Genomic DNA, 57671 nt, shown 5'->3' on the forward strand with positions numbered 1-57671 from the left:
TCGCTGATACCCCCCGAAGGGGACGCTCTCTCACTTAATGCGTCTAAACCGCGAACGCTCGTGCACTTTCCCATGGAAGGTGCGGGAGCGTTGGCCAGGATGACGCATTAAGTGAGAGAGCGTGCCGGCTGGGGACTACTCCTGGCCCAGCCCCGCGGCCGAGGTCTTCTCCCCGGAGACGCTGTTGAGCGCCCGCAGGTCGAAGATCCCGTTGATGTCCGCCTGCTTGGTGGTGCCGGCGGTTACGCCGTCGGCCAGGAGCTTCTGGTAGGTCCCGGCCAGCGGGTCCACGGTAAACACGATGTTCTTCAGGGACCGGTCGATCACGTCGGCCTTCAGTTCGGCTCCGGCGGCTTCCTTGAGCGCGGCGTTGATGACGCTGGCCTTCTCGCCGCTGGCTGCCCCGTTCAGCCACTCGACGGATTTCACGTGGCCCTTCAGGAGTGCCTTGACGGTGTCCGGGTGGTCTGCGGCGAACTTCTGGTTCACGATCAGGATGGTGGTGGGGAACTCGCCCGGCTTGCCGGAAAGCGAGCCGTCCCAGAGGTCCTTCTCGTCCACCAGCACCTTGGCGCCGGCGGTCAGCACCAGGCGGGAGGCCCAGGGCTCAGGCAGCCACGCGCCGTCGAGCTTTCCGTCCTGGAACAGTTTCAGGGTCTGGGCGTTCTCGGTGGGGTTGATGGCGACGTCGCCGCTGCCGTCAACGTTGGTCTTGTAACCCTGCGCGGCAAGCCAGGCGCGGAGGGCGACGTCCTGGGTCCCGCCAAGCTGCGGGGAGGCGAGGATCTTGCCTTCGAGGTCTGCCGCAGAGTTGATCTCCGGCTTGACCACCAGTTGGGCACCGCCTGCCGCGGCGCCGGCGATGATGTTGATCGACTCGCCGCCGCTCTTGACGAACGAGTTGATGGCGGGGTTCGGGCCGATGTAGGTGGCGTCGATGGCGCCGGCATTGAGCGCCTCGATGGCTGCTGGCCCGGCGTTGAACACCTGGGTGCTGAGCTTGGTGCCGCCCAGTTCGCCGGCGATGTAGCCCTGGCTGACGCCGACGAGGGCGGGGGCGTGGGTGACGTTGCCGAAGTAGCCAAGCTTCAATTCGGCGGCGGGGTTGCCGGCGGGGACGGTTTCCTCGGCGGTGGCGGTAGCGGGAGCGGCGCCGCCATTCGCGGTGGCAGCGATGGCTGCGCCGCCTCCCACCAGGGCAAGGAGGACGGCGGCAATGCCAATCTTCTGGCCCAGCGGACGCCTGGGTGTGTTGGACTGCCCCGCAACGATGCGGGTGGAGTCTTGGGGGTTCCTGTTCGAGGGGTCTGACATGGGATTTTCCTTTGCTGGGGCGGATGCTGAGACGAGATTACGGAGCGCCCGGCAGCCCCACAATCATTCCCGTAGCGGGCGTTCACGGAAGGTCTCGAGCGCTCAACAGGGCGTAGCGCGGCGTCAAGAAACGTCGCGGGACGTCTTCTGGGGCGGCGCCGCTGCCGCTGCACCCGATGTGGCGCGGGCACCCACCGTCATCCTCAGCGTTGACCTGGACCACAAACGCGAACGCCTCGTGCAGGCAGAAATCCGTTATGCATTGGGCACATAGACAGGCCGTTAAATTCCTGCGGAAATCTTGTGGGAGTCCCTGTATCGGTAGCGGTGCAGTTCTGCGCATGCTTGTTAGGGCAGCCGAGATCAATGGGGAGATCATGACACCAAGCCATGCAGCTTTACTGGCAACAGCAGGAATGTCGTTAGCCTTGACCACAGGCTGCGCCCAGGGGCCGGGTGTCCTGTCCGGCACCATAACAACCGAGGCCCTCTCCCCGCCTGCCACCTCCACTCAGCCCGGTCCGGCACCGTCCGCCCAGGCCAGTGACTCTCCGCTGCAGGTCATTACCATCCCTTTGGGTAAGAACAGCGGGGTTGAGGCCAGGTTCCCCATTAACGGCTACTTCGCAGCGCCGGGCATGGAGATCACCTTCAATGCCTCTAAGTCCGTCGGCGCAATCAGTACCTATGAGTGGGACTTCGATGGGGACGGCACCTACGATGCGAGCACCACAGAGCCCGTCTACAAGCACACTTATTGGGACGAGTTCGAAGGAGAGTTGGCGCTGCGGGTCTCGAACCCCATCGGAAGCACGCACGTCCTGAGGATCCCGGTTCACGTCAGCACGAAGCCGTTTCATCAGCAGTTGGCCCCGCCGAAAAACGTCCGGGCAGAGACGCTCTCCACCGTCAACGGGATCAGCGAAATCAAGGTGTCCTGGGAGTCCGACGATCTGGCTGCTGACTCCTGGGCTATCGCCATCAACGGCATGCCGGTCGGCCGCATCGAAAAGGCAGCACGCTCCACTACGGTCACCGACATCCAGCGGAAAGAAGACGTGCTCGTAGAAGTTTTTGGGGTAACCGCGGACATGGAAGTTGGACTCCGTGCGGGGACGACGCTGCCTGCAGCCAAGTAGGTGCCTCTTTTGCCGCACGGCGTACGGCTCGAACCATCATTCCGACGGCTGGAGCGCGGAAGGAGGGAAGGGCATGCGCTAGTGCTGGGTCAGACGCATCCTTGCGGCCCGTTCCACAAGGACCGGCACATAATCCCGAATGGGACCGTCGTCGAGGAAGCGGTGTTCTTCAGCGACCACGTCCTCGATGACGGAGCGCTGTTCCTCGGGGAAGCGTTCCGCCAGCCGGTCGACAACAGCCATGAGGGCCCGCACTTCGGGTTCTTTTGTCATTCCCAAAGCTTCGGCCTGGTGACGAGGAGAGTCAACCATCACTTTGTCGTCCCACGTCAGGGCTGCAAGCCTGCACGTGGCGGCCTAGGACGCGGTTGCCTCGGCGTTGGATGGGCGGCTCCACGGCCCCGGTGATGGCAAGGGTGAAGCCGGGGGACTGGATGTTGGCGAACAGCCACTTGCGTCCTTGCTGTCAACCAGGATCCTGACCAGGAGGGCGCCTTCGACGGCCCCGACAACATCACGGTGGCACCCCAGGGCGGGCTGATCCTGGCAGAAGACGGCGAGGGGCGTCTCGCACCTCGTGGGCGTCACAGACCAGGGCATGTCCTACCCGCTGGCCCGGAACGAATTCAACGACTCGGAGTTCTGCGGCCCGGCTTCACGGATGGCCGGAAGGCCATCCGGCCAGGAGGAGGTGCGCGTGTAGCGTGCGCCTGGACGAGAGGAACGTACGACGACGGCCTCGCCGCCTTTCACAGCTGCCGGAGGTTCCAGAATGCTCAGAACAGGAGGAGTGGCTGCTGCCCTTGGCGGGCAGCAGCCACTCCTCTTTGCGGTCTGGTTCCTTGCGGGTTAGCTCCTGGCCGCTCTTAGCCTGCGGCGGCGGGCCGCGACTCCCGGACGGCTGACGGCGTGAACCTCGCCCCGGTGTCGGGGAAGCCCGGCACCTCGATCCGTGCGTGGGTGTGGACCTCCTGGACTGTCCGCCGGGTGTGCTCAGCGATCTCCTCCATGGTTGCCACCCACATGCCGTCCATGCCCTTGACCCGCTCAATAAGCCGTTCCAGGGCAACGGCTTTGGAGGGCCGGCCGGAGATGAAGGGGTGGTTGGTGAGGACAAAGCAGCTGCCCTGGGCATGGTGGGCCTCTGCCTCGAGCGTCCACATTTCCAGGACCTTGGCGGGGCTCTCGATGACGCCGCTGCCTGTCACACCCGGGTAGAAGGCATACTGCTCCCAGTCGTCCAGGGCCCAGTCCACGGGGATCTCCACAATGTCCCGGGAGTCGCCAGGGGCGACGCTGAAGCGGTAGGGGGCATCGCCGTCGAGCAGGCTTGAATCATAGAGGAACCCGCGGTCCGCCAGGAGCCCGGCGGAGTGCCAGTTCAGTTCCCACCACGGCGCCCGGTAGCCCACCGGCTCCACCCCGGCGGCCTTGGCCAGCGCCTCGAGTCCGCGGTCGATGTACCGCGCCTCTGTCTCCGCGCTGATCCCCTGCATGGGCTCGTGCAGGTAGCCGTGGTGGGCCACCTCGTGCCCCGCGTCCACGATCCGCCGGACGGTGTCCGGGTAGCACTCGGCCGTGAAGCCGGGGACGAAGAACGTGGCGCGGATGTCCTGCCGCTGGAGGATCTGCAGCAGCCGCGGGACCGCAACCTTGGGCCCGTAGGACTGGTGGGTCATCAGGGACATGCGGCTTGTGCTCTTGGGATCGTGGGCGATGGTGCAGGACTCAGCGTCGACGTCGAACGTGAAGGATGCTGCGGCACGCTTGCCCTCGGGCCAGGTGATCGGGTGGGCGGAGTCGGGGAAAGCTTCAGTCATGGTGGTGGTCCTGGCGTCTCAGAGGGCTGCAGGCGTGCCGGGCTGGGCCGCGGCGCCTGTCAGTTCGGTGGGCAGCTGGAGGGTTGCAGCGTGTGATGGGGCCTGTTCAATGAACCTGCGGTGCACCTTGGGGCCCAGGATGGCGTAGCTGGTGGCGCTCGCAAGACCGCCGGCGAGCCATGACAGGTCCCAGCCGCCCAGGGCGACGGCCATGGGGCCCTGCATCGCCGGAACGAGTCCGTACATAAACAGCCACGTGGCGAAGATGCCCACCAGGAGGGAGGTGACGCCCGCCCAGTTGACGCCGGGGAGCCGCCTGGTGCCGACGCCGTCGAACAGCCTTTCAGGGTTGCCGGGCCAGCGCTTGTCGATCCAGAAGTAGTGCACCAGCATTACGCCGCCCCAGGCGGCCACCCAGGCCACCAGGCCGATGAGCCAGGCGTCGAGGACTGCGGCGAAGTCCTCCTGGAAGATGAAGAAGACGACGGCGGCGAGGGAGAAGACGCCGACGAACAGGTTGAGCTTGCGGCGGCTGATGGTGATGTCCAGCGCCTGCGTGGCCACCGAGAAGGTGTAGATGTTGAGGATGTTGGTGGCGATGGGGCCGTGCAGCACCATCAGGAGCACCGGCAGGGCGAGGACCCCGAAGTTCTGGACAATCAGCTTTCCGGGATCGATTTCGCCGCTGTTGGTGGCCAGGCTTGCACCCAGGACGCCCAGCCAGACGACCGGGATGAACTGGCCCAGGACCGATGCGAGGTAGACCTTCTTCTTGGGCACTTCGGTGCTCACGAACCGGGAGTAGTCCGCGGCGTAGGTGAACCAGGTGATGCCCCAGCCGATGCCGATGGCAGTCATGACGGCACTCATGGCGGCGATGCGCTCGGAGCCTTCCAGGATGTTGCCGGCCGGGCCGGCGTAGCCCCAGTCGATCTTCATGCCGAACCAGGCCACTGCGGACATTACTGCCAGGATGATGATGGTGGGCGGGACGGTCCACTTTTCGAAGGCGGCGATTGCCTTGTAGCCGAACCATGCAATGGCTACCTGGGCGGCCATGATGGCGGTGGCGACGCCGATCTTCCAGGCGTAGTTGTGGGCGGTGGGGTCAACCCAGCCGAGCGTTCCGAAGAGCGCCATGACCAGGTCCAGAATGATCCAGGTGTTCACCGCGCACCAGCCGATGACCAGGAGCGCCTGGATGGCGGCGGGGAGGTAGTTGCCGCGCCGGCCGAATGCGGCACGGGCCAGGACCATGCCGGTGGCGCCGGTCTTTTGGCCCAGCAGGACGAAGCAGCCGAAGAGCAGCATGCCGATCAGGTTGCCCAGCACCAGGACTGTCACGGTGTCCGCGAAACCCAACCCCAGGTGGATTCCGAGGGCACCCAGTACCCAGTTGATCGGTGCCAGGTTGGCGCCGGCCCAGATCCAGAACTGGCCGGAAACTTTGTGCGTGCGCTGGGACTCGGGAATGGGCTGGAGCCAGGCTTCGCAGTCTTCGGCCGGCGCCATTGCCGGCCCGGACTGCTTCGTGGAGAGGTTGTCTTGCATGGGGGAGCCTCCATAAGTGAAAGGGATAGATTCAGGTTATGTGGCTCAGGCCACAATCCACCACATACAATGTGTCGTGAACATTTGTATTTCACGCGACGGAGTGTCATGCCCATAAGCCTGCAGGATGTTTTGAAACACCCCACCCTCACCCCTGCGGACCCCGTCATCCGCGCAGCGGCGGGCGTGGCAGTCCAAACCCAGCTTCGCTGGATCCACTCCAGTGAAGTGTTGGACATCGCCCCGTTACTTGGCGGTGGTGAACTCCTGCTCACCGGCGGCCAGGCGCTGGCCGCGGCGACGGACAAGCGGCGTATCGGCTACATCTGGGAGCTGGCGGAACGGGGCGTGGCTGCACTGGCCATTGAGACGGGCCCAGCCCTGCCGTCCATTCCGTCCTCCATGGTGGGCGCAGCTGAGGCCGCGGGAATTCCCTTGATAGAGCTGCGCAAAGTGGTGCCCTTCGTGGGCGTCATGGAGGCCATCAATTCGCTGCTGGTGAGCGAGTCGGCTGCGCACCTTCAGCAGGCTGACCGGGCAAGCCACGCCATGGCGGTGGAGCTGGCCCACGGCGGCAGCCTCGACCGGATCCTGGCCGTCCTGGCCGACGCTACGGGCGCGGAAGTTGTCCTGACGTCCAACGCGGGGGCTCCGCTGGCAAGCGCGCTGCCTGCTGACTTTGTTGGGAATGCCGGGCTGACGCCCGCGGCGGACGCCGACCAGGACCGTGCGCGCACCACCCATATCGATGTGTCCGTGCGGGGTATCCCTTCAGCGCGCCTGAGCCTCCACACCTTGCCGGGCGGGGATATAAGCCTGGCCAGGATTGCCGGGACACGCGCAGTGGATATTCTGGCACTGGCCCTGCTGCAGCGCATGCCGCCTGGCCTGAAGGAGATGGCAGGAGCCGCCCTGATCCGCGCCGTTGATTCCGGCACCCAAAACTGGCGGCTCCAGCAACTGGCGCCGGCTGCAGGCATCCCCCCGGCTGCGCAGCTGGTGGCAGTTGTGATCCGGTCGCCCGGTTCCCGGCAGCTGCGCACCACCGTGGAGCAGCTGCTGGACCGGGTGGGCCGGCACAGTGCCAGCTACGCGGACAACGAGGAGCTGTTGGCGCTCGCAGTGTTGCGGACCGGCAAAGCGCATGAGGACCGGAGCGGGATCCTGGCCGGACTCCGGACGCTCGACTTGCCGGAGGGCAGCATCAGCTCGGTGGGTCCCGTGGCCTCCGGAATCTCGGCGGCACCGTGGTCGCTTGCGGAGGCGCGGCTGACGCTGGATGTGGGGGCCGGCGGTGAGCCGCGCCCGCCCGGGTCGCGAATGGCCAGCGAGGTGCTCGACGCCGAGGCCTTCGGAGTGGAACGCCTTGCGTTCCATTCCCTGGACGAGGTGCAGCGGACCGATTTTGTCCGGCAGCAGCTCGGTGCCCTTCTTGAGCACGATGAGCAGCGGCATTCGGCGTTGGTGGAAACCTTGAGGGTCTGGCTGGACTCCGGATGCAATACGGCGCAGGCCGCGCGGGAGCTGCACCTGGAACGCCAGTCGATGCACCAGCGGCTGACGCGGATCTTCTCCCTCTGCGGCGGCGACCCCCGCGGCACCGGCCGCCTCGCTGCCCTGCACCTGGCGGCCCGCCTCGCCACCCCGCAGCCCACCTAGCACGCTCTCTCACTTAACGCGGGTTTTGAGCCGACGCTCCCTCACTTAACGTCGGTTTTTGGGCCACCCTCTCTCACCCGTGCGCCGGTTCCACGGGGCCTGTGGATAACTTCTGCAGCCTCCTGGCGTCTCGGGGCACAATGCCAGCATGCGAAAGCAAGTTCTTCCCCTGCCGTTGGCAACAGCTCCCTTCACCTTCGCGTCGGCCAGGGCTTCCGGCGTCACGTTGGACCGGCTCCGGCGCAACGATGTAGTCAACGTGGGCCGCGGCCTCTACCGTCCCGCGGACTGGGACTTCGACCTGGAAGGCGCCGCCAGAGTGTTGTCCGCCGCGTCGCCGGGAGCTTGGATCTCGCACGTGACAGCGGCGCGGCTCCGGTGCCAACTGCTGCCACCGTGGCTGGCGGACTCCACAGAGTTGCACCTCAGCAAGCTTCGTGCGCTGCCGTCGGTGCGCCGCAAGGGCATCTTCGGGCACACCGTCCTTGCCCTTGAAAATGAGGTTGAGGTGGTCGATGGCATCCGGCTGAGCACCCGGTCCCGCACCTGGCTCGACCTGGCACGGATCCTGCCACTCGACGACCTGGTGAGCATGGGTGATGAACTCATCCGCATCCCGCGGGTGGATTTCGAGGGAAGGACGCAGCCCTACGACACCCCGGCGGGGCTGCGCATCCTGGTCGGCCGCCACCCGAATCTCCAGGGCGTCGTCAAGGCGCGTGAAGCATTGGACCTTATGCGCGTGGGGGCCGACTCTGCGCCCGAATCGCTGCTGCGCCTGGCCATCGTCAGCGCAGGCCTGCCCGAGCCCGAACTCCAGGTGCCGTTGCGCGCCGGAGACGCACGGTCGCCGTCGGCCGATCTCGCCTATCGTCACCGCCGCCTTGCCATCCAGTACGACGGCGGACATCACCTTGGTGACGTACAGATCCTCAGCGACAGGAGACGGGACAAGGCCTTCGAATCAGCAGGCTGGACGGTCCTTGTCTTCGACAAGGACGACCTCGCTGACGATTTTCAGCGCGCAGTACAGCGGATAAAACGGGCGCTCCGAAACCGTCCGCTTGACCACCCCCAAGCGTCCGGGTTTGCCAGCGGCGAGTGAACGGCGTCGGTGCTGCAGCCATGACAGCTGCCGCGGATCCGGTCAGACCAGCCAGCGCCACCAGCGGGGCTGCTCAGGTTCCGGTTCCGGCGTCGGTTCCGGCTCCGGCTGCTCGCCCAAGGCCAGCGCGGCCTCCACGATGTCGTCCGCCGTGAGCGTCATGACGGCCTCACGATCGAGCGCGTCGAGGCTTTGTTCTTCGTCGAGCGACAGCCGCAGCGCCTGGCGGTTGATCGCCTGCTCGAACAGCGTGCGGGCGAACCGTGCGTTGCCGGAGTCCTCGCCTGCGTGCAGCCCGGTGAGGATGCGGCGCAGCGTCTGGTCCGCACCAGGCTCCAGCCTGTACTCGTGCTGGGCCAACATCTGGTGGAAGATCGTCTGGAGTGCGTCCACGGAGTAGTCGGAGAAAGTGATCTCGCGGGCGAACCGGGAGCGCAATCCGGGGTTCGAGAGCAGGAAGGACTCCATCAGCCGCGGGTACCCGGCCACGATCACCACCAAGCGGTGCCGGTGGTCCTCCATCCGCTTGAGCAGGACCTCGATCGCCTCGGGGCCGAAGTCCGTCCGGCCGTCTTCCGGGGCCAGCGCGTAGGCTTCGTCGATGAACAGGACGCCGTCCAGCGCACGCCGGATTACCCGGTCCGTCTTGATGGCGGTCGCGCCGACGTACTGCCCCACCAGGCCCGAACGGTCGACTTCGACCAGGTGGCCTTTCTGCAGCAGACCCACCGCGCGGTACATCTCGGCCAGGAGCCGCGCCACGGTGGTCTTGCCCGTGCCCGGGTTTCCGAGGAACACCAGATGCTGTGATGTCGCCACTTCCGGCAAGCCATGCGCCTTACGGCGGGCCTGGACCTGGAGCAGGGCGACGAGGGCCCGCACCTGTTCCTTTACGGTCTCCAGTCCGACCAGTGCGTCGAGCTCGGCCTGCACTTCGGACAGCGGGCGGGCCGGCCCGGGCCTCGCACCGATGAGATCGCCCACCAGGTCGTCAACGCGCTCGGAACCGTGCAGCCTGAGCTGATCGGTCAGGTGGCCGATGGTTTCGCGCAGGTCGTCGAGCGGATTGCGGCTGGCAGCCATGCATCCACTGTAGTACTCGATTCCTAACCGGGATGGGGCTGGCCTCACTGGGTGAGAGAGGGTCCGGCCAGAACCCGCGTTAAGTGAGAGAGGGTCCGGCCAAAACCCGCATCGAGTGAGAGAGCGTATGGTGGGGAGGGGTCAGGTGGGGGAGGTGAGGGTGGGGGAGGGCGAAGGTGGGGAGGGGCAGGGACGGGGTTACCGGAGGACCACCGTCCGGTTGCCCTGCAGGATCACCCGGCCTTCACAGTGCCAGCGGACCGCGTTGGACAGGGCCTTGCACTCGGTGTCGCGGCCGGCAGCCACCAGGTCCTCGGGCCCGTATGTGTGGTTCACCTCCACGGTCTGCTGGGCGATGATCGGTCCCTCGTCCAGTTCAGCGTTGACGTAGTGCGCCGTTGCCCCAACAGTTTTCACGCCCCGCGCGTACGCCTGGTGGTACGGCTTGGCGCCCTTGAAGCTGGGCAGGAACGAGTGGTGGATGTTGATCGCCTTGCCGTCCAGCTTGCGGGTCAGGTTGTCGCTGAGCACCTGCATGTACCGGGCCAGCACCACAAGTTCCACGTCGAACTCGTCCACCAGCTCCAGCAGCCGGGCTTCCGCCGCGGGCTTGGTCTCCGGCGTCACCGGCACGTGGAAGAACGGAATGCCGTGCCATTCCACCAGGGCCTGGTGGTCGGTGTGGTTGGACACCACGGCCACCACGTCCACCGGCAGTTCACCGATGCGCGCCCGGAACAGCAGATCGTTCAGGCAGTGCCCGAACTTGGACACCATGATCAGCACTTTCCGCTTGGAACCCTGCCGCTCCAGCCGCCAGCGCATCCCAAAACGCTCCGCAACCGGACCAAAAGCCGCCCGCAGCGTGTCCACGGTGGAGGCATCGCCGTCGGACGCAAAATGCACCCGCATAAAGAAATGCCCTTCGGAACGCTCGCCGAACTGCTGGTTGTCGATGATGTCGCAGCCGTGCTCCAGCAGGAAGCCGGACACGGCGTGGACAATGCCGGGCGATTCGGAACAGTCCAAAGTCAGGACGTGCTCCACAGTGGTCGGGGAAGTGGCAGGGACAGTTTCAGTCTCAATGGCAGTCATGGGTCAGCACTCGATCACATTCACGGCAAGGCCCCCTCGGGACGTTTCCTTGTACTTGGTTTTCATGTCGGCGCCCGTCTCGCGCATCGTCTTGATGGCTTTGTCGAGGGACACCTTGTGGCTGCCGTCGCCGTGCAGGGCAAGGCGGGCGGCGTTGATCGCCTTGACGCTGGCGATCGCATTGCGCTCGATGCAGGGGATCTGCACCAGCCCGCCCACGGGATCGCACGTCAGGCCCAGGTTGTGTTCAATGCCAACCTCGGCGGCGTTTTCCACCTGTGCGGGCGTCCCGCCCAGCACCTCGCAGAGCCCGGCGGCAGCCATGGAGCAGGCGGACCCCACTTCACCCTGGCAGCCCACCTCGGCGCCGGAGATTGAGGCGTTGATCTTGAACAGGATTCCGACGGCGGCCGCGGCCAGCAGGAAGCGGACCACACCGTCGTCGTCGGCGCCGGGGACGAACTTCACGTAGTAGTGCAGCACCGCCGGGACGATCCCCGCAGCGCCGTTGGTGGGCGCGGTGACAATCCGCCCGCCGGCGGCGTTTTCCTCGTTCACGGCCAGCGCGAACAGGTTCACCCACTCCATGGCCCGCAAGGGGTCGGTGACTCCCGTGTCCGCCGTCAGGGTCTGGAATAACGACGGCGCGCGGCGGCGCACGTTGAGCCCGCCGGGAAGGATTCCTTCCGCGGCGCAGCCGTTGTCAACGCATTCGCGCATCACCGCCCACAGCTTCAGGAGTTCCTCACGCAGTTCCGCCTCGGAGCGCCAGGACAGCTCGTTGGCCAGCATCACGTCGGAAATGGACATGCCCTCGCGCTGGCAGATCTCGAGGAGCTCGTCGGCCGTGTTGAACGGGTGCGGAAGGACAGTGGAGTCAGCCACAACGCGGTCGCCTGCGTCAGCATCGCCGTCAACGACGAAGCCGCCCCCAATCGAATAGAAGCTCCGTTCGCTGAGTACGGCACCAGCGTGGTCCAGCGCCCGGAAAGTCATGCCGTTCGGGTGGGCGGGAAGGGACTTGCGCCGGTGCAGCACCACGTCCTCATCCCAGTTGAAGTCCACCCGGTGGTCGCCGCAGATCCACAGCTCGGCGTCGAGCGCGGCCGCGGCCACCTGGTCATCGGCGGTGGTGGTGTCCACCGTTTCGGGGTCCAGGCCCTTGAAGCCCAGGACCACGGCCTTGTCTGAACCGTGGCCCCGCCCGGTGGCACCCAGGGAGCCGAACAGCTCGGCCTGGACCCGGGTGGTGGAGCTCAGGTGTCCGTCGCCCTTGAGCCCGTCAGCGAACAGCTTCGCTGCGCGCATCGGGCCGACCGTGTGTGACGACGACGGCCCGATGCCAACGGAGAACAGGTCCAGGACGCTGAGCGCCATGTCAGGGGACCTCGGGGGAGGCGTACTCCCGCATTGCGTCCAGGAGCCAGCGGCCCAGGAAATCGGCGAACGAGGCGCGGGGGAAGATCCGGAACGACTCGTCGCTCGTCTTCCACAGCACTGCCGGGATGTTGCCGATCTCCGTGGACAGGGCCGTGCCGGCCTGCAGGACACGGGGGTGCAGGTCCAGCGAGCAGCCCTTTTCCAGGACCGTCCTGGCCCGCGGGCCCGTGAGCTCAAACGTGGTGCGGTTGGCGGAAAGATCCACCACCTGCCCTGCGTCGCTGCCCAGTGCCTCGCGCAGTGCCTGGATCAGGTCGCCGCCCAGGGACTCGTGGGCTTCGGTGGGCGCCACCACCAGGAACTCTTCCGGGCCAAGCCACAGTACGGAGGTGTCCCCGGTGCCGCTGACGTTGCCGCAGGTGGCGGGCAGGCCGCCGGTGACGGCGGCGACGCGCTGGCCGGCTTCGCTGTTCCGGTTGACCCGGAGGCCCACCATGGTCAGGAACGGCACTTCACGAAGTTCCACCACGCCCGGGACGGAACCGGTTTCAAACTCTGCCCGGAGCTGGGCCGCGGGGCTGACCCGGAGGGAGAGGTTCTTCTCGTAGGAGGTTGCGGGTGCTGCTGTTTCAGCCATCTTTGCGGGTCCCTTCGGGGTCAAAAAGTACGGTTTCGGCGACGACGACGTCCACCAGCTGGTCGCCGGCGGCTGCAACCAGGGTTTCGCCGATCCGGTTGCGGCCGTTCTTGATCAGTGCCAGGCCGAACGACCGGCCCAGTGCTGCGCTGTGGTAGCTGGAGGTGACGAAGCCTTCCATCGGAACCGGGCCGTAGGCGGGGTTGGTGGAACGGCCCTTCTCCACGAGCTGGCTGCCTTCCGGGAGGCGGAGCGTTCCGTCTACCGGCAGGACGCTCACCAGGTGCTTGCGGTCCTCGCGCTGGGCGTCCGTGCGGGAGTAGGAGCGCTTGCCGATGAAGTCTTTGGCCTTGGAGACGATCCAGTCCATGCCGGCGTCCTGCGGGGTGACAGTGCCGTCCGTGTCCTGGCCAACGATCGGGTAGCCCTTTTCGGCGCGGAGTACGTGCATGGTTTCCGTGCCGTAGGGGGTGATGTTGAACTCGGCCCCGGCGGCTGCCACGGCTTCCCACGTGTTCAGTCCGTACCAGGACGGCACGTTGATCTCGTAGGCCAGTTCACCGGAGAAGGAGATCCGGCAGACCCGGGCGCGGACGCCGGAGGCCAGGGTGGTTTCGCGGAACGTCATGAAGGGGAACGCTTCGGCTTCCAGCCCGCCGTTGGCGGCCAGTTCCGGTGCCACCTTGGCGAGGACCTCGCGGGACTTGGGGCCAACGACGGCAATGGTGCTCCACTGCTCCGTCACCGAGGTGCAGTGCACGTCCAGTTCCGGCCATTCGGTTTGCAGCCATTCCTCCAGCCAGTCCAGCACCTTGGCGGCGCCGCCGGTGGTGGTGGTCATGAAGTAGGTTTCCTCGTCCAGGCGCAGGGTCACGCCGTCGTCGAAGATCATGCCGTCAGGGGTGCACATCACCCCGTAGCGGGCCGAGCCCGGGGCGAGTTTCTTGAACGCGTTGGTGTAGATCCGGTTGAGGAACTCACCGGCATCCTTGCCGCGGATCTCGATCTTGCCCAGGGTGGTGGCGTCCATGAAGCCGACGGAGTCGCGGACGGCGGCGCACTCGCGCAGCACTGCGGCGTCCATGTCCTCCCCGTCCTGCGGGTAGTACCAGGGCCGCTTCCACTGCCCGACATCCTCGAACAGGGCGCCCTTGGCGACGTGCCACGGGTGGATCGAGGTCTTGCGGGCGGGGTCGAACAGTTCGCCGCGCTGGCGTCCGGCCAGTGCCGCGAAGGCAACCGGGGTGAACGGTGCGCGGTAGGTGGTGGTGCCGATGTCGCCGATGCCGCGGGAAGCTTCGCCGGCGGTCCGGAGTGCGGCGGCGATGACGCCGATCGCGTTGACGCCGGAGGTCTTGCCCTGGTCGTTGGCGGTGCTGATGGACGTGTACCGCTTGATGTGCTCCACTGAGCGCATACCGGCTCCGGTGGAGCGCAGCACGTCAGCCACGGACTGGTCGCGCTGGAAGTCCACGAAGTGGTGGTGCCAGTCATCCGGGGTGCCCTGCTCGCCCGGAACCAGCCACAGCTGGCGCGTGGGGGCGGCGGCCTTCGGCTCGGAAAGAACAATAGGATCGACGTCAGCGTCAGAATTTTCAGGGCTGAAGCCGGCAGCGCGGGCCGCGGTGAGCCCTGCGGAGACACCCTCGGCGAGGCAGTCGGCCAGGGCGAAGCTGCCCCGGCCCGAGCCGATGGTCTGCTGGTTGGGGACCACGGTGCTGGGCACAAACGCAGCCAGCTCGTCGTCCCAGCGCAGCTTGCCCTGGCGCTGGGAGTGCAGGTGCACCAGCGGGCTCCAGCCGCCGGACACGGCCAGCAGGTCGCAGGCGATCTGCTCGATGCCCGAGGTGAGTTCGCCGTCGTCGTTAATGCTGCGGACGGTGACGCCGTCCACACGGCCGTCTGCACCAGAGGCGGAGGTATTGGCCACTGCGCTGCCGATCAGCACCCGGGTGCCGGCTTCGACGGCGGCGGCAGCCGCCTCGGTGAGCTGCGGACGGGCGTCCACCACGGCAGCGATCTTGACGCCGGCGGCGCGGAGGTCCGCGGCCAGGGCGTAGGCGCTGTCGTTGGTGGTGCTGATGACCACGCGCTGCCCGGCGGCAACTCCGTAGCGGTTCAGGTAGCTGCGGACGGCGGAGGCGAGCATGATGCCCGGGCGGTCGTTGTTTTCGAAGACCAGCGGGCGTTCGTGGGCGCCGGGTGCCAGGACCACCTGGTTGGCACGGATGTGCCAAATGCGCTGCCGGGAAACTCCCGGTGCCGCGGGGGAGGACAGGTGGTCCGTGCGGTTCTGGACGGCGATGACGTAGTTGGCGTCGTAGGCGCCGAAGGCGGTGGTGCGGTTCAGGACGGTGGATTCGGCGCCGGAAACCAGTTCGGCTTCAACGTCGGCCACCCACTCCAGGGCCGGCTTGCCTTCAATGGTCTCGGCCAGTTCAGGGGACGTGGACCCGGACAGGAGGGAGCCGCCCAGTTCGGGCTGGTCGTCCAGGAGCATCACGCGGGCGCCGGTGCGGACGGCCTCACGCGCGGCGGCGAGGCCGGCGGGGCCGCCGCCGATCACCAGGACGTCGGTGTGCACGTACTTCTTGTCGTACTCGGCCCGGTCTTCCGCGGGATCGAGCTTGCCCAGTCCGCTGAGCAGCTCAGCCTTGAGGCCGTCCACCAGGGTGACCGTGGTGGCGGGGAGCATGGACTCGGCAACGTCACCCGGGAAGCGCGCGGCGATCTTCACCATCGCGTTGGATTCCTCCACGCCGGCGGACATGATGCCGCGGGGCCGGTCCTCGTAGAGGGAGTTGCCGGCGTTGATGCGGCCGTTGGCGATCAGGGCCGAGGCAAGGGTGTCGCCGGGGTGGCCGGTGAATTCCTCGCCGTCCACGGTGAAACGCCAGGAAATGGTGCGGTCGATGCGTCCTCCGGAAGCGAGGCGGGCATTCTGGGAAGTCACTTGGTTGCTCCTTCCGGGGCGGTGGTGCTGGAGGCGGTGGCGCTGGGGAGGCTGGTGGTGGAGAGGCTGGGTGCCGCGGTCCCGGTGGTGGTGCTGTCCGGGGCCGTGCTGGCGGTGCCGGTCTCGGTGGTCACCTTGCCGGCTGCATCAGGCCGGGGAGTGCCCATCGGGTAGATCGCCTGGATCTCGTAGGTCACGGTGTCGCGGAGCATGTTGAACCACTGGCGGCAGCCAGTGCTGTGCAGCCAGCGCTCGGCGAACGCGCCCTTGGTGTTGTCGCGGTAGAACAGGTACTCGGCCCATTCGCGGTCGGTCAGTTCGTTCGGGTTTTCCGGGTAGGCCACGTGGGCCTGGCCGCCGTAATGGAACTCGGTCTCGTCGCGGGAGCCGCAGTTGGGGCAGGAGATGAGCAGCATGTGCGTCTTCTTTCTTAAGTGCGTCTGACAGCTAGTGGGCGACGGCGGCAGCGCCGTGTTCGTCGATCAGCGCGCCGGTCTCGAAGCGCTCCAGGGCGAACGGCTTGTTCAGCCTGTGGGGTTCACCGGTGGCGATGTTGTGCGCGAACGTCATGCCGGCCGCCGGGGTGGCCTTGAAGCCGCCGGTGCCCCAGCCGCAGTTCACGAACATGTTCTCCACCGGGGTGTTGCCCACGATGGGGGACGCGTCCAGCGTGGTGTCCACGATGCCGCCCCAGGTCCGGAGCACGTGGGCCCGGGCGAAGATGGGGAAGAGTTCGACGGCGGCGGCCATCTGGTGCTCGATCACGTGGAAGGAACCGCGCTGGCCGTAGCCGTTGTAGGAGTCCACGCCGGCGCCCATCACCAGTTCGCCCTTGTGGGCCTGGGAGACGTACACGTGCACGTGGTTGGACATCACCACCGTGGGGTGGACGGGCTCATGAAGTTCGGAAACCAGCGCCTGCAGCGGGTGGGACTGGATGGGGAGCCGGAAGCCTGCCATTTCGGCCAGGACCGAGCTGTGGCCAGCGGCGGCGAGGCCCACCTTTTCGGTGTTGATGGTGCCGCGGTTGGTCTTGACGCCCACCACGCGGTTGCCGTCCTTGACGAAGCCGGTGACTTCGCAGTTCTGGATGATGTCCACGCCCATTTCGTCGCACTTCCGGGCGAAGGCCCAGGCCACGTGGTCGTGCTTGGCAATACCCGCGCGCGGCTGGTAGGTGGCGCCCATGACGGGGTAGCGGATGTTGTCGCTGATGTTCAGGATGGGGCAGAGTTCCTTGACCTGCTTGGGATCCAGCCACTCGGCGTCAACGCCGTTGAGCTTGTTGGCACCCACGCGCCGCATGCTTTCGCGGACGTCGCCCAGGGTGTGGGCCAGGTTCATGACGCCGCGCTGGCTGAAGAGGAAGTCGTACTCAAGCTCCTCGGGCAGGATTTCCCAGAGCTTGAGGGCGTGCTCGTAGATGGCCGCGCTCTCGTCCCAGAGGTAGTTGGAGCGGATGATGGTGGTGTTCCGGGCCATGTTGCCGCCGGCCAGCCAGCCCTTTTCCAGGACGGCGATGTTGGTCATCCCGTGGTTCTTGGCAAGGAAGTACGCGGTGGCCAGGCCGTGCCCGCCGCCGCCGACGATCACAGCATCGTAGGAGGACTTGGGCTCCGGGTTGCGCCAGAGGAAGTCGGGGTGCTCGGGAAGGAGGTCTGCGCTCACTGGGCTGCTCCAATCAGGTCTGCTTCGAAGGCGGCAACGTCGGTGCCGTCCTTGAGGTGGGGGTACAGGGGGAACTTCTCCGCCAGAGCGGTGACGCGGGCGCGGAGTTCGACGGCGGTGCTGTCGCCCAGGGAAGTGCTCCCGGAGGCGACGCTGCCTGCCGAGGCGATCAGCGCCGTCGCAATGATGTCCGCGACCTCTGCGAATTCCTCCGCGCCGAAGCCGCGGGTGGCCAGGGCCGGGGTGCCGATCCGGAGGCCGGAGGACACCATCGGCGGGCGGGGGTCGAACGGGACAGCGTTGCGGTTCACCGTGATGCCGATCTTGTGCAGGGCGTCTTCGGCCTGCTGGCCGTCCAGTTCGGAGTTGCGCAGGTCCACCAGGACCAGGTGGACGTCGGTGCCGCCGTTGACCACGGAAATTCCTGCTGCAGCGACGTCGTCCTTGAGGAGACGCTCGGCGAGGAGCTTGGATCCCTGCAGGACGCGTTCCTGGCGCTCCTTGAACTCGGGGGAGGCGGCGAGCTTGAAGGCCACGGCCTTGGCGGCGATCACGTGCTCAAGCGGGCCGCCCTGCTGGCCGGGGAACACGGCGCTGTTGATCTTCTTGCCGTACTGCTCCTTGGCGAGGATGACGCCACCGCGGGGGCCGCCCAGGGTCTTGTGCGTGGTGGTGGTGACCACGTCGGCGTAGGGCACCGGGTTCGGGTGCAGGCCGGCTGCAACCAGTCCGGCGAAGTGGGCCATGTCCACCATGAGGTAGGCGCCAACGAGGTCGGCGATGCGGCGGAACTCGGCGAAGTCCAACTGGCGGGAGTAGGCGGACCAGCCGGCAACGATCAGCCTGGGCCGGTGTTCCAAGGCAAGGGCCTCGACCTCGGCCATATCGATACGGAGGTCGGATTCGCTGACGTGGTACGGGACCACGTTGTAGAGCTTGCCGGAGAAGTTGATCTTCATGCCGTGCGTCAGGTGGCCGCCATGGGCCAGGCTCAGTCCCATGATGGTGTCGCCCGGGTTCAGCAGGGCGAACATTGCGGCGGCGTTGGCCTGGGCGCCGGAGTGCGGCTGGACGTTGGCGAACTCTGCGCCGAAGAGCGCCTTGACCCGGTCGATGGCCAGCTGCTCCACAACATCAACGTGCTCGCAGCCGCCGTAGTAGCGCTTGCCCGGGTAGCCCTCGGCGTACTTGTTGGTGAGGACCGAGCCCTGTGCCTCCATGACGGCGGACGGGGCGAAATTCTCGGAGGCGATCATTTCCAGCGTCGACTGCTGGCGGCCCAGCTCACTGGCGATGGCCTGCTGGACCTCAGGATCGACTACCGAAAGTCGCTCGTTCAACTGCTCAACCACGGATGCTCCTTTGAAATACCACTTATTCAATGACTGATATATCAGTGTGAGATCAATGGTATGATTGGGATCACAGCAGAGTCAAGAGCTGGACCGAAAGCGGCTTTTAGCTACCGTTTCGGTGCAGCGGGTTACCAAAGATAGGAGCGGCGCCTTGAATGCACTTCTTGCCCTGACCCCTGCGGAGGAGGAAGCCCCGGCCCCGTCCCAGGCCGAGGCCGCGTACCGGCAGCTGCGGGACAAGCTGATCATGCTGGAGATCCGTCCGGGGGAGCCGATCAACGACGGGCAGCTGGCGGCGGAGTTGGGCTTCAGCCGTACTCCCGTGCGCGAAGCAATCAAGCGGCTTGAGGTGGACCACCTGGTCATTTCCTATCCCCGCCGCGGAACCTTCGCCACCAATGTGGACTTCACCGAGCTGGCCGACGTGTCCGAGATCCGGGAGCTGCTGGAGCCCCTCGCGGCCCGCCGCGCGGCGGACCGTGCCAGCGAAAGCATGCGGCGGGAACTGCTGCAGGTTGCGGACGCCATCGCAAGCATTGATCCCGGGACGGGGGAGTCACGCGACCTGATGCGCTACGACCTTATGGTGCACCGGCTGATCTACAAGGCGGCCGCCAACCCCCACCTGGAAGACACCCTGATCCGCTACGACAACCTGGCCACCCGCATCTGGTGCGTGGTGCTGGACAAGGTTCCCTCCGTGACCGGCCACATCACCGAACACGTGGACCTGCTTAAAGCGGTGGCAGCCGGCGACGCGGACAAGGCAGGGGAGCTGGCCCTGCACCACGTCACCAGCTTCGAGGAAACCATCCGCAAGATCCTCTAGCCCCCGGGACGCTCTCTCACTTAGTGCCGGTTCTACCCGGACCCTCTCGCACTTACCGTCGCTTCTACCCGGACCCTCTCGCACTTTCTAAAGGATGGAACCCGCAACGATGCCCGCTGCCACCCGGAACGCGCAGGACCGTACTGTCAGGTTCGGCTTCGCCTTCATCGGCGCTCTGCTCATTGCAGTCAACCTCCGGGTGTCCTTTGTCAGCGTGGGGCCGGTCCTCGCGAACATCAGCTCCGACCTTGGTTTGTCCAGCGCTGCAGCGGGATTCCTGACCGGCCTTCCGCTCATTGCTTTCGCAGTCTTTTCACCCCTGGCGCCCGGCTTCGCCAGTCGTCTGGGCCTCGACCGTGCGCTGTGGATGTCGTTGCTGTTCCTGGCCTCCGGCATTGCGCTCCGCTCCTTGCCCGTTCCCGGATTCATCTGGTTGGGCACAGCACTGATCGGCCTCGCGATAGCGTTCCTAAATGTCCTGGTCCCGTCGCTGGTGAAGCGGGACTTTCCCACTCGGGTCAGCCAGCTCACCGGCAGCTACACCGCCACCCAGGCCGCCTTCGCCGCTATGGGGGCCGCCGTCGTCGTGCCCGTTGCGCAGACTTCCGCCGCGGGATGGCGGCTGGCCCTCGGCATCTGGGTGGGACTGGCCCTCATCGCCATGGCGGTGCTCCTGCCCTGGCTGCGCCGGCACAGCTCCGGCACCATGAAGGCCCCCACTCCGGAAGTGCCCCACCAATCGCCCTGGACCTCGGCTGTGGGCTGGCAGGTGACCATCTTCATGGGGCTCCAGTCGATCGCCTTCTACGTCCTGATGGCCTGGCTGCCCACAATCGAACAAAGCCGCGGGGTCCCGGCCGCTACCGCCGGCATCCACCTGTCCGTTTTCCTGCTGGTTAGCGTCTTCGCAAGCCTTGTAGCAGGGGGCATCCTTCACCGCGGGTCGGACCAGCGGCTCGTCTCCTTCACCAGCGGCGCGGTGATGGTTGTGACGTTCCTGGGCCTGGCGGTCGCACCGGACCTCATCCTGCTGTGGGTCTTCCTGGGGGCGGTCGGGTGCGGAAGCCTCATTGTCATTGCCCTGTCGCTGTTCAGCCTCCGGACCGTGAACTACCCGCAGGCGGCATCCTTATCCGGCATGGCGCAGTCCGTGGGCTACGGCCTGGCTGCCGTGGGGCCGGTGATGTTCGGTGCTCTTCGCGATCTAAGCGGAGACTGGACGCTTCCACTGTTGGTTACAGCGGGCATTATGGCGGTCCTTGCCGTGACGGGTGTGCTCGCGGGGCGGAACCGGGTGATCAGCGCCTCAGCATGACCACCCGCCGTCGTGCCTTTATCCAGGTCAGGTCCGCGCCTGGGCCTTCACCGAGGTCCGTTCCACTGCGGGGCAGTGGATTTTAGCAACCCCGCCCGTGCCGGATGCCGGCGCCCCGTCCAGTTCGAGCAGCATCCGGACACCCGCGGCGCCCAGCTCGTAATGGGGCAGGGACACCGTGGACAGCGGGGGGCGGAGGTGTGCGGCGATGACTTCCTGGTTGTCGAATCCCACGACCGCCATGTCATCGGGGATGGACAGGCCGTGTTCCCGGAGGCCGTCGTAAAGGCCCATGGCCATCCGGTCGTTGTAGCAGTACACCGCCGTGACCCCGAGCTTGAGGAGCGCAGCGGTTGCTCCATAGCCGCCTTCCTGGTCCGGATACGCTTCCAGTACCAGGCCGGGGTGGAACGGAACGCCGGCTTCTTCAAGCGCCTGCCGGTACCCCAGGAGGCGGCCGTCCTTCGCTGGCGCGGGGATGGTGGCATTGATGAACGCGATCCGGCGGTGGCCCTGCCGCAGCAGGATTTCCGTGGCGGAGCGGCCGCCCTGCACCTCGTCCGGAACAACGGCCCGCGTACCCGGCTCGTCTGAAAAGCAGTTAACCAGGACGAAGTCCGCTTCACGCAGCGGCGCAGGGATGTCCGTCTGCCGGTGGAACCAGGTGGAATAGAGGATGCCGCGGACTTTGTACTCGAGCATCATCTGGATGGCGTCCTGCTCGAGTTCGTTGTTGCCCTCGGTGTTGGCGATCAGCAGCGCGTAGCCGTGCTTCCACGCCTCGTCCTGGGCGCCATGGATGATCTGGCCCGCGAAGGGCGTGGTGGCAACACCGTCGGCCACCAGCCCGATGAACCGGGAAGTTCCGCTGACCAGGGTCTTAGCCATGGCATTGGGGCGGTAGCCCAGGGCACGGATGGCATCGTTGACGCGCTGGCGCGTTTCCTCTGCAATCCGGGCGCTCTTTTTCTTGTTGACCACCAGTGAGACGGTGGCCGTCGAAACCCCGGCTGCTTCTGCGACTTCGCGGAGGGTAACCGGGTGGGCGCGCTCCGGGGTCCGCGGCGAACGGGCCGCCGCTGCCGGCTTCCCTGCACCATTCTCCATTGAACTCACCTGTCCTCCGTCAGGAGTATATCCGCCTGCCGTGGCCGTCATCCCTTGCTCGCCCCGCTCTCCAGCCCCTGGATCATGGCCTTGTTCAGCACCAGGAAAACGAGCAGCAGCGGGGTAATGGTGACGCAGACGGCTGCGAAGGTTGCGGTCCAGTCCACCTTGCCCATGGCGCCGATGTAGTTCTGCAAGCCCAGCGGAATGGTCTTCAGGTCCTCGGACAGGACAAACGTGTTGGCGAAGATGAAGTCGTTCCAGATGAAGATGCTGTTGACCAGGACCACGGTCACCACAGTGTTCAGGGACAACGGCAGCGTGATCAGCCCGAAGATCCTGTAAGGGCCGGCGCCGTCAAGCGAGGCTGCCTCATACGTTTCCTTGGGGATGTACTCGTAGAACGAGCAGAACAGGTACACGGACATGGGCAGGGAGAATCCCGCCAGCGGGATGATCATCGACTGGTAGGTGTCCAGCAGGTTCACGGCCGAGTAGTCGATGAACAGCGGGACCAGGGCGATCTGCACCGGGACGATGATGCCGATCAGGAACAGCCCGCGGACCAGCTTGCTGAGGCGGAATCCGAGGACCTGGATGGCGTAGGCGGCCATCATGCCGAACAGGACGATCAGGATGTTGGCCCCCATGGTCACGATGAAGCTGTTGAGGATGTTCCGGCCCAGATCCCCGGTTTCGAAGGCCCGGGCGTAGTTCTCCCACGTGAGGGAGCTGGGCAGTGCGAATGGATCGCCGGTGGCAAAGTCCTGCTCCGTCCGCAGGCTGGTCAGGAACAGCCACGCGAGCGGGTACACCTGGACAATCACGATGAGCATGATCAGCACGCGTGACAGCGTGCGGAACAGGTCGGGCCTGCGACGGCGGCGCTGCACGGAGTACCGGGGAGGTACGACGGCGGGTGGCTGGGTGGGCGGGGCTGCCTGGGTGACCATGAGTCTGCCTTCCGCTTGAGCAGGAACAGGATGAGGCCGACGGCGATGAGGCACTCGACAACGATGAAGACGGAGATGGTGCTGGCGTAGCCGAAGTCCGTGCTGGTGAAGGCGGTCTTGTACATGTAGGTGGTCAGCAGTTCGGAGGATTGTCCCGGGCCGCCGTTGGTCATCAGGTAGGGGATGTCGAAGCCGCGCAGGCCGTAGGTGGTGGCCATGATGGTGGTGGTGATCCACACCGGCCGGATGTAGGGGAACCGGATCTTGGTGAACAGGGTCCAGCGGGAAGCGCCGTCCAGGACCGCGGCCTCCTCAAGTTCCTTGGGCACGGCGATCAGGGCCGCGTAGATGATGAGCATGTAGAGCCCGGTGAAGCGCCAGCCTTCCGGAGCCGAGACTGCTGTGAGCACCGTGGAGACGTCTGAGAGCCAGGGCCGTTCGAGGCTGCCAAGGCCCACCCAGTGGAACAGCTGGTTGAGCAGGCCCATGGGTTCCAGGGAGTAGATCCGGACGAACAGGAAGGCGATGGCCACGGTGGAGATCACTGCCGGCAGCAGGTACAGGGTCTTGATGAGTTCCCGTCCCCGGGTCAGGGACGTGAGGAGGCTGGCCACCACCAGGGCGCCTCCGAGCTGCAGGACCAGGCAGATAGCCAGGTAGATGAGGGCGTTAAGGAACGCGCGCCAGAAGATGTCGTCAGCAACGAACATCCGGACGTAGTTGTCCAGCCCCACGAACTCCATGTCGCTGATGCCGTTCCACGAGAAGAAGCTCAGGAACAGGGACTGGAGGATCGGAAAGAGCACAGCTGCGCCGTAGAGCAGCAGGGGCGGAAGCAGGAAGACCAGGACCGAGGTCCGTGACCTGTTGGGAAGCATCCTGTTGGGTTGCATGGCGGGGCCTTTCAGGCGGGGGACCGCGACGGTCCCCCGCCACATGGTTACTGGGAGAAGCAGTGCCTACTTGAAGAACTTGGGGGCGTTCTGCGCGATGGTGTTGTCCATGGTGGCCGTGAACTGTTCGGGCGTGATGTTGCCCTGCACCAGCAGGACGAGCTCCTGCTGCAGCCGGCCGTTGGTAGTGGGGTCGAGCTGGGTATCCCAGGGCATGGCCTGCTTTGAGCCGAGGTCCTTGGCCTGGTCCAGCGCCTTCCGGTACAGCGGCGTGGCATTGGCCGGGATGGTGGTTTCGACGTCGGTGGTGGGGGAGAGCGCGCCCGTGGCCGCGTATTCGGCCGGGTACTTCTGCAGGGCGAACTTCAGGAAGTCGCTGACCAGCGGGTCATAGGTCTTGGAGTTCACCGCCATCCCAATGCCCGACGGCGAGACGAACTCGTTTGCCGCGGTCGCGGATCCAGCCGTGGTGGGCAGCGTGAAGAAGTCGATGCTTTCCCGCACGGAAGGGTCCAGTTTGTCGGTGGCCAGGCTGGGCAGTTCCCAGGTTCCGATGTTGTACATCGCGGCCTGCCCGGACGTGAACTGGTTCTGCGCGTCGGAGTAGCCCTGGGCTGAGAAGCCTTCCTGGAAGCACTTTGCCTTGCCCAGCTCCGCCATCCAGTTCACGGTCTTCTGGCCCGCGGGGTCCGCGAACTTCGCTTCGCCCTTCTTGAGTTTCTGCACGAATTCCGGTCCGGCTTCCCGGAATGGCTGGTACGCAATGTAGCGCTCCAGCGGCCACTGGTCCTGGCCGTCAATGGCTATGGGGGTGATCCCTGCATTGCGGAGGGTGGTGCACATGGCCGGAATTTCATCCAGGGACGTGGGGACAGCAACGCCGGCCTTTTCCAGGAGGGCCTTGTTGTACCAGATGAACTCCAGCTCGAACTGGAACGGAATCATGTACAGGGAGCCGTCATCGAAACGCTGGTAGTCCAGCGCGGCGGGGCGGTAGTCATCGTAGATGTCCAGCGTCTTCAGCAGCTTTTCGGCGTCCACCATCTTGCCCTGTTTGGCCAGCTGCTGGGCGAAGGGTGTGGCGTCGGTATCGAACAGTTCGGGCAGCTTGTTGGCGGCGGCCAGGGTCTCCAGCTTCTGGATGTAGGACGGCCGGTCCGGGGTGGTGATGAGGTTCAGCTCAAAGCCCGGGTGGTCCTTGGCATAGTCGTCGGCGATCTTCTTCATGATGTTGATGACGGCGCCGTCAGCCGGGCGGGAGAGCAGCCACGAGATTTCACGCGGCTTGACCTCACCGGCCGGGCTGACGTTCGAGGGATCGTTGGAACTTCCGCCGCCACAGGCCGTCAGGGCCAGGGCGGCAACAGCTGCGGTTGCGGCAGTGCGGAGCAGGTTTTTCATTGTCGGCAATCTCCCTTGATTGGAACGGGGGGGTAGGGGGTGGGGCTGTTTAGTGGTTGGTGCGCTTGCGTACTTCGAAACCTGTGACCGTGACTGTGCCTTCGCCGGCGAACACGCCTATCCGCCCGGACGGAAGGTCATAGATCCTGGTGCTGAGGGCCACCTGGCGGTCCACCACGGCGACGCAGAGATCCCCTTCGACGACGACTTCCAGGGTGTGTTTACCGGGGCTGAGGTCGCAGGGGCGTTCGAGTTCAAGCTCGAACGGGACGTCGCCGGAGACGTGCCATTGGGCGTCGCCGGTGACCTTGCGGGGCCACCGGTCAAAGACCAACCGCCCCCGCTTCGGTTCCAGGCGAAGGATGTAGGAGTGGTCCCCGTCGGGGCTGGACCGCAGCAGCAAGCCGCATTCGGTGGTGCCGGCGTCGATGTCCAGTTCTGCCCTGGCGTAGAACTGGCCGGGCAGGTCCTCGTTGGAGACGGCAGCCGCGTAGCTGTCCGGTGCTCCCAGCCTGGCGGGCAGGGCGGGATCAAACGTCAGCGGGACGTCCTCGCAGAAACTTTCCACCAGTTCGTCGGCGAAGCCGAACGCCAGGGTCCCGTCGGCGTTCTGACGGGCCTCCAGAACCGCCATGGTGCCCGCCCACTGCCAGGCGCCGTCGTCGGAATTTCCTTCCTTGGACGCGATCCAGCCGAAGAAGAAGCGCCGGCCGTCCCGTTCCGCCGTCTTGGCGGCGTAGAAGGCCCGCCCGTCGATGGAGTCCCGGGCCGGCACCGTCCAGGGGCCGTCGGGGCTCTTGGCCATGCGGTAGCGGGTGGTGAAGTTTTCCGAAAACTCGGAGTAGACCATGTACCACCAATCGCCCCAGGAGAACACGTCCGGGCATTCATGGGTGATGTAGCGGCGGGGGTCCCAGAACGGTTCCGCGTACTCCCAGGCCAGCAGGTCCCTGGAGGTGCACTGGGCGATCACGCCGCGGCGCCGTTCAGGGCCCTCGGAGTGCCGGGCGGCAATGAGCATCCGCCACAGGCCGGCGGCCTCGTCGCGGAAAACGAAGGGATCCCGCCAGTCACCGGACTCGTATCCGGCGGGGGCGCCGAACGTGAGCTCCGGATGCTTCACCCAGGTCAGCATGCCGTCGGTGCTGGTGGCGTGCATGACCAGCTGCAGCGGGAGCCCGTCGGTTCCGAGGTTGTTCGGGTTCTGCCCTGTGTAGAACAAGTGGTGGACGCCGGGTTCGTCCGCCACAATGCTGCCGGTGTAGGCGTTGAAGTCGAGGTCGGTATCCGTTCCGTGGGGGAGGGCGACCCCATGGTCCTGGAACTGGATGAGGTCCTTGGTGGTCACCAGGTTCCATGCGGTTCCTGGTTTCGGTTCGGCGCGCACCTCGTGGAGGTAGAAGAGCCAGAACTCCCCGTTGTGCTCGAAAGGGATAAGGTCGCCCACCCATGCATCGGTGGGCTGGAAGAAGACCGGGTGATTCATCGGCGCTGATGTCCATTCTGCTAAAGCGTTTGATCACCCACAGGCTAACTGTTCCTGGGATGCCTGATCAAGCGTTTTAGCAAAAAATTGTTGGGACGCGCTTAAACGCTTGACCAATTCCGCAATCCGGATTAGCTTTTCCTGCTAAAGCGCTTGACCAAAAGGGCGGCTGTGGCGGACCAACGTAGGTTCCAGCAGCAGTGAGCCCCACCGTTGCGCACGGGCAGAGCCGCCCCCACGAGAGGAAGTCAAAGATGACCCATGCCATTTCCCGCCGCCATGTCCTGCAGGGCACGGGAGCCCTCGCATTGTTCGCAGGCAGCAACCTTGCTGCCGCCCCCGCCCTCGCCCAAGGTTCCCTGCGGGCCGTCTATCACATGACACCCCCGTCGGGTTGGCTCTGCGACCCCCAACGCCCGGTGTACCTGGACGGCGCCTACCACCTCTACTACCTGCACTCCACGCAGAACAACGGCCAGGGCGGTTGGGACCATGCCACCACCACGGACGCCGTATCCTTCGCCCATCACGGCGACGCGCTGCCGCTGCAGCCGGATTTCCCCGTTTGGTCGGGATCTGCGGTGGTGGACACGGCCAACACCGCCGGATTCGGGGCCGGCGCGGTCATCGCGCTGGCAACCCAGCCCACGGGCGGCATCCGAAAATACCAGGACCAGTACCTGTACTGGTCAACGAACGGCGGCTATTCATTCACGGCGCTTCCGGATCCCGTGATCGTGAACACGGACGGAAGGGCTGCCGCCACTCAGGCGGAGATCGACAATGCAGAGTGGTTCCGTGACCCGAAGATCCACTGGGATGCCGTCCGGCACGAGTGGGTGTGCGTGATCGGCCGCGCACGGTACGCAGCGTTCTACACTTCACCGAACCTGCGTGACTGGCAGCTGAAGCGTAACTTCGACTTTCCCAACCATGCGTTGGGCGGCATCGAGTGTCCCGACCTCTTCGAGATGACAGCCAATGACGGCACCCGGCATTGGGTGCTGGGTGCCAGCATGGACGCCTACAGCATCGGGCTGCCCATGACCTACGCCTACTGGACAGGACGGTGGGACGGGGAGCAGTTCCTTGCTGACGACGTCAACAGCCCGCAGTGGCTCGACTGGGGATGGGACTGGTACGGCGCTGTCACCTGGCCGGCCATCGAGGCGCCTGAAACGCGGCGGTACGCGATCGGCTGGATGAACAACTGGAAGTACGCCGCCCGGGACGTGCCCACCGATGCCACTGACGGGTACAACGGCCAGAATTCGGTGGTGAGGGAACTGCGCCTGGAGCGCCAGGCAGGCGGCTGGTATTCGTTGCTGAGCAGCCCGCTGGGCGCACTCACCCGGTACGCCGCCTCCACCACCGCATTCCCGGACCGCACGGTCAACGGCAGCGCGGTGTTGCCCTGGTGCGGCCGGGCATACGAGCTTGAACTGGACATCTCCTGGGACGCGGCGGCGAATGTCGGGGTTTCGGTGGGGCGCTCCACGGACGGCGCCAGGCACACGAACATCGGCAAATACGGCAACGAACTCTACGTGGACCGCGCGCCCTCGGACCAGCCGGGCTTCTCCCTGGCGCCCTATACGCGCGCAGCCGCTCCCATAGACCCCGCGGCACGCTCCGTGCATCTGAGGATCTTCGTTGATACGCAGAGCGTGGAGGTGTTCGTGAATGCCGGGCACACCGTGCTCTCCCAGCAGGTGCACTTTGCGAACGGCGACACGGGGATTTCGTTCTATACCGACGGCGGCCCGGCCACCTTCTCCGGCATCACCATCCGGTCCTTCGAATAACCCAAAAGGCCAAGGCCAAACGGCCCTACTACATCCCGCACTGGCCCCCTACGGTGGTTGCTGCGGGCGAAGTGCCGCCCGCTCCAGCCAAAATGTGAAGCAATCGAAAGCCTGGCAATGCGTCCCCTGGCGGGTGACATGCCGAGGGTATGCATCCGGCTTGGAGTGGAGGATGCGATGGAAACTCGTGCGGAGCCAAGTGCACTTTGGGCAAGAATCGGTGCGGTGGCGCTTCCCCTGGGCGTGGTCCTGCTGGTGGCCGCCACGGCGGTCCACCCGTCCCGGGAAGATGTCATGAACCACACGGCGGTATTCAGGGAGTACGCAGAGCGCAGCGACTGGATCGCCATCCACTTCACCCAGTGGGCGGCGGGCCTGGTGTTCTTCGGCGGACTGGTGGCCCTGTACTTTGCCATGCTGGGCAAGGGTGAAGGGCCAAGTCCGCTGGCACGCTTTGGCCTCGCCGCGATGATCCTGACCGCGGCTGCCATTGCCATGCTCCAGGCGGTGGACGGTGTTGCGCTCAAATGGGCAGTGGATGCCTGGGCCAAGGCCCCGGCGGACCAGGAACCTGCCGCCCTTTCGGCCGCCATGGGGTTGAGGTGGACCGAGTACGCGCTGCAAAGCTATTCCAATATCCTGCTTGGGCTCACGCTGGTCTTCTTCGGCCTTGCCCTGGCATTTGGCCACGCCTATGCCCGCTGGCCTGGCTGGCTGGCTGCAGCCTCGGGGGTCGCCTGGGTTGTCCACGGCGTCATGGTTTCCTATGTTGGCCTCTTCGATTCGGCGCCGCGGCTGGTGGCCCTTGTGCTGTTGGCCGCGTGGGCGTTCGTTATGGCCGTTCACATGTGGCCGAGGGGCCACGGCGCAGCCGCCCCCAGGGCTGCTGCGCCGCGGGGCTCTGCCACTGCCTGACCCGACCCGCTGGAAGCTAGATGATCGCTGCCCTCAGTTCCTTGGCGGCGACGGCGGGGTCGTCGGCGCTGTAGATGGAGCCGCCGACGACGGCCACATCGGCGCCTGCGCGCTGCACGGCTTCAATGGTGGACAGGTTCACGCCACCGGCGACGGAGAAAGGCACGCGGGCCTCTTCGCCGGCGTTCAGCAGCACGTCCAGGTTGTAGCCGGGCTTTGCCTGCTCATCCAGGCCGGCGTGGAATTCGATGAACTTGGCACCCAGTGCGCGGGCCTCCTGGGCGCGGCTTACCTTGTCCTGGACGCCGATCAGGTCCACCACAATGCCCTTGTTGTGGGCCTTGGCGGCCTTGACGGCGCCTGCGATGGTGGAGTCGTCGGCGCTGCCCAGCACGGAAACCAGGTCGGCGCCGGCGGCGAACGCGATTTCGGCCTCCAGTTCGCCGGCGTCCATGGTCTTCATGTCCGCGAAGACAATCTTGTCCGGGTGGGCGGTCTTGACGGCGGTGACGGCGGCAAGGCCTGCGTTCTTCACCAGCGGCGTGCCCAGTTCGATGATGTCCACGTACTCGGCGACTTTTCCGGCCAGGTCCAGGGCGGCTTCGACGGTGAGGACGTCCATGGCTACTTGCAGTTTCATTGTTCTTCTCTTTCGGGTTGGAACAGCGGATAGGGGGAGCGGAAACTTATTCGAGGTTTGCGTGGCGCTGCCAGAGATCCTCGGGGGCGGCAGCGTCCTCGTCCCACAGGGATTGGAACACCGCCTCGGTGGTGGCGAACAGCACCTGCTCAAAGAGGCTTCCCGAGTACTGCCGGGTCACCGCCGAACCGTGGTCCGTCTTCTGTGCGGCAGGGATGAGGACGACGGCGGCAGCGGCTGCCGCGAGCGGGGAACCACTGCTGGTGGTGTAGGCGGCCACGCGCGCGCCTTGGGCGGCGGCGGTTTCCGCTGCCTTGACCACACCGGCGGTGGTGCCGGAACCGGAGGCTGCCAGCAGCAGGTCCCCGGCACGGATGGCGGGTGCCGTGGTCTCGCCCACCACGTGGACCGTGAGGCCGAGGTGCATCAGCCGCATCGCCGCCATCTTCAGGACCAGGCCGCTGCGGCCGGCACCGGTGACGAAGACCCTGTCCGCCAGCCGAAGCTCGGTCACCAGGGCTGCGACCTCTGCGGGGTCGACGCACCGGAAGACGCTGCCCACCTCATCCAGGACCAGGGTGCGGTTGTGGTCAAAGGCCCGGGCGGTGCCGGTCAGGGGTGAACCCGCCACGGTTGCCGGGTCTGTTGCTGCGATGGTGTCCATGCCCGTACCTCCTTGAACGTAGTAGACCTTTCAATGCTCGCCCGTCAGTTGGGTGGGCCCAACGCCATGATGGGACGGTTTTTGCTATCCAAAGGGGTGGGTGTCCTGTGCCCGGCCCGTACACTGGGCGGGTGGAACGCTCCGAAACAGCCCTGCTTGAAGCAGTCGCCGCACTGGCCGCGGCTCCCCTGATGGACATCGCCCACCGGCTGAGGGCCGCCCTCAGCCCGTACTGGGAATCAAGCGCACTGGTGATCTTCACCGAGGACTGCACCGGCCGGCCGCAGAAGAAGGCCGGCGCCGAGGCCATCATCAGCCGCGTGTCCATCGCGGAACTGGACGCCATCCGCACCACCCTCGCCGCTGAAGGGAACAGCGGTGCAGCCCGGAGCGGTGCGGCTTGGAGCGGCGAAGCCGTGTTTGGCGGCGAGGGCCGCCCGCTCCTCGCCGTGTCGTCGCCCAGCAATGCGCTGCTGGTCCTTTCCGATCCGCAGCCCATCCACGCCCCGGTCGCCGGGCCGGACCCGCATTGGATCCTCCATTACCTCTGGACGCTGGCAGCCGAGCGGATCCGCGAAAAGGTGGCCGACGCGCCGCCGTCGTACCTCATCGAGTCCCGCGCGGCCTCGGCCGAACGCCTGCGCGTGACCGCCGAACTGGTGGACCAGCACTCCACCACCCTTGAGACCCTGCTCGCGGCGCTGAGGTCGCCGGCGCTGGCAGACGCCGCTGCCCGGACGGCGGCAACGGACGCCGCGGCGAAGGCCTTGGTGGGACTCCGCACGGTCAGTGACCGCACCACCGACCTGGTGGAGGAGCCCGTTGCGTCCGCGTTCCAGCGCCTCCGCGAGGACCTGCGCCCGCTGATGAGCTTCAGCGGCATCGACGTCCAGTTCATCGAGCCGCCGGTCAACGGCCGGGCGCTGCCGGGCGAAGTGGCGCACGCCGCCAGGGCGATCGTCCGCGGCCTGGTGCTGGCCATGGTGGATCAGCAGGGAGTGCGCCGGATCCGGACACAGTGGGACTGCGACGGCGCGAACCTGCTGGTCAACGTGCGCGACGACGGTCCCGGCGAGCTTTCCGCGGCGTCACCTGCCGTGGCACGCCTGGTCCAGCGGGTTGAGGCGCTCAACGGCAGCATGGGTGTGGATGTGATGCCGGGCTGGGGCGCCGACGTCGCCGTCACGCTCCCGCTCGACCCACCTGCCCGCCCGGCGGCCGACGTCGCGGGCTGGAACCTGGGGGAGCGTGAACTGGAGGTCCTCCAGCTCCTGGCTGCGGGCCAGCGGAACCGGGGCATCGCTGCGAAGCTCCACATCAGCGAGAACACGGTGAAATTCCATCTCCGCAACCTCTACCGGAAGCTCGGCGCCTCCTCCCGTACCGAAGCAATGGCGCTCGCGCACAGCAACGGCCTCCGTTAATTTCTCCTTGGCGCAGGCTACTTGAGAGTATTAGTCATGGCTGCGAAGAATGAACGCGAACCCGATGTCGACGCTGAAGCGGGCCAGCACGGCGGTGTCCAGTCCGTTGACCGGGCCCTCGCGGTCCTGGAGATCCTGGCGCGGGACGGCCATGCCGGCGTGAGCGACATTGCCGAGGAGATGGGCATCCACAAGTCCACCGTCTCCCGGCTCCTCGGTTCGCTGGTGAGCCGGGAAATGGTCCACCAGAACAGCGACCGCGGAAAGTACCAGCTGGGCTTCGGCATCCTGCGGCTGGCCAGCTCTATTCCGGGGCGGCTCAGCCTGGTCCGGGAGGCCCGGCCCGTCCTCGAGGCCCTGGCGGAGGAATTCAAGGAAACGGTGAACCTGGCCGTCCTCCGCTCCAACTACGCCGTCAACGTGGACCAGGCGATGGGCCCGTCAACCCTGGCCACCTATGACTGGGTGGGAAACCTGACGCCGCTGCATGCCACCTCGAGCGGGAAGGTCCTGCTGGCCGGGTTGCCGGCGGAAGACCGGGACCGCATCCTGAAGGAGACGGGACTCAAGGCACGGACGCCCCGGACCATCACCAACCGGAAGCAACTCGAAACCCAGCTGATCGACGTCGCCCGCGAAGGCTACGGCCTGGTGCGGGAGGAGTTCGAGATCGGGCTGACCGCTGTTGCCGTTCCGGTCTACAACCACCTGGGCGCCGTGATCGGGGCCATCAGCATTTCCGGCCCCGCGTTCCGCTTTGATCCGGAAAAGGCCCCGGGACTCATAGAGGCGCTGAAGCAGGGCGGCCTCCAGGTCAGCGCCAAGATGGGTTACACCGGGCGCCGGTAATTCGTTCCGGTAATTCGTTTCCGCAGCGGGGGCTGAACTTATTCCGGGCTGTCCCCGTGCACGCTGCTGAGGTTGTCCTCGGATCGGTCCAGGTACGCCAGCAGGAGATCCGCGGCGCGGTCCAGCTCGCCGGCTTCCAGTGCCTCGCAGATCGCCTCATTGTCCGGCAGGTATCGCTGGTAGAAGTGTGAGTCCGCGGTGGCTTTGTGGAAGAACAGGCGCATCTCGGCCAGGACCTGGGCCATGATGGTGTTCAGCCGCGGGCTCCGGGCCAAGGCAACAATCGCGCCGTGGAAATGCTGGTTGGCGGTGCCCCCCGCGTCATCGTCACCGGCAGCCGCAGCACGTTTGCCTTCCTCCACGGCGGCCCGGACGGCGGCCACGTCCTCCGGGCGCCCGCCCGCGCGCAGCGCGCTCACCTCGATGGCCCGGCGCACCGTGTAGACGTCATGGATGTCATCCGCCCCGAGGCTGGCGACAAAGACGCCCCGGTTGGGGTGGCGGACCACCAGCCGCTCGCTGGCCAGTTCCGCAAAGGCCTCCCGCACCGTGTTGCGGGAAACCCCCAGGTCCTCGGCGATGGTGGACTCGGTGAGGCGTGTCCCGGGGAGCAGGGCTCCCTCGGCCAGCTGCAGGCGGAGTTCGTCAGCCACCCGTTCCGCCACGGAAGGAACGGCCACCCGGAGGCGGCCTGCGGAACGGAGTTTGGTCTCTTGGGCGGGCATACTTCAGAATTTACACGATCGTCACATCGTCGAATCGAAGGATTGTTGAACAATCCGTAGATTTAGTGCATCCTAGTAAGGACCGCTCAATGAGATGGAGATCACAAGTGGCAAGCATCGACCTAAACAGCGACGTTGGCGAATCGTTCGGACACTGGACTCTCGGTGACGATGCCGCCATGTTCCGTTCCGTCACCAGCGCCAATGTTGCCTGCGGGTTCCACGCCGGCGATCCCAGCGTTATCCGCCGCACCTGCCGCGAAGCGGCTGCCGCAGGCGTTGCCATCGGTGCACATGTCGGCTACCGGGACCTCGCCGGTTTCGGCCGCCGCTTCCTGGACATCCAGCCCACTGAACTGGCTGACGACGTGGTGTACCAGATCGGTGCCCTGCAGGCGCTGGCCGCCGCAGAGGGAGCCCAGGTGCGCTACGTGAAGCCGCACGGCGGCCTCTACAACGCCATCATCCACCACACCGCCCAGGCCCAGGCCGTCGTCGACGCCGTGAAAGCGGTTGACCCCGGCCTGCCCATCATGGGACTTCCCGGTTCCGAAGTCCTGCGGCTTGCAGGGGAAGCGGGGCTGCGCCCGGTTACCGAAGCGTTCGCGGACCGCGCGTACAACCCGGACGGAACACTCGTTTCCCGGAGCCAGCCAGGTGCGGTCCTTTCCGACCCCGCCGAAGTGGCGGAGCATGTATTACGGATGGCAACCGAGGGGTCCGTCAGGACCATCAACGGTTCCGTCCTGAAGATCCGCGCGGACAGCATCTGCGTGCACGGTGACTCGCCCGGGGCCGTAGCCATGGCCACCGCAGTGAAGTCCGCTCTTGAGGACGCCGGCGTCAGCATCGGCTCGTTCCTCTAAATCCCTTTCCCGGCCGTTCACTGGCCTCCGCACCACCCCTCACCCCCGGAGGAAAAACATGACCAGCACCAACAAGGCAGCAAGGACCGCGGCAAGGAAGCCGCCGGCCGGTGCGCTGAAGGCCTACATCGCCAGCCTCACCGGCACGTCGCTTGAGTACTACGACTTCGCCATCTACTCCGTCGCCTCGGCGCTGGTGTTCCCCAAGATCTTCTTCCCCTCGAATGACGAGTTCGTGGGCCTGCTCCTGTCCTTCTCGGCCTTCGCGGTGGGGTACCTGGCCCGTCCAATCGGCGGCGTGATCTTCGGCCGCCTTGGCGACAAGATCGGCCGCAAGTACGTCCTCGTGTTCACCCTGGTGCTGATCGGCGTCGCCACGGTCCTCATCGGTGCGCTGCCCGACTACTCGGTCATCGGCGTCGCAGCCCCCACCATCCTGGTGCTCCTGCGCCTGGCCCAGGGCATCGGCGTCGGCGGTGAATGGGGCGGTGCGGTGCTGCTGTCCAGCGAATTCGGTGATCCCAACAAGCGCGGCTTCTGGTCCTCCGCTGCACAGATCGGTCCGCCGGCCGGCAACCTGATGGCCAACGGCGCCCTGGCTGTCCTGGCGGCCACGCTCAGCACCGAGGCCTTCCTCTCCTGGGGCTGGCGCGTAGCCTTCCTCGCCTCGGCCATCCTGGTGGTCTTCGGCCTCGTGATCCGCCTCAAGCTGGAGGAAACCCCGGTGTTCAAGGCCATCCAGGCAAAAGGCGACCGTCCCAAGGCACCCATCAAGGAAGTCTTTACCCGCGAGCCCCGGGCCCTGGTTTCCGCAGCCCTCTCACGCCTCTGCCCGGACGTCCTCTACGCACTGTTCACCGTGTTCGTGGCCGTCTACGCCACCAAGGAACTCGGCATGACCACCGGCAACGTGCTGGCCGCCATCCTCATCGGCTCCGCGTTCCAGCTCTTCCTCATCCCGGCCGCCGGTGCGCTGACGGACCGCTTCAACCGCCGCTGGGTCTACGGCGTGGCCGCCGCGGCCACCGCAGCCTACATTCCGCTGTTCTTCCTGATGATCCAAGGCAAATCCGTGGTGATGCTGACTATCGGCGTGGTGATCGGCCTGGCCCTGCACGCCTTTATGTACGGCCCGCAGGCCGCGTTCATCACCGAGCAGTTTCCGGCCCGCCTGCGCTACGCCGGCAGCTCGCTGGCCTACACCCTGGCCGGTGTGATCGGCGGCGCCGTGGCACCGCTGATCTTCACCGCCCTGTACGGCGCAGCGTCCGGCGGCTGGCACCTGATCGCGGGCTACATCGCCCTCACCGCGGTCATCACCATTGTGGGCATGCGCCTGGGCCGCGACCCCCAGCCGGAAGCGGACCTCCGCCTGCTCCACAACGGCCACGCGCAGGAGAGCCACGCCTGACCGGCGCGGATTGCCATGGAAACAGTCACCAACCCCACCACCGCGTCCCGGGTGCTCGCCCCCCGTGTTTTGGCCGTACGGCCGGTGGGCACGACGGCGGTGCTCGCCGAACTCTCCGGGCTCCAGGACGTGCTGGCGCTGCAGGCCCTCCTGCTGGAGCACCCGCTCCCCGGCCAGGTCGAGGTCCTGGCGGCCGCGGAAACCGTGATGGTCAAGGCGGACTCGCCCCAGGCCGCGCGCCGGCTGGCTGCCCGGCTGCTGGAGCTGGACCTGGCGGTCCACGCGCAGGCGGAAGGCAAGCTGGTGGTCATCGAGGCCGTGTACGACGGCGAGGACCTCGCCGACGTGGGACGGCTCACCGGCCTCGGTGCTGAGGGTGTTGTGGCAGCCCATACGGGGCAGGTCTGGACCGTCGCCTTCGGCGGCTTCGCCCCCGGCTTTGGATACATGGTGGGGGAGAACCAGCTGCTGGAAGTCCCGCGCCGCAGCTCCCCGCGGACCGCGGTTCCCGCCGGATCCGTAGCCCTGGCCGGCACCTATTCCGCCGTCTACCCCCGGCAGTCCCCGGGCGGCTGGCAGCTGATTGGCCGCACCGCCGCACGGATGTGGGACCTCGGCCGGGAGCAGCCTGCACTGGTTGCCCCGGGGGACCGGGTGCAGTTCCGGGCGGTACGCGAGCTCGTGGAGCTTTCCGCCCCGGACGCGGCTACGGTGCAGCCGGAGGCGCCGGAGGAACAGGGGCCCGCCGTCCGTTCCGGGTTGCGGATCCTCTCGCCGGGGCTGCAGAGCCTGGTCCAGGACCTTGGCCGGCCCGGCTACGGCGGCCTCGGCGTCTCTGCTGCCGGGGCCCTGGACCGTTCCTCCCTGCGCCGCGCCAACCGCATCGTGGGCAACGAGCCTTCGGCCGCCGTCGTCGAAACCGTTGCCGGCGGGCTGCGCGTGCAGGCCGTGGGTGACCAGGTGCTTGCAGTGACAGGCGCGCCGGCGGCACTGACTGTTGTGACGCCGGCGGATGTAGGTGCCAAAGCTGAAAGTACAGACGGCGGCGGCCGGCCGGAGCGGGTCCGCGAGGTCCCCATGGCCACGGCGTTTGCCCTGCTGGACGGCGAAATCCTGAACGTGGGAGCGCCCCAACGCGGCTTCCGCTCCTACCTCGCCATCCGCGGCGGCGCCGATGCCGAAGCCGTGCTTGGCAGCCGGTCCACCGACACGATGTCCGGGATCGGGCCCTCGCCGCTGGCCCCGGGGCAGGTGCTGGCCGCCGGAGCCGCCACGTCCTCCAACGTGGTGGGGAATCCCGAGCTGCAGCCGGACTTTCCGGACACCGGAGTGACGGTCCTGGATGTCGTGCCCGGCCCCCGCGATGACTGGTTCGACGCCGCCGCGCTGGAATCGCTCTGCGCCCAGGACTGGACGGTGACGCCGCGCTCCAACCGTGTGGGCATGCGCCTGGACGGTGAACCGCTCAAGCGGAGCCGGGACGGGGAACTGGCCAGCGAGGGGACCGTGGCCGGCGCCATCCAGGTCCCGCCGGAGGGGCAGCCCGTGCTGTTCCTGGCGGACCACCCCATCACCGGAGGCTACCCCGTGGTTGGCGTGGTGGTGGACCACCAACTGGACCTCGCCGCCCAGGTCCCCATCGGCGGCCGCATCAGGTTCCGCTGGGCCCCCGGATACGGCCTGCCCCTTGAACCGTCCAGCACTTCCCCCAACGATTCCCAGAAAAAGTGAGCAGCACATGCGCAAGGTCCTGATTGCCAACCGAGGAGAGATCGCCGTCCGCATCGCCCGTGCCTGCGAGGATGCCGGCCTGGAGTCCGTGGCCGTCTACGCGGATGTGGACGCCGACGCCCTGCACGTGGGCGCGGCCACCGAGGCCTACAGCCTGGGCGGAAACGCGCCGTCGGAAACCTACCTGGATATCCCCAAGCTGCTGCGCGTCGCGGCCGAGTCCGGAACGGACGCCGTACACCCGGGATACGGATTCCTGTCCGAGAACGCGGACTTTGCACAGGCCGTCTTGGATGCCGGGTTGACGTGGATCGGGCCCGCGCCGGAGGCCATCCGGCTGCTGGGCAACAAGATCACGGCCCGCGAAATCGCCGTCCGCGCGGGTGCGCCCCTGGTGGCCGGCAGCGACGGACCGGTGTCCTCAGCCGCGGAGGCGAGGGCCTTTGCGGAAGAGCACGGCCTGCCCATCGCCATCAAGGCTGCCTTCGGCGGCGGCGGGCGGGGGCTGAAGGTGGTGCGCAGCATGGACCAAATCGAGGAAGCCTTTGACTCGGCGGTCCGTGAAGCGGTGGTGGCCTTCGGCCGCGGCGAGTGCTTCGTGGAGCGGTACCTGGACCGGCCCCGGCACGTGGAAGCGCAGGTCCTGGCGGACCGGCACGGCAACGTGGTGGTGGTGGGAACGCGGGACTGCTCGCTCCAGCGCCGGCACCAGAAGCTGGTTGAGGAGGCCCCGGCGCCCTTCCTCACAGACCATCAGACCCAGCAGATTTACGACGCCGCCAAGGCGGTCTGCCGCGAAGCCTCATATACGGGGGCCGGAACGGTGGAGTTCCTGGTGGCCGCCGACGGCACCGTGGCGTTCCTTGAAGTGAACACGCGGCTGCAGGTGGAGCACCCCATCACTGAGGAAACCACCGGCGTGGACCTGGTCCAGGAGCAGCTGCGGATCGCTGCCGGTGAGCCCTTGCGCATCGCGGCCGATCCGCAACCCCGCGGGCACTCGTTCGAGTTCCGGCTCAACGCCGAGGACGTGGGGCGGGGGTTCCTGCCCTCCCCAGGAACCATCACCACGTTCAGCGGCCCAACGGGGCCGGGCATCCGGCTGGACTCTGGGGTCCGGGCCGGATCCATTGTTGCGCCGCAGTTCGATTCCCTGCTGGCCAAGCTGATCGTCACCGGAGCAGACCGGCAGCAGGCGCTCCGCCGGGCGCGCCGCGCCCTGGCGGAAATGGACATCGCCGGTGTGGCAACCGTCCTGCCGTTCCACCGCGCCGTGGTTGAGGCGCCGGACTTCACGTCTGAAACCGCTTTGGGGATCCACACGCGCTGGATCGAGACGGACTTCGCGGATTCCATTCCGGCTGATCCCCGGTTCGGCACCGCCGTTCCGGACGGTGCGCGGCGCACCATTACCGTCGACGTCGATGGCCGGCGCCACGCCGTCGGCCTTCCCGCGGCCCTGCTGGATGGCTGGGCACGTTCAGGCGCCGGCGTTCCCACGGGCGTTTCCCTCAACGGGCATTCTTGGAACGGGGAGAACGACGGCGGCCCCGTGGCTACCGTTGCCCACCCCGGCGAGCTGCGCGCGGACATGGCGGGGACTGTGGTGAAGTGGCTCGTCCAGCCGGGCGCCGTAGTGGCGGCGGGGGACCCCGTCGTCGTCCTTGAAGCCATGAAGATGGAAACCCAGGTCGCCGCCCACCGGGGCGGAACCGTCATGGACATCCGGGCGGAAGCCGGCGGCGTGGTGAACGCCGGGGCAGTCCTGGCGACGATCGGGGGTTAGGCGCCGAACAGCCTTATACGCCGAGCAGCGGGGCCAGCCAGCTGCTGTACCTGCGCCTCATAACGGAAAGACCCCGGACGAACGTCCGGGGTCTTTCCGTGCGTGCGTGCGGGCCGGGATCGGGAGGCGGGCCATGCCGGCCTGGCGGCATGCATCCGACATCCTTGTGCAATTGCCCGATTGCTTATTACGCAACGGCATGCGCTATTTGAAACAGGATGATCATTGGCGTGCCCGCTGTCAAGGATTCCCGCAATAAGACGCGGAGGGGGCGCAATAGAAGCAAAAACCCTTGACAAGCCGTGTGAGCTGACGCACTCTGTTGCATATTGCGAGTGCTGTTGTTCATAGCAGAACTCATCGATTGTCCCCGAACAAAGACAAAGGACCACCGTGCACAAGGGGGAAGCGTCGACGCCAGCGGCCGAACTCCCGGTACGCCACCACGAATTACCTGCGATCGATGGCGACATCGTGATCACTGAATCGACGGACGTCCCCAACGTCCCCCACGGCGGATGGACGGCCACGTCCAGGCGCCAGCCCGTGAATCCGAACTAAAGGACCTGCTCATGGCTTTAAACAGTGAAACCCGTCCGGACAACGACGTCTGGCCCGAAGCAGAAGACCTCCCCGCCTCCCACGATCCTGGGTTCGAGGCCGAAGACACCGAACAGATCATGCAGGAACTCCGCCAGACCAAGGCCGAACAGGCCGTGGCTGAGCGCCGGAACCGGAAACTCACCCTGGACAAGGCCACCTTCGGCATCACCGGTGTCCTCGCCCTGGCCTTCGTGGCCTGGGGTTTCCTGGGCCGGGACAGCCTGGCCGCCACCTCAACCCTCGCCCTGGATTGGGTGATGGAATACACCGGCTGGCTCTTTATGGTCCTGGCCTCGCTGTTCGTTGTGTTTGTCCTCTGGCTGGCCCTCGGCAAATGGGGCAACATCCCCTTGGGCAAGGACGGCGAAAAGCCCGAGTTCCGTACAGTCTCCTGGATCGCCATGATGTTTGCGGCCGGCATGGGCATCGGCCTGATGTTCTACGGTGTGGCTGAACCGCTGTACCACTACATCTCCCCGCCGCCGGGAACGGTGGACGGACGCACGCCCGCGGCAATCCAGACCGCCATGGCCACCTCCATCTTCCACTGGACGCTGCACCCCTGGGCCATGTACGCCGTCGTCGGCATCGCCATGGCCTACGGCACCTACCGCCTCGGCCGCCGTCAGCTGATCTCCGCGGCGTTCACCTCGCTGTTCGGCATCAGGACGGTGGAAGGGCCGGTGGGTAAGTTCATCAACATCCTGGCGATCTTCGCCACGCTCTTCGGCACGGCGGCCTCCCTGGGCCTCGGTGCCCTCCAGATCGGCAGCGGCCTGACGTCGAACGGCTGGATCGGCGAGATCGGCACCCCCGTCCTCGTGGCCATCGTCGCCGTCCTGACAGCCTGCTTCGTGGCCTCGGCAGTGTCCGGCATCAGCCGCGGCATCCAGTGGCTGTCCAACATCAACATGGTCCTGGCCGTGCTCCTGGCGCTCATCGTCTTCGTCGCCGGGCCCACCTTGTTCATCCTCAACCTCATCCCCGCTGCAGTGGGCGACTACGCCAGGGACCTGGCGGAAATGTCATCACGCACCGAGGCCGTTGGTGATGAGGCGCTCCGGACGTGGATGTCCGGCTGGACCATCTTCTACTGGGCATGGTGGGTGTCCTGGACGCCCTTCGTGGGCATGTTCATCGCCCGCATCAGCCGCGGCCGCACTATCCGGCAGTTCGTCACCGGCGTCCTGCTGGTGCCCAGCATCGTGAGTGTCATCTGGTTCGGGATCTTTGGCGGCACGGCCTTCAAGGTCCAGGAAGACGCGGACAAGGCGGGCACTCCGGGACTGGTGTCCATGGCCAGCGGCTCCCCGTCCATCGACTTCGACGGAGCCTTGTTCGACCTGGTCCGGAACATGTCCATGCCGGGCTGGCTGACCGCATCCGTCATCGTCCTTGCCATGGTCCTGGTGGCCATCTTCTTCATCACCGGTGCCGACTCGGCGTCGATCATCATGGCGTCACTGAGCTCCAACGGATCCTCCGATCCGAAGCGCGGACTGGTCATCTTCTGGGGCCTCCTCACCGGCGCAGTCGCCGCCGTGATGATGCTTGCCGGCGGTGATGAGCCCTCCGAGGCGCTGTCCGGCCTGCAGCGCATCACCATCGTGGCCGCCCTGCCGTTCGTGCTGGTCATGCTGCTGCTCTGTTTCGCCCTGGTCAAGGACCTGCGGCGGGACCCGCTGTCCCTGCGGCGGCGGCTGGCGGACTCCGTAGTGGAGCGCGCCATCCGTACCGGCGTGGACCAGCATGGCGGCGTCCAGTTCGACCTCGTCACCAAGCATGAATGCGGCGACCGCTGCCCGGACGGCACCTGCCCGGGAGACAGTCCAGACCGTGATGCAACCAGCAGCGATTCCCCGAAAGCCGGCGCTACCACCGGCGAAACCCGTTGACGCCATCAAACCGGCACCCACACTTTAGGAGCACGCCATGACCATCGTTATCGAGAACATCCCGTCAGGCAGCGCCACTGTCGGCGCCCCTGCCAGCAGCACCGCCGCAGCCGCCGCCGCCACGGCGGGCCCCACCACCCGCCAGGCCCAGTTCGTCCTCAGCCTGTCCTGCCCCGAGCAGCCCGGCATCGTCCGCGCCGTCACGGCCTTCCTGGCGGACCGCGGCTTCGACATCGTGGAGCACCAGCAGTTCGACGACCACGTCAGCGGCAAGCTCTACCTCCGCACGGCCTTCACCGCCGGCGACCTCAACTCGCACGACGTGGACAGCCTCACCGGTGAGTTTTCCCCAATCGCCGGCGAGTTCGGCATGGACTTCACTTTCAACGACGGCAAGCCCCAGCGGCTGCTGATCATGGTCTCGAAGTTCGGCCACTGCCTTAACGACCTCATCTTCCGGTGGCAGGCCGGAAGCCTTGGTGCGGAGATCGCCGTCGTGGTTTCCAACCATGAGGACCTGCGTCCCATGGCGGAGGCCGCGGGCCTGCCCTTCATCCACGTTCCGGTGACTGCAGCAACCAAGCCCGAAGCCGAGGCCCGGCTGCTGGAACTGGTGGCCGAGTACAACGCGGACCTGGTGGTCCTGGCCCGCTACATGCAGGTCCTGTCCAACGACCTGTGCGAAAGCCTCCGCGGCCGCGCCATCAACATCCACCATTCCTTCCTGCCCGGCTTCAAGGGCGCCAAGCCGTACCACCAGGCCTACGACCGCGGCGTGAAGCTCGTCGGGGCCACCGCCCACTACGTGACGGCAGACCTTGATGAGGGACCCATCATTGAGCAGGAGGTGTTCCGGGTGGACCACAGCCTGGACGCGGATGCGCTGGTAACCGTGGGCCGCGACGCCGAAACACAGGCGCTGGCCCGGGCCGTCAAATGGCACTGCCAGCACCGCGTCCTGCTCAATAACACCCGCACCGTCGTCTTCCGCTAACGCCAACGCCCGCAAAGCCAAACAGGAGAAACAAAACCCATGAGCGCATCACCACGCGTTGTCATCATCGGCGCCGGCATTGTCGGAACCAACCTTGCCGACGAACTCACTGCCCGGGGCTGGACCAACATCACGGTGGTGGAACAGGGCCCGCTGGAACTTGCCGGCGGCTCCACCTCGCACGCGCCGGGCCTGGTGTTCCAGAACAACCCGTCGCGCACCATGACTGAGTTCGCCACCTACACAGTGAACAAGCTGCTGGCCCTGAGCAAGGACGGCGAGTCCTGCTTCAACCAGGTGGGCGGCCTGGAGCTGGCAACCACCCCCGAGCGCCTCGCCGACCTCAAGCGCAAGATGGGTGTGATGACCTCCTGGGGCGTCGAAAGCCGGATCGTCGACGCCGATGAATGCGAGAAGATCTACCCCCTCCTGAACACCGGCAAGCTGACCGGCGGCCGTGAAGTGCTGGGCGGCCTGCTCATCCCCACCGACGGCGTGGCCCTGGCCGCCCGGGCAGTGCAGCTGCTGATTGAGCGCTCCAGCGGGCGTGGTGTGACCTTCCTCGGCTCCACGACGGTGACAGGCATCGCCCAGGAGGGCGGCAAGGTGACCGGCGTCGAAACCGACAACGGACTTATCCCGGCGGACATCGTGGTGTCCTGTGCAGGTTTCTGGGGCCGTGAACTCGGCAAGATGGTGGGGCTGGAAGTCCCGCTGCTGCCGCTGGCCCACCAGTACGCCATCAGCACCCCGCTGCCCGAACTCGAAGGCGTCAACGAGCTCCCCAAGGGCGCCAGCAAGCCCATCCTGCGCTACCAGGACAAGGACCTTTACTACCGCGAATGGGGCGACCGCATCGGCATCGGCAGCTATGCCCACCGCCCCATGCCGGTGGACATGTCCGCCTTGCCGAAGGTCCCCGCAGAGGAAATGTCGGACCACCGCATGCCTTCCCGCCTGGACTTCACCCTGGAAGACTTCCTGCCCGCCTGGGAGGACAGCCAGGACCTGCTGCCGGCACTGCGCGGCTCCGAGATCCAGGACGGCTTCAACGGCATCTTCTCCTTCACCCCCGACGGCGGCCCGCTCATGGGCGAAGCGCCCGACCTCCAGGGCCTGTTCGTGGCCGAAGCCGTCTGGGTCACGCACTCGGCCGGCGTAGCCAAGGCAATGGCGGAGCTGCTGGTGGAAGGCCGGTCCCGCGCGGACCTGCACGGCTGCGAGCTCACCCGTTTCGAGAAGGTGCAGACCTCCGACGCCTACGTCAGTGAGACGTCGCAGCAGAACTTCGTGGAGATCTACGACGTGATGCACCCGTTGCAGCCCAGGGAATCCCCGCGGGACCTGCGCGTAAGCCCGTTCAACGTCCGGCAGAAGGAACTGGGGGCGTTCTTCCTGGAGTCCGCCGGCTGGGAGCGGCCGCACTGGTTCGAGGCCAACCGCGGGCTGCTCGAGGAGCTTCCTGCCGAGTGGCAGACGCCGGAGCGGGACTCCTGGTCCGCTATGTTCTCTTCCCCCATCTCCGCAGCGGAGGCGTGGAAGACGCGCACCGCCGTCGGACTTTTCGACATGACGCCGCTGAAGCGGCTGTCCGTGGTGGGTCCGGGCGCGCAGGCGCTGCTGCACCGGCTCAGCACGGGCAACATTGCCAAGAAGCCGGGTGCCGTGACGTACTGCCTGCTGCTGGAGCACGACGGCGGCATCCGCAGTGACGTGACCGTCGCACGGCTGGCGGAGGAAGACTTCCAGCTGGGCGTCAACAGCAACGTGGACTTCGACTACCTCCGGGTGGAGGCCCGGAAGCAGTCCGCTGCCGATCCAAGCCAGTGGGTGCATGTCTCCGACATCACCGGCAGCACCTGCTGCATCGGGCTGTGGGGCCCGCTGGCGCGCGAAGTGATCGGCAAGGTCAGCTCCGACGACCTCACCAACGACGGCCTGAAGTACTTCCGCACCAAGGAAATCTCGGTGGGCGGCATCCCGGTGACGGCCATGCGGCTCTCCTACGTGGGCGAACTCGGCTGGGAGCTCTACACCACCGCCGAGTACGGGCTGAAGCTCTGGGACCTGCTGTTCGAGGCGGGCCGGGAGCACGGCATCATCGCGGCCGGCCGCGGCGCGTTCAACAGCATGCGGCTCGAGAAGGGCTACCGGCTGTGGGGCACGGACATGACGTCCGAGCACCACCCGTACGAGTCCGGCCTGGGCTTCTCGGTGGCCAAGGACAAGACCGGCTTCGTGGGTGCAGAGGCCCTGGCTGAGCGCAAGGAGCAGCCCGCAACGCGTGCGCTGCGCTGCCTGACGGTCGACGACGGCACGTCCATCGTGCTGGGCAAGGAACCGGTGTACGTGGCCGGGGAAGCCGTTGGATACGTCACCAGCGCGGCCTACGGCTACACCGTCCGCAAGCCGATCGCCTACGCCTGGCTGCCGGCTTCGGTGTCAGAAGGGGACGCGGTGGAGATTGAGTACTTCGGCAAGCGCATCGCCGCAACTGTCACCCCGGAGCCGCTCTTCGACCCGGGCATGGAGCGCCTCCGCGGCTAACGCTGGTTGAGCCGGACTAGCCGGGGGTCGCCGAAGAGGCGGCCCCCGGTTTTCCGTCTGTGCGGGCCATCCCGCGGGGCTGAACGGTCCGGTCCTAAAATGTCAGACCCCCTTGTCATGATGGCTTTATGGGGCAGGCAGCGGTGGCGAAGGCATATGCGGACATCAAGGCCGCTCTTGCTGTGCTCAACGCCGAGGTGGATGGGTGCGGTGCGGAGCCCTTTTCGGCTGCTGACCCTTTGGCGGGGCTGGCGGATGGGTGCCTGAACATCCTTGCGGGGGTGCGGGAAGTGGAGGCCGGGTTCGCGGGTTTGAAGGCCCGTGCTGCCGTGACGTACGCGGACACCGCCCACGCTCTCGCCGCTCCCGGTATGCCGGTGCAGGCGCAGGAGATGGCCATTGCCGCGGAAATCGGCGCCCTGCTGGCCCTTGGTTCCCGTGCGGCAGGTGCGTTCATGGCCGCCTCACATTCCCTGGTCAAGGAACTGCCGCTGACATTGTCGGCATTGCAGGGCGGGACGATTTCCTGGCAGCACGCCCTGGTGATGGTGGACGAAACGGCCACCCTTGACCGGGCCGGCACGGCGGCACTGGAGGCACACTTCCTGGACCCGGCTGTGCCGAGGCCGCCTGCTGCCGCGGTGATCGGGGAGATCCCGGCGTACCGGTTCAAGGCCAAAGCCCGGACCTGGCGGGAGCGCCACCACGTCGAATCCATCGAGAAGCGCCACGCCAAGGGGATCGCGGACAGGCGCGTCGAGTACCGGCCGGACCAGGACGGCATGGCCTGGCTCTCCGCCTACCTGCCCGCCCACCAGGCCACGGCGATCTGGAACAGGCTCACCGCCACCGCGCGGAAATCACAGGGACCGGAGGAGAACCGGACCCTCACCCAACTGCGGGCGGACCTGTATGCCGGATGGCTCCTCGGCGGCACCAGCAGCCCAGCAGCCACCCTCCCAGGGACCAGTGGGAACACGGGTCCAGGAACCGATGACGGCAATGCCCCGACAGCCGGTCCCCGAAACGGTGACGCCACAGGTCCAGGAACCGGTGCAGGCAATTCCTCGGGGATCGGGGCGCAGGTCCTGGTCACGGTGCCGGTGTTCTCCCTGATGGGCCTGACTGACGAACCCGCGATGCTGGACGGCTACGGCTCCATCCCGCCGTCCATGGCCCGCCAACTCGTCGAAGGCCGGGCTGCTTCGTTCTACAGGGTACTGGTGGATCCCCGCGACGGGGCCCCGTTGGAGATCGGCCGGACCAGCTACCGCCTCACCAAAGCCATGAAGAAGACGCTGCAGCTGCGGGACGGCAAATGCACGTTCCCCGGCTGTAACAACCCCTCCCTGGACAATGAGGCAGACCATCTGCAGGCCTGGCAGCACGGCGGCGCAACCGGAATCAGCAATCTTGCCCAGCTCTGCCCGAAGCATCACCGCCTCAAACACAACACCGGCTGGAAACCCGCCCCGGCCAGTAAAACCGAACCACCGGGCTGGACTTCACCGACCGGACGGCACTACAAAGCTGAACACCACGACTGGGAATCACCACAGTGGCCCCAGCAGTTGGCACCACCTCAGAAAGGCCGCAACCATCCACGACCGTCACCGGGCGACCCTCCTGACTTCATGTATTTCAAGCTCTCGCCCGGAGAAGAAGCACTCGAACGGTTCCTGCACGCGCCACCCGCCTGAACGACACCCTGCAATGTTCATGCCCGGACCAAGACGGCCTCACTCGCGCCGCTGCGCCCCTGCGCCTTGGATGCTTACCTGCCAGCCTTTCCGGTGCCCGACTGCCCCTTGCCCTGGGCCTCGCCCAGTGCTTGGCTGTTGGGATGGCTGATGACCAGGTTTCCGAGAACGTTCCGTCCGATGAGCACCTGCGGCAGGATGTCGCGCCGGAGGCCGGGGGAGAACCCCAGGACGCAGCACCCCAGGACGCAGCACCCCAGGGCGCAGCGGACCGCGCTTTTACGCCAGGGCAGACCAACGCCGGCCAACAGGTGGCCGGGCTCGCCTCGGCCAGTGGCTACGGCAAGGACCTGGATCCCGAGGCCGAGCCCGACGGCAACAATCCGGTCTAGGCAACCGGTCAGGGACCAAAACAGCGACGGCGACATCCGGCACGTGCCGGATGTCGCCGTCGTCGTAATGCCTGGCTGGGACCCCCGAGGGGAGTGGAAGACTACACCGCTGCGGCCGGTTCCAGCTCTTCTGAAGAAACCTGCGCGGCCTCTTCAGCAAGGTGCGGGACAAAGCGGACAAACATGGCCTTGAAGCCGGGGGTATTGGATTCCCGGGCCACGTTTTCCTTGTGCACCAGCGCGTTGGCCTCCGGGAAGTACGCGGCGGCGCAGCCCTTGGCGGTGGGGTAGGCCACCAGGCGGAACTTGTCCGCCTTCCGGTCATGCCCACGGAAGGTGCTGACCACGTCCACCAGGTCGCGGTCCTTGAAACCCAGCTCCACCAGGTCCTCCGAGTGGATCAGGATGACCCGGCGGCCGCCGGAGATGCCGCGGTAGCGGTCGTCCAGGCCGTAGTAGGTGGTGTTGTACTGGTCATGGCTTCGGATGGTCTGGAGAACCAGGTGGCCGTCGGGTGGGGTGAGGTATTCGAGCGGGCTGACCGTGAAGCGGCCCCGGCCGATGTCGGTCTTGAAGGACCGGGTGTCGCGGGGCGGGTTGGGCAGCACGAACCCGTTCTTGGTCCGCACCCGGGTGTTGAAATCCTCGAAGCCGGGCAGGACACGGGAGATGTGGTCGCGGATCACGTCGTAGTCCTCGGCCATGGCTTTCCAGTCAACGGAGTGGCCCGGACCGAACGTGGCCTCGGCCATGCGGGCCACGATCACAGGCTCGGAGAGCAGGTGCTCGGAAACCGGGGCAAGGCGGCCCTGGGTGGAGTGGACCACGGACATGGAGTCTTCCACGGAGAGGAACTGGGCGCCGTTGGGGTGCTTGTCGTCCTTGTCCGTCCGGCCCAGCGTGGGCAGGATCAGCGAGGTGCGGCCGTGGACGATGTGGGAGCGGTTGGGTTTGGTGGAAATGTGCACGGTCAGCCCGATTCGCTGCATCCCGGCTTCCAGGGTCTCGGTGTCGGAGCAGGCCAGGGAGAAGTTGCCGCCCATGGACACAAACACGTCCACCTCGTCGCGTTCGAACGCTTCCATGGCTTCGACGGCGTCGTACCCGTGGTGCCGTGGCGAAGTAATCCCGAACTCGGTGTCCAGCGCTGCGAGGAGCCATTCCTTGGGTTTTTCCCAGATACCCATGGTCCTGTCGCCCTGGACGTTGGAGTGTCCGCGGACGGGGCAGGCCCCGGCGCCGGGCTTGCCGAAGTTGCCCTGCAGGAGCAGGACGTTGACCATTTCCTTGATGGTGTCCACCGAGTGCGGCTGCTGCGTCACGCCGAGGGCCCAGCAGAAGATGGTGGCCTTGGACTTGATGAGCATCCCGGCCACGGTTTCGATCTGGGCCCGGGTCAGGCCAGTGGCCTTCTCCGTTTCCGCCCAGTCGAGTTCGGCGCGCGCCTGGCGGTAGGCGTGGAACCCGTCCGTCTGCGCGTCGATGAAGGAATGGTCGACGACGGTCCCCGGGTTGCGCTCTTCCTCAGCCAGCAGCAGGTGGCCGAGCGCCTGGAACAGCGCCAGGTCACCGCCCACCTTGATCTGCAGGTACTCGTCCGCGAGGGGCGTGCCGCCGCCCACCACGCCGGAAACGGTCTGCGGGTCCTTGAAGTTGAACAGGCCGGCCTCGGGCAGCGGGTTGACCGCCACCACCTTGCCGCCCTTGTCCTTGCATTCCTTCAGCGCGGAGAGCATGCGCGGGTGGTTGGTGCCGGGGTTCTGCCCCACCACGAAGATCAGCTCGGAGTCGTGGATGTCGTCGAGCGAAACGGTGCCCTTGCCGATGCCGATGGTCGGGTTCAAGGCCGAACCCGAGGACTCGTGGCACATGTTGGAGCAGTCCGGCAGGTTGTTGGTGCCGATGGCCCGGGCGTAGAGCTGGTACATGAACGCGGTCTCGTTCGCGGTCCGCCCGGAGGTGTAGAAGACGCAGCGGTCCGGAGTTGAAGCCCGGACGTGCTCGCCAATCAGCTCGAAAGCATCGGCCCACGAGATCGGTGAGTAGTGGGTCTCGCCGGCCCGGATCACCATCGGTTCACTCAGCCGGCCCTGGTTTCCCAGCCAGTACTCCGTCTTCGTCGAAAGCTCGGCGATGGAGTGCTTGGCCCAAAACTCGGCGCCCACGGTGCGGAGCGTATTCTCCTCCGCCACCGCCTTGGCGCCGTTCTCGCAGAACTCCGCCGCCTTGCGCTTCCTGTCCGATTCCGGCCACGCGCAGCCGGGGCAGTCGAATCCGCCCCGCTGATTCAACCGCAGCAATGAATGCGCCGTCCGGGCCACGCCGGCCTGCGCAACCGCGCGCTCCAGCGCCACCATCACGGCCTTGACGCCCGCTGCCTCGGTCTTGGGCTTGTGGACCTCAAGGTTGTCCTCGTTGATGTCCGCGTCGGGGGCGGGCTGCTTACCGAACTTCATCGTTCCAACTTCCTAACCGGCATACGTCCTGCTTGTCTTGTTGCCCTGCTCGTTCCTGCTGACTGCTGGCCCTGCTCGTGGCGCCATGAAGGCGCGCCAGGTTTTTCCTGGCGCGCCTTGTTGGCACCTTAGTTGATTTCTGCGGTTACTGCGCCACCTTCGCCAGGGTTTCCTGCTCGGCGGCGATGGTGGTGTTGTCGCCGTGGCCGGTGCGGACCACCGTTTCCGGCGGGAGGGTGAGCAGCCGCTCGCGGATGGAGGCCAGGATGGTGGGGTAGTCGCTGTAGGACCGCCCGGTAGCGCCCGGGCCACCGTTGAAAAGCGTGTCCCCGGTGAAGACCGTTCCTTCGCTCTCCAGGTAGAAGCACGTGGATCCCGGGGAGTGGCCGGGGGTGTGGATGGCCCGCAGGGTTGCCCCCGCCACCTCGAAGAGGTCGCCGTCGTGCAGTTCCCGGTCCGGCCTGGTGTCCGGGTAGACCTGTTCCCAGAGGACCAGGTCTTCGGGGTTGAGGTAGATCGGTGCGCCCACAGCGTCAGCTACCGCGCGCGCGGCGCCAATGTGGTCGTTGTGCGCGTGGGTCTGCAGGATGGCCAGGACCTTCCGGCCCTTCACCTGGCTGATGATCGCGGCGGCGTCGTGCGGGGAATCGATGATGACGCACTCTTCGTCATTGCCCACGATCCAGACGTTGTTGTCCACGTCCCAGGTGCCGCCGTCGAGCGAAAACGTTCCCGAGGTGACCAGGTTTTCGATCCGGACGCCCATCAGGAACCCGCCACCGGCAGTTCGACAACGGAGCGGAGGACTTTGCCCTCGTGCATCCTCTCGAACGCTTCCTCCACCTGGTCGATGGTGATGCGTTCGGAGACGAAGGCGTCCAGGTCCAGGTTGCCCTGCTTGTAGTGGGAGACGAGCATCGGGAAGTCGCGGGAGGGGAGGCAATCCCCGTACCAGGAGGACTTCAGCGATCCGCCGCGGCCGAACACGTCCAGCAGCGGCAGTTCCAGCTTCATGGACGGCGTCGGGACGCCCACCAGGACCACACGGCCGGCGAGGTCGCGGGCGTAGAACGCCTGCTTGTAGGTTTCGGGGCGGCCGACGGCGTCAATCACCACGTCTGCGCCGTGGCCTCCCGTGAGGGCGCGGATGGCCTCAATGGGGTCTTCCTTGCTGGAGTCGATGCCGTGCGTGGCGCCGTGGGACGTTGCCATTTCCACTTTGTTGGCGTCGATGTCCACCGCGATAATCGTGGTGGCCCCGGCAAGCTTCGCGCCGGCGATCGCGGCGATGCCAACACCGCCGCAGCCGATCACTGCCACGGACTCGCCACGTTTGACCTCACCGGTGTTGATGGCGGCACCGATGCCGGCCATGATGCCGCAGCCGAGCAGCCCGACGGCGGCCGCATCGGCTTCGGGGTCCACCTTGGTGCATTGCCCGGCGGCAACCAGCGTCTTTTCCGCGAACGCGCCGATGCCCAGCGCGGGGGAGAGGACCGTACCGTCCTCAAGGGTCATCTTCTGGGTGGCGTTGTGCGTGTTAAAGCAGTACTGCGGCTGGCCCTTGGCACAGGCCCGGCACTCGCCGCACACGGCGCGCCAGTTCAGGATCACCCGGTCGCCGGGAGCGATCGACGTAACACCGTCGCCCACGGCGGACACAACACCTGTTGCTTCATGGCCGAGAAGGAAGGGGAAGTCATCGTTGATGCCGCCCTGCTTGTAGTGAAGGTCCGTGTGGCAGACGCCGCAGGTGAGGATGTCCACCAGCGCCTCGCCCGGGCCCGGATCCGGCACCAGGATGGTCTCCACCGACACCGGGGCGTTCTTTTCCTTGGCAATCACTGCCTTGACTCTGTGAACCATGTTTCCTGTGTTCCTTTCCTTGGCCAGACGAAAATCCCCGACGCGACTATCAAGTCTAGGAGCTACGGCTCCTCCGGACGGCTACCCAAAGGGGTGGGTCCCCGGCACCAAAGGGACGGTGCGTGGGCCGCATTGAACCCCCTGCCGCATCCGCGTCAATTGCGTAATGCACAACAGGATTCGCATAGCGCTTAGTCGAAATATGCCAGTCGCCGTGGGGCGTGTCAACGGAAACTGCCAGCCGCGGTGCCGGGATTGCTGCCCCTTTCTGAATGTGGAATCTCCGTTCCGTGCAACGCAACTTCTGGGAGCGCAACAGATTACGCCGCCAACAGGTCAAGGACCCATTGACTGTGGTGTCGCTCACGCTTACTCTGGTGCAACAGCGTTGCGTCAAACGCAACTCTTTCGCTTTCGCTTCGAGAAGCACAACAGAAAGGCATCACCCGCGATGACCATCACAACCGAGAACGCCACCTCCGTCGCCGAACTCGAGCGCACCAAGATCCTCAAGAACGGCGAAAAAGTCAGCCTCACCTTCTCCGACGCCGAGTTCGAGCGCCGGATTGCCGGGCTCCGCCGCATCATGGCGGAGAAGGAACTGGACGCCGTCGTCCTCACGAGCTACCACTCCATCAAGTACTACTCCGACTTCCTGTTCACCACCTTCGGCCGCTCCTACGGCATGGTGGTCACCAAGGATGACACCGTCACCGTCACCGCCAATATCGACGCCGGCATGCCTTGGCGCCGCAGCTACGGCGACAACATCGTCTACACGGACTGGCGCCGGGACAACTACATCTTCGCCATCCAGGAAGTCCTGCGGACCCGCGGCATCAACCCGCGCCGGCTCGGTGTCGAGGACGATTCACTCCCGCTGGACAACCGCAACAAGATCCAGGCAGCCTTCCCGTCCGCAACCCTGGTGGACGTGGCCCAGGCCGCCATGCGCCAGCGCATGATCAAGTCCACCGAGGAAATCGAGGTCATCAAGCACGGCGCCCGCATCGGAGACCTCGGCGGAGAGGCCATCCGGAACGCCATCACAGCCGGCATCACCGAATACGAGGTGGCGCTGATCGGCACCGAGGCCATGGTCCACGAAATCGCCCGAACCTTCCCCAATTCCGAGATCCGCGACACCTGGGTGTGGTTCCAGTCCGGCATCAACACCGACGGCGCCCACAACTGGGCCACCACCCGCAAGATCCAGGAACACGACATCCTGTCCCTGAACTGCTTCCCCATGACCTCCGGCTACTACACCGCCCTCGAGCGCACCCTGTTCTACGGCGAGCCGGACGCCCGGTCGCTGGAACTGTGGAACATCAACGTCGAGGTCCACAAGCGCGGCCTGGAACTCATCAAGCCCGGCGCCGTCTGCAAGGACATCGCCGCGGAGCTGAACGAGATCTACGTGGGCTACGGCCTGCTGGCCAACCGCACCTTCGGGTACGGCCACTCCTTCGGCGTCCTCAGCCACTACTACGGCCGCGAAGCCGGGCTGGAACTCCGCGAGGACATCGACACGGTCCTGGAGCCGGGCATGGTGGTCTCCATGGAACCCATGATCACGGTCCTCGACGGCCAGCCCGGCGCAGGCGGCTACCGCGAACACGACATCCTGGTGGTGGGCGAGGACGGCGCGGAGAACATCACCAAGTTCCCGTTCGGCCCCGAATACAACATCATCGGAGCCTGATCCCCAGCCTCAGGCACGGGAAGCGGCGCCACCGCACGGTGGCGCCGCTTTTCGGCCTCCATTAGGGAATGATGGGTAGGACCATGAGCGCAACAGAATCCGAGACGGCAGGCAGCGGCGACAGCAAGGGCGCGTCCGTGATCGTGAACGCCGTCGCCGTCCTCCGGACCTTCACGGCGGACGAGCCCCTCCTGGGCGTCACTGAGATTGCCAACCGAGTGGGGCTGCACAAAAGCACCGTCTCCAGGATCCTGGCCACGTTTGAACAGGAGCACCTGGTGGAGCGGGACGCCGAGACGCGGCGCTTCCGGCTGGGACTGGGCCTGATCGCCGTCGCCGGGCCGCTCCTCGCCGAACTTGAGGAGCGCCGCGTGGCCTACCCGGTGCTGCGGGAGCTGTCCGAGCAGACTGGCGAAACCAGTGCACTCATGGTGTGGAGCGGGGATGAATCCATCTGCGTGGAGCAGATCGCCAGCCATCACCAGATCAAGCACACAACTCCACTGGGAGCCCGGTACAACGATGCCCTCAGCGCCTCGGTGCAGGTTTTCCTTGCGCAGCTCCCGGAGGAAAGGGTCCGTTCCCTGCTCAGCAGCGGTGCTGTCGCCTACCCGGGCCTGGACGCATCCAGCCTGGACGCCTATCTGGTCCGGTTGAAGGATGACCTTCGGCGCGGCTGGGCCGTCAATTACGGGGAAACCTCCATCGATGAGGTGGGACTCGCGGCCCCCGTCTACGACCACCGCGGCGAGGCGGTGGCTGCCGTCCTCATCCCGGCGCCCCGGTTCCGGGTGTCCACGGAGCGGCTCCAGGCGCTGGGGGAGTCATGTGCTGCCGCGGCTGCCAAAGTCACTGCCCGCCTCGGCGGGAGGCCACGCGAAGACAGGGAAACCCCGGGCCAGCGGCAGGGCCGAAACAAAAGCTTGTAGGTTCAAGTAACCTCGGGTATCGTTAGGTTGAAACTTCAACTAACGCCTGAGGACCCGACATGACCGTAACCAGCGAACAGCACGTCAGCCACCGGCTCGGTAATGCCACCGTGCGCAGCCGGGTCAGCGTTCCCCTGCGCTTTCCGGACGGCTACACCGCAACCGCCGACGTTCTCACCTTCCATGGGCTCGCCGACGGCAAGGAGCACCTCCTGCTTGGACTCGGCGGCTGGGAACAGGCCCTGCTCCACCGGGAGTCGGCGCAGTCCGCGCCGCTTGTCCGGCTTCACAGCGAATGTCTCACGGGTGATGTGTTCGGCAGCGAGCGTTGCGACTGCGGCCCGCAGCTGCGCGAAGGGGTGGAGGAGATCGCGGCAACCGGCGGGTTCCTGCTGTACCTGCGCCAGGAAGGCAGGGGCATCGGTCTGTACGCAAAGCTCGATGCCTATGCGCTGCAGGACGCAGGCCTGGATACTTACGAAGCAAACGTGGCCCTGGGCCACGGCGAGGACGAACGGGACTACACGGCCGCTGCCCAGATGCTCGCTGCGCTGGGTGCCACGTCAGTCCGCCTCCTCAGCAACAATCCTGACAAAACGGCACAGCTGACGGCCCTGGGCATCGAGGTCACCGAACAGGTTCCCACCGGAGTCCACCTGTCTCCGGCGAACCGTGCCTACCTGGCCGCCAAGCGGGACCACACCGCCCATACCCTGGACTTTGCGGCCTGAGGCGGGCGGGACAGCCATGACAATCCATATCGACGACGTTTACGCCGTGTCCACCCTCCCTCAATCCGCCGCGCCGAAGCCAGCCATGGTCCCCGCGCGGATCCCCACGCATGAGGAACTGCTCGCCAGGGTTGATGCGCTGGTTCCGGGGCTGAGGGAGCGGGCGGAGGAAACCGAGAACCAGCGGCGCCTCCCGGACAATACGCTGCTGGAGCTGCAGGAGGCCGGCGTCTTCAAGATCCTCGCGCCCACCGGCGTCGGCGGTTACGGCATGGGCGTGGAAACCTACGGTGAAGTGGTGCGGCGGCTAGCCCGGGGCTGCCCCTCGACGGCGTGGAACGCCGGGCACCTGGCCGAGCATGTCTGGATGCTCGCGCGCTGGCCGCAAGCGGCACAGGATGAGGTGTTCGCGGACGGCCCGGCGCCCCTGGCCGCCGCCACCGGCGCGCCTGCCGGGCTTGCCGAGGAGGTGCCGGGCGGTTACCTCATCACCGGCCGCTGGAGCTTCGCTTCCGGTGTGCTGCACTCCCAGTGGGCGCTCCTGGCCGTGGAACACAACGGGGTGCGCCTGCAGTGCCTGGTCCCCATCGGTGATGTGGAGGTAGTGGACACCTGGCACACCGCAGGCCTGAGGGGCACCGGAAGCAATGACATCCATGCAGAGCAACTGTTTGTGCCTGCCCACCGGGCGGCGGCCTGGACCCTGCTGACGGGCGAGGACAACCCCGGCAGCCGCATTCATCCGGACCCCATCATCAATACGCCCATGGGCACGCTGCTGAACATCGTTGCGCCCTCGGCCGCCCTGGGAGCCGCAGAACACGCCCTCGAGCTGTTCCGGGAACAGATGCTCCGGCGCAAGGTCAAGAACACCGCGGAGAACCGCCAGGCGGACTCGCCCCTCGCACAGGCGCGCTTTGCCCAGGCCTACGGCCTGGTGGCCACAGCGCGGCTGCACTGGATGGAGGCGCTGCGGCTGGTGGCCGCTTCCCACCGGCGGCAGCCCAGGACCATGACGGAGGACGAAAGGGCGCAGCACCGGCTGTCCTTTGCCCTCAGCGGCCAGGCTGCCGCCCAGGCTGTCAACCTGGCCATGGCCGGCTCCGGCGGGGGCGCCCACCGGCTTTCGCATCCGCTGCAGCGGATCCAGCGCGATTTGGGCGTCCTGCTCAACCATCCGACGCTGGCCACCGATCCCATCCTGGAACAGGCGGGCCGGGGGCTCCTTGGCCTGGGCCTGACCGTCTCCAGTTTCTAGCGGCGCCGGGAGCCACGCCAACCGCACCGGACAGCCACGTAGACTGGCATGATGCGGTTGGTAGCAAGCGACATTGACGGAACGATCCTCGGCCACGACGGAAAAATCAGCGACCGCACCGTCCGCGCCTTCCACGCATGCCGGGAGGCCGGCGTCGAACTCGTTTTTGTCACCGGGCGGCCGCCGCGCTGGCTGCACCCGCTGCAGGACCAGCTTGGCCATACGGGCACCGTGATCTGCTCCAACGGCGCCGTGGTCTGGGACCTTGAGGCGGACCAGCTGGTGTCTGCCCGCACGTTGACCATTGACGCCGTGCTGGAGGTGCGCCGCGTCATCAAGGGGCTGCGGCCCGCCGCCCTGTTCGCCGCCGAAACGCTCACCGGGTTCCACCTGGAGCCCGGCTTCATCGAAAACGGCTCCAGCGAACTCCTCTCCGAATTCACCCCGGCGCCGCTTGCGCGGACGCTGGCGACTGACGATGCCGTGGTGAAGTTCCTGGCCATTGTCCGCGAAGGCACCGCCGACGACTTCCTCGCGGAGGTGGCTCCCGCCGTCGAACACCTCGCATCCGCCACGCACTCATCCCCGGGGGTGTCCATGCTTGAGCTCGCGGTCCCCGGGGTCAACAAGGCCGTCACCCTGGCGGAATACGCGGCCGGCCTGGGAATCGGCGCCGCGGACGTGGTGGCTTTCGGAGACATGCCCAATGACATCGAGATGCTCCGCTGGGCTGGCCACGGCTATGCCATGGCCAGCGGCCACCCGGACGCGATCCGGGCGGCAGGCCGGCAGGCACCGCGTTTTGACGACGACGGCGTGGCCCAGGTCCTGGAGGCACGGCTGGCCTCGCTGGGCGTCCACCTTTCCTGACCCGGCTGCGGCAATGGCGGCACCTGCGCCGTTTACACAGCTGGCGCTCACCTCGCGTTCACCTTTGCTCCCTAACGTTGGAGGCGGAGAGCCCAACCTCTCCGTTCGTGCACAGGGGGAAGCAATGGGAAGAAAAGCGAAGCATGGAACTGTGGAGGCGCCGCTC

49 protein-coding genes (1 of these 49 running past the window's edge) are annotated in these 57671 nt (G+C 66.4%); 26 read left to right on the plus strand and 23 right to left on the minus strand.

Going from position 1 to position 57671, the window contains the following annotated elements; all coding sequences use genetic code 11:
- Positions 1-135: 135 nt before the first annotated feature.
- Complete coding sequence (locus FHJ30_RS00895; RefSeq protein ID WP_139027390.1) at positions 136-1314, minus strand: ABC transporter substrate-binding protein; 1179 nt, start codon at positions 1312-1314, stop codon at positions 136-138.
- Positions 1315-1742: 428 nt separating this feature from the next.
- Here FHJ30_RS00895 and FHJ30_RS00900 point away from each other — a divergent pair, with 428 nt between their 5' ends.
- The gene (locus FHJ30_RS00900; RefSeq protein WP_179997638.1) at positions 1743-2453 is read left to right on the plus strand and encodes a PKD domain-containing protein; all 711 of its coding nucleotides are present in this window, start codon (positions 1743-1745) and stop codon (positions 2451-2453) included.
- Positions 2454-2531: 78 nt separating this feature from the next.
- Here the strand turns inward: FHJ30_RS00900 and FHJ30_RS00905 are convergent, their stop codons facing one another.
- Entirely contained in the window at positions 2532-2726 is a 195-nt protein-coding gene (locus FHJ30_RS00905; RefSeq protein ID WP_139027392.1) for a three-helix bundle dimerization domain-containing protein, read from the minus strand.
- Positions 2727-2972: 246 nt separating this feature from the next.
- On the opposite strand from FHJ30_RS00905, the gene FHJ30_RS21945 reads away from it, so the two are divergent.
- Positions 2973-3323, plus strand: coding sequence for a hypothetical protein (locus FHJ30_RS21945; protein WP_373683146.1), 351 nt, complete (start codon positions 2973-2975; stop codon positions 3321-3323).
- Here FHJ30_RS21945 and FHJ30_RS00915 read toward each other — a convergent pair.
- Both FHJ30_RS00915 and FHJ30_RS00920 read right to left on the minus strand, forming a co-directional pair.
- Positions 3320-4273: a polysaccharide deacetylase gene (locus FHJ30_RS00915; RefSeq protein ID WP_139027393.1), complete on the minus strand. Its 954-nt coding sequence runs from the start codon at positions 4271-4273 to the stop codon at positions 3320-3322. The two genes, FHJ30_RS21945 and FHJ30_RS00915, sit on opposite strands and share 4 nt — an antisense overlap.
- An 18-nt stretch (positions 4274-4291) precedes the next feature.
- A complete protein-coding gene (locus FHJ30_RS00920; protein ID WP_139027394.1) occupies positions 4292-5824 on the minus strand; it encodes a cytosine permease in 1533 nt (510 codons plus the stop codon).
- A gap of 108 nt (positions 5825-5932) precedes the next feature.
- Between FHJ30_RS00920 and FHJ30_RS00925 the strand changes: the two genes are divergently transcribed.
- Both FHJ30_RS00925 and FHJ30_RS00930 read left to right on the plus strand, forming a co-directional pair.
- Entirely contained in the window at positions 5933-7483 is a 1551-nt protein-coding gene (locus tag FHJ30_RS00925) for a PucR family transcriptional regulator (protein ID WP_171058872.1), read from the plus strand.
- A 148-nt stretch (positions 7484-7631) separates the two neighbouring features.
- Positions 7632-8588 carry a DUF559 domain-containing protein gene (locus FHJ30_RS00930; RefSeq protein WP_139027395.1) on the plus strand — a complete coding sequence of 319 codons (957 nt, stop codon included), beginning with the start codon at positions 7632-7634 and terminating at the stop codon, positions 8586-8588.
- 42 nt (positions 8589-8630) lie between these two features.
- Here FHJ30_RS00930 and FHJ30_RS00935 read toward each other — a convergent pair whose 3' ends face one another.
- The 8 genes from FHJ30_RS00935 to glyA form a co-directional block, all read right to left on the minus strand.
- The gene (locus FHJ30_RS00935; protein WP_139027396.1) at positions 8631-9671 is read right to left on the minus strand and encodes an AAA family ATPase; all 1041 of its coding nucleotides are present in this window, start codon (positions 9669-9671) and stop codon (positions 8631-8633) included.
- A gap of 198 nt (positions 9672-9869) precedes the next feature.
- On the minus strand, positions 9870-10766 hold the full coding sequence (purU, locus tag FHJ30_RS00940; protein WP_139027397.1) for a formyltetrahydrofolate deformylase: 897 nt from the start codon (positions 10764-10766) through the stop codon (positions 9870-9872).
- 3 nt (positions 10767-10769) lie between these two features.
- Complete coding sequence (locus FHJ30_RS00945) at positions 10770-12143, minus strand: L-serine ammonia-lyase (RefSeq protein ID WP_139027398.1); 1374 nt, start codon at positions 12141-12143, stop codon at positions 10770-10772.
- A 1-nt stretch (position 12144) separates the two neighbouring features.
- Entirely contained in the window at positions 12145-12783 is a 639-nt protein-coding gene (locus FHJ30_RS00950) for a sarcosine oxidase subunit gamma (protein WP_139027399.1), read from the minus strand.
- Positions 12776-15736, minus strand: a complete 2961-nt coding sequence (locus FHJ30_RS00955) for a sarcosine oxidase subunit alpha family protein (RefSeq protein WP_139027400.1) — start codon at positions 15734-15736, stop codon at positions 12776-12778. Before FHJ30_RS00955 ends, FHJ30_RS00950 begins: the two co-directional genes overlap by 8 nt.
- Positions 15733-16152: a sarcosine oxidase subunit delta gene (locus FHJ30_RS00960; protein WP_139027401.1), complete on the minus strand. Its 420-nt coding sequence runs from the start codon at positions 16150-16152 to the stop codon at positions 15733-15735. Before FHJ30_RS00960 ends, FHJ30_RS00955 begins: the two co-directional genes overlap by 4 nt.
- A gap of 31 nt (positions 16153-16183) precedes the next feature.
- Entirely contained in the window at positions 16184-17404 is a 1221-nt protein-coding gene (locus FHJ30_RS00965; RefSeq protein WP_139027402.1) for a sarcosine oxidase subunit beta family protein, read from the minus strand.
- Positions 17401-18756 carry a serine hydroxymethyltransferase gene (gene glyA / locus FHJ30_RS00970; RefSeq protein WP_139027403.1) on the minus strand — a complete coding sequence of 452 codons (1356 nt, stop codon included), beginning with the start codon at positions 18754-18756 and terminating at the stop codon, positions 17401-17403. The genes FHJ30_RS00965 and glyA overlap by 4 nt, the downstream gene beginning before the upstream one ends.
- 154 nt (positions 18757-18910) lie before the next feature.
- Here glyA and FHJ30_RS00975 point away from each other — a divergent pair, with 154 nt between their 5' ends.
- Both FHJ30_RS00975 and FHJ30_RS00980 read left to right on the plus strand, forming a co-directional pair.
- A complete protein-coding gene (locus FHJ30_RS00975) occupies positions 18911-19588 on the plus strand; it encodes a GntR family transcriptional regulator (protein ID WP_139027404.1) in 678 nt (225 codons plus the stop codon).
- Positions 19589-19697: 109 nt separating this feature from the next.
- Positions 19698-20903 carry an MFS transporter gene (locus tag FHJ30_RS00980; RefSeq protein WP_139027588.1) on the plus strand — a complete coding sequence of 402 codons (1206 nt, stop codon included), beginning with the start codon at positions 19698-19700 and terminating at the stop codon, positions 20901-20903.
- Positions 20904-20930: 27 nt separating this feature from the next.
- On the opposite strand, the gene FHJ30_RS00985 is transcribed toward FHJ30_RS00980, so the two are convergent.
- The 5 genes from FHJ30_RS00985 to FHJ30_RS01005 form a co-directional block, all read right to left on the minus strand.
- Entirely contained in the window at positions 20931-22010 is a 1080-nt protein-coding gene (locus FHJ30_RS00985) for a LacI family DNA-binding transcriptional regulator (RefSeq protein ID WP_139027405.1), read from the minus strand.
- A 47-nt stretch (positions 22011-22057) separates the two neighbouring features.
- The gene (locus FHJ30_RS00990; protein WP_139027406.1) at positions 22058-22963 is read right to left on the minus strand and encodes a carbohydrate ABC transporter permease; all 906 of its coding nucleotides are present in this window, start codon (positions 22961-22963) and stop codon (positions 22058-22060) included.
- Positions 22849-23841, minus strand: a complete 993-nt coding sequence (locus tag FHJ30_RS00995; RefSeq protein ID WP_240793542.1) for a carbohydrate ABC transporter permease — start codon at positions 23839-23841, stop codon at positions 22849-22851. The genes FHJ30_RS00990 and FHJ30_RS00995 overlap by 115 nt, the downstream gene beginning before the upstream one ends.
- A gap of 81 nt (positions 23842-23922) precedes the next feature.
- Positions 23923-25257, minus strand: coding sequence for an ABC transporter substrate-binding protein (locus tag FHJ30_RS01000; RefSeq protein ID WP_139027407.1), 1335 nt, complete (start codon positions 25255-25257; stop codon positions 23923-23925).
- Between the two features lie 49 nt (positions 25258-25306).
- Positions 25307-26743 (minus strand): GH32 C-terminal domain-containing protein, encoded by a 1437-nt coding sequence (locus FHJ30_RS01005; protein ID WP_139027408.1) that lies wholly within the window; start codon positions 26741-26743, stop codon positions 25307-25309.
- Positions 26744-26997: 254 nt separating this feature from the next.
- Here FHJ30_RS01005 and FHJ30_RS01010 point away from each other — a divergent pair, with 254 nt between their 5' ends.
- Positions 26998-28548, plus strand: coding sequence for a glycoside hydrolase family 32 protein (locus FHJ30_RS01010; protein WP_139027409.1), 1551 nt, complete (start codon positions 26998-27000; stop codon positions 28546-28548).
- Between the two features lie 225 nt (positions 28549-28773).
- Positions 28774-29463: a hypothetical protein gene (locus FHJ30_RS01015; RefSeq protein WP_139027410.1), complete on the plus strand. Its 690-nt coding sequence runs from the start codon at positions 28774-28776 to the stop codon at positions 29461-29463.
- A 16-nt stretch (positions 29464-29479) separates the two neighbouring features.
- On the opposite strand, the gene hxlA is transcribed toward FHJ30_RS01015, so the two are convergent.
- Positions 29480-30103: a 3-hexulose-6-phosphate synthase gene (gene hxlA, locus FHJ30_RS01020; RefSeq protein ID WP_139027411.1), complete on the minus strand. Its 624-nt coding sequence runs from the start codon at positions 30101-30103 to the stop codon at positions 29480-29482.
- Between the two features lie 46 nt (positions 30104-30149).
- On the minus strand, positions 30150-30767 hold the full coding sequence (gene hxlB, locus FHJ30_RS01025; RefSeq protein ID WP_139027412.1) for a 6-phospho-3-hexuloisomerase: 618 nt from the start codon (positions 30765-30767) through the stop codon (positions 30150-30152).
- Positions 30768-30958: 191 nt separating this feature from the next.
- Between hxlB and FHJ30_RS01030 the strand changes: the two genes are divergently transcribed.
- Together FHJ30_RS01030 and FHJ30_RS01035 are read left to right on the plus strand one after the other, a co-directional pair.
- Entirely contained in the window at positions 30959-32191 is a 1233-nt protein-coding gene (locus FHJ30_RS01030) for a response regulator transcription factor family protein (protein ID WP_139027589.1), read from the plus strand.
- Between the two features lie 36 nt (positions 32192-32227).
- On the plus strand, positions 32228-33040 hold the full coding sequence (locus FHJ30_RS01035) for an IclR family transcriptional regulator (RefSeq protein ID WP_139027413.1): 813 nt from the start codon (positions 32228-32230) through the stop codon (positions 33038-33040).
- A gap of 38 nt (positions 33041-33078) precedes the next feature.
- Here the strand turns inward: FHJ30_RS01035 and FHJ30_RS01040 are convergent, their stop codons facing one another.
- Complete coding sequence (locus tag FHJ30_RS01040; protein WP_139027414.1) at positions 33079-33765, minus strand: GntR family transcriptional regulator; 687 nt, start codon at positions 33763-33765, stop codon at positions 33079-33081.
- Between the two features lie 107 nt (positions 33766-33872).
- On the opposite strand from FHJ30_RS01040, the gene FHJ30_RS01045 reads away from it, so the two are divergent.
- The 10 genes from FHJ30_RS01045 (at position 33873) to FHJ30_RS01085 (ending at position 47690) form a co-directional block, all read left to right on the plus strand.
- On the plus strand, positions 33873-34631 hold the full coding sequence (locus FHJ30_RS01045; RefSeq protein ID WP_171058873.1) for a LamB/YcsF family protein: 759 nt from the start codon (positions 33873-33875) through the stop codon (positions 34629-34631).
- A gap of 58 nt (positions 34632-34689) precedes the next feature.
- A complete protein-coding gene (locus FHJ30_RS01050; RefSeq protein ID WP_139027416.1) occupies positions 34690-36042 on the plus strand; it encodes an MFS transporter in 1353 nt (450 codons plus the stop codon).
- 15 nt (positions 36043-36057) lie between these two features.
- Positions 36058-37773, plus strand: a complete 1716-nt coding sequence (locus FHJ30_RS01055; protein WP_139027417.1) for a 5-oxoprolinase/urea amidolyase family protein — start codon at positions 36058-36060, stop codon at positions 37771-37773.
- Positions 37774-37780: 7 nt separating this feature from the next.
- Complete coding sequence (locus FHJ30_RS01060) at positions 37781-39559, plus strand: biotin carboxylase N-terminal domain-containing protein (protein ID WP_139027418.1); 1779 nt, start codon at positions 37781-37783, stop codon at positions 39557-39559.
- Between the two features lie 393 nt (positions 39560-39952).
- Positions 39953-40120 carry a hypothetical protein gene (locus tag FHJ30_RS21240; RefSeq protein ID WP_171058874.1) on the plus strand — a complete coding sequence of 56 codons (168 nt, stop codon included), beginning with the start codon at positions 39953-39955 and terminating at the stop codon, positions 40118-40120.
- 11 nt (positions 40121-40131) lie between these two features.
- Positions 40132-42057: a BCCT family transporter gene (locus tag FHJ30_RS01065; protein ID WP_139027419.1), complete on the plus strand. Its 1926-nt coding sequence runs from the start codon at positions 40132-40134 to the stop codon at positions 42055-42057.
- 37 nt (positions 42058-42094) lie between these two features.
- Entirely contained in the window at positions 42095-43051 is a 957-nt protein-coding gene (gene purU, locus FHJ30_RS01070; RefSeq protein ID WP_139027420.1) for a formyltetrahydrofolate deformylase, read from the plus strand.
- A gap of 39 nt (positions 43052-43090) precedes the next feature.
- Positions 43091-45598 carry an FAD-dependent oxidoreductase gene (locus FHJ30_RS01075; RefSeq protein ID WP_139027421.1) on the plus strand — a complete coding sequence of 836 codons (2508 nt, stop codon included), beginning with the start codon at positions 43091-43093 and terminating at the stop codon, positions 45596-45598.
- A gap of 128 nt (positions 45599-45726) precedes the next feature.
- Positions 45727-47298, plus strand: a complete 1572-nt coding sequence (locus FHJ30_RS01080; protein ID WP_139027422.1) for an HNH endonuclease signature motif containing protein — start codon at positions 45727-45729, stop codon at positions 47296-47298.
- A 143-nt stretch (positions 47299-47441) separates the two neighbouring features.
- The gene (locus FHJ30_RS01085; protein WP_139027423.1) at positions 47442-47690 is read left to right on the plus strand and encodes a hypothetical protein; all 249 of its coding nucleotides are present in this window, start codon (positions 47442-47444) and stop codon (positions 47688-47690) included.
- 101 nt (positions 47691-47791) lie between these two features.
- Here FHJ30_RS01085 and FHJ30_RS01090 read toward each other — a convergent pair whose 3' ends face one another.
- From FHJ30_RS01090 to FHJ30_RS01100, 3 genes are all read right to left on the minus strand, one after another.
- A complete protein-coding gene (locus FHJ30_RS01090) occupies positions 47792-50146 on the minus strand; it encodes an FdhF/YdeP family oxidoreductase (RefSeq protein WP_139027424.1) in 2355 nt (784 codons plus the stop codon).
- A 145-nt stretch (positions 50147-50291) separates the two neighbouring features.
- Positions 50292-50912 carry an MBL fold metallo-hydrolase gene (locus tag FHJ30_RS01095; protein ID WP_139027425.1) on the minus strand — a complete coding sequence of 207 codons (621 nt, stop codon included), beginning with the start codon at positions 50910-50912 and terminating at the stop codon, positions 50292-50294.
- The gene (locus FHJ30_RS01100; protein ID WP_139027426.1) at positions 50912-52012 is read right to left on the minus strand and encodes an S-(hydroxymethyl)mycothiol dehydrogenase; all 1101 of its coding nucleotides are present in this window, start codon (positions 52010-52012) and stop codon (positions 50912-50914) included. The genes FHJ30_RS01095 and FHJ30_RS01100 overlap by 1 nt, the downstream gene beginning before the upstream one ends.
- Positions 52013-52463: 451 nt before the next feature.
- On the opposite strand from FHJ30_RS01100, the gene FHJ30_RS01105 reads away from it, so the two are divergent.
- The 6 genes from FHJ30_RS01105 to FHJ30_RS01130 form a co-directional block, all read left to right on the plus strand.
- Positions 52464-53717, plus strand: coding sequence for an aminopeptidase P family protein (locus FHJ30_RS01105; RefSeq protein ID WP_139027427.1), 1254 nt, complete (start codon positions 52464-52466; stop codon positions 53715-53717).
- Positions 53718-53800: 83 nt separating this feature from the next.
- Positions 53801-54646: an IclR family transcriptional regulator gene (locus FHJ30_RS01110; RefSeq protein ID WP_139027428.1), complete on the plus strand. Its 846-nt coding sequence runs from the start codon at positions 53801-53803 to the stop codon at positions 54644-54646.
- A 59-nt stretch (positions 54647-54705) separates the two neighbouring features.
- On the plus strand, positions 54706-55377 hold the full coding sequence (gene ribA / locus FHJ30_RS01115; protein WP_139027429.1) for a GTP cyclohydrolase II: 672 nt from the start codon (positions 54706-54708) through the stop codon (positions 55375-55377).
- Between the two features lie 16 nt (positions 55378-55393).
- Positions 55394-56635 carry an acyl-CoA dehydrogenase family protein gene (locus FHJ30_RS01120; protein WP_139027430.1) on the plus strand — a complete coding sequence of 414 codons (1242 nt, stop codon included), beginning with the start codon at positions 55394-55396 and terminating at the stop codon, positions 56633-56635.
- Between the two features lie 51 nt (positions 56636-56686).
- Positions 56687-57505 carry an HAD family hydrolase gene (locus FHJ30_RS01125; protein ID WP_171058875.1) on the plus strand — a complete coding sequence of 273 codons (819 nt, stop codon included), beginning with the start codon at positions 56687-56689 and terminating at the stop codon, positions 57503-57505.
- A 124-nt stretch (positions 57506-57629) separates the two neighbouring features.
- Positions 57630-57671, plus strand: the start of a protein-coding gene (locus FHJ30_RS01130) for a hypothetical protein (RefSeq protein ID WP_139027432.1). 207 nt of this gene lie beyond the right edge of the window; 42 of the gene's 249 nt are visible here — the first part of the coding sequence; it begins with the start codon at positions 57630-57632; the stop codon falls past the right edge of the window.

It is taken from the genome of Arthrobacter sp. BB-1, from assembly GCF_006151685.1.
In the GTDB taxonomy this organism is placed as follows: domain Bacteria; phylum Actinomycetota; class Actinomycetes; order Actinomycetales; family Micrococcaceae; genus Arthrobacter.

Bases quoted from the DNA above. Each gene is read 5' to 3' on its own strand.
- purU (WP_139027397.1), bottom strand. From the start codon at position 10,766: ATGACTGCCATTGAGACTGAAACTGTCCCTGCCACTTCCCCGACCACT.
- FHJ30_RS01125 (WP_171058875.1), top strand. From the start codon at position 56,687: ATGCGGTTGGTAGCAAGCGACATTGACGGAACGATCCTCGGCCACGAC.
- hxlB (WP_139027412.1), bottom strand. From the start codon at position 30,767: ATGGACACCATCGCAGCAACAGACCCGGCAACCGTGGCGGGTTCACCC.
- FHJ30_RS01085 (WP_139027423.1), top strand. From the start codon at position 47,442: ATGGCTGATGACCAGGTTTCCGAGAACGTTCCGTCCGATGAGCACCTG.
- purU (WP_139027420.1), top strand. From the start codon at position 42,095: ATGACCATCGTTATCGAGAACATCCCGTCAGGCAGCGCCACTGTCGGC.
- FHJ30_RS01090 (WP_139027424.1), bottom strand. From the start codon at position 50,146: ATGAAGTTCGGTAAGCAGCCCGCCCCCGACGCGGACATCAACGAGGAC.
- FHJ30_RS00935 (WP_139027396.1), bottom strand. From the start codon at position 9,671: ATGGCTGCCAGCCGCAATCCGCTCGACGACCTGCGCGAAACCATCGGC.
- FHJ30_RS00960 (WP_139027401.1), bottom strand. From the start codon at position 16,152: ATGCTGCTCATCTCCTGCCCCAACTGCGGCTCCCGCGACGAGACCGAG.
- FHJ30_RS01065 (WP_139027419.1), top strand. From the start codon at position 40,132: ATGGCTTTAAACAGTGAAACCCGTCCGGACAACGACGTCTGGCCCGAA.
- FHJ30_RS00985 (WP_139027405.1), bottom strand. From the start codon at position 22,010: ATGGAGAATGGTGCAGGGAAGCCGGCAGCGGCGGCCCGTTCGCCGCGG.
- FHJ30_RS00950 (WP_139027399.1), bottom strand. From the start codon at position 12,783: ATGGCTGAAACAGCAGCACCCGCAACCTCCTACGAGAAGAACCTCTCC.
- FHJ30_RS01060 (WP_139027418.1), top strand. From the start codon at position 37,781: ATGCGCAAGGTCCTGATTGCCAACCGAGGAGAGATCGCCGTCCGCATC.
- FHJ30_RS00925 (WP_171058872.1), top strand. From the start codon at position 5,933: ATGCCCATAAGCCTGCAGGATGTTTTGAAACACCCCACCCTCACCCCT.
- FHJ30_RS01055 (WP_139027417.1), top strand. From the start codon at position 36,058: ATGGAAACAGTCACCAACCCCACCACCGCGTCCCGGGTGCTCGCCCCC.
- FHJ30_RS00990 (WP_139027406.1), bottom strand. From the start codon at position 22,963: ATGGTCACCCAGGCAGCCCCGCCCACCCAGCCACCCGCCGTCGTACCT.
- FHJ30_RS01000 (WP_139027407.1), bottom strand. From the start codon at position 25,257: ATGAAAAACCTGCTCCGCACTGCCGCAACCGCAGCTGTTGCCGCCCTG.
- FHJ30_RS00915 (WP_139027393.1), bottom strand. From the start codon at position 4,273: ATGACTGAAGCTTTCCCCGACTCCGCCCACCCGATCACCTGGCCCGAG.
- FHJ30_RS01040 (WP_139027414.1), bottom strand. From the start codon at position 33,765: ATGCCCGCCCAAGAGACCAAACTCCGTTCCGCAGGCCGCCTCCGGGTG.
- FHJ30_RS01105 (WP_139027427.1), top strand. From the start codon at position 52,464: ATGACCATCACAACCGAGAACGCCACCTCCGTCGCCGAACTCGAGCGC.
- FHJ30_RS01120 (WP_139027430.1), top strand. From the start codon at position 55,394: ATGACAATCCATATCGACGACGTTTACGCCGTGTCCACCCTCCCTCAA.
- FHJ30_RS01100 (WP_139027426.1), bottom strand. From the start codon at position 52,012: ATGGTTCACAGAGTCAAGGCAGTGATTGCCAAGGAAAAGAACGCCCCG.
- FHJ30_RS01030 (WP_139027589.1), top strand. From the start codon at position 30,959: ATGGACATCGCCCACCGGCTGAGGGCCGCCCTCAGCCCGTACTGGGAA.
- hxlA (WP_139027411.1), bottom strand. From the start codon at position 30,103: ATGAAACTGCAAGTAGCCATGGACGTCCTCACCGTCGAAGCCGCCCTG.
- FHJ30_RS01110 (WP_139027428.1), top strand. From the start codon at position 53,801: ATGAGCGCAACAGAATCCGAGACGGCAGGCAGCGGCGACAGCAAGGGC.
- FHJ30_RS00895 (WP_139027390.1), bottom strand. From the start codon at position 1,314: ATGTCAGACCCCTCGAACAGGAACCCCCAAGACTCCACCCGCATCGTT.
- FHJ30_RS00905 (WP_139027392.1), bottom strand. From the start codon at position 2,726: ATGACAAAAGAACCCGAAGTGCGGGCCCTCATGGCTGTTGTCGACCGG.
- FHJ30_RS01010 (WP_139027409.1), top strand. From the start codon at position 26,998: ATGACCCATGCCATTTCCCGCCGCCATGTCCTGCAGGGCACGGGAGCC.
- FHJ30_RS00995 (WP_240793542.1), bottom strand. From the start codon at position 23,841: ATGCTTCCCAACAGGTCACGGACCTCGGTCCTGGTCTTCCTGCTTCCG.
- FHJ30_RS01075 (WP_139027421.1), top strand. From the start codon at position 43,091: ATGAGCGCATCACCACGCGTTGTCATCATCGGCGCCGGCATTGTCGGA.
- FHJ30_RS00930 (WP_139027395.1), top strand. From the start codon at position 7,632: ATGCGAAAGCAAGTTCTTCCCCTGCCGTTGGCAACAGCTCCCTTCACC.
- FHJ30_RS00980 (WP_139027588.1), top strand. From the start codon at position 19,698: ATGCCCGCTGCCACCCGGAACGCGCAGGACCGTACTGTCAGGTTCGGC.
- ribA (WP_139027429.1), top strand. From the start codon at position 54,706: ATGACCGTAACCAGCGAACAGCACGTCAGCCACCGGCTCGGTAATGCC.
- FHJ30_RS01050 (WP_139027416.1), top strand. From the start codon at position 34,690: ATGACCAGCACCAACAAGGCAGCAAGGACCGCGGCAAGGAAGCCGCCG.
- FHJ30_RS01080 (WP_139027422.1), top strand. From the start codon at position 45,727: ATGGGGCAGGCAGCGGTGGCGAAGGCATATGCGGACATCAAGGCCGCT.
- FHJ30_RS00945 (WP_139027398.1), bottom strand. From the start codon at position 12,143: ATGGCGCTCAGCGTCCTGGACCTGTTCTCCGTTGGCATCGGGCCGTCG.
- FHJ30_RS00920 (WP_139027394.1), bottom strand. From the start codon at position 5,824: ATGCAAGACAACCTCTCCACGAAGCAGTCCGGGCCGGCAATGGCGCCG.
- FHJ30_RS01005 (WP_139027408.1), bottom strand. From the start codon at position 26,743: ATGAATCACCCGGTCTTCTTCCAGCCCACCGATGCATGGGTGGGCGAC.
- FHJ30_RS01035 (WP_139027413.1), top strand. From the start codon at position 32,228: ATGGCTGCGAAGAATGAACGCGAACCCGATGTCGACGCTGAAGCGGGC.
- FHJ30_RS01095 (WP_139027425.1), bottom strand. From the start codon at position 50,912: ATGGGCGTCCGGATCGAAAACCTGGTCACCTCGGGAACGTTTTCGCTC.